Origin of the sequence: Nonomuraea jabiensis (assembly GCF_014204795.1) — a bacterium.
GTDB lineage: Bacteria > Actinomycetota > Actinomycetes > Streptosporangiales > Streptosporangiaceae > Nonomuraea > Nonomuraea jabiensis.
The window spans coordinates 9,511,083-9,566,009 of record NZ_JACHMB010000001.1; the positions used below are offsets into that span (position 1 = coordinate 9,511,083).

General features: G+C 68.9%; 57 protein-coding genes and 6 pseudogenes (1 of these 63 cut by a window edge). 24 read left to right on the forward strand and 39 right to left on the reverse strand.

The features are described from left to right. Together HD596_RS43415 and HD596_RS43420 are read right to left on the reverse strand one after the other, a co-directional pair. Positions 1 to 471 carry the 5' portion of an NAD(P)H-binding protein gene (locus HD596_RS43415; RefSeq protein ID WP_246555294.1) on the reverse strand. 384 nt of this gene lie to the left of the window's left edge, so 471 of the gene's 855 nt are visible here — the first part of the coding sequence; its start codon is at positions 469 to 471; the stop codon falls past the left edge of the window. After that, positions 468 to 1,490 carry an NADP-dependent oxidoreductase gene (locus HD596_RS43420; protein ID WP_185075214.1) on the reverse strand — a complete coding sequence of 341 codons (1,023 nt, stop codon included), beginning with the start codon at positions 1,488 to 1,490 and terminating at the stop codon, positions 468 to 470. The genes HD596_RS43415 and HD596_RS43420 overlap by 4 nt, the downstream gene beginning before the upstream one ends. A gap of 92 nt (positions 1,491 to 1,582) precedes the next feature. Between HD596_RS43420 and HD596_RS43425 the strand changes: the two genes are divergently transcribed. Continuing rightward, positions 1,583 to 2,026 carry a MarR family winged helix-turn-helix transcriptional regulator gene (locus HD596_RS43425; protein WP_185075215.1) on the forward strand — a complete coding sequence of 148 codons (444 nt, stop codon included), beginning with the start codon at positions 1,583 to 1,585 and terminating at the stop codon, positions 2,024 to 2,026. 251 nt (positions 2,027 to 2,277) lie between these two features. On the opposite strand, the gene HD596_RS43430 is transcribed toward HD596_RS43425, so the two are convergent. The 6 genes and pseudogenes from HD596_RS43430 to HD596_RS43450 form a co-directional block, all read right to left on the reverse strand. Next, a complete protein-coding gene (locus HD596_RS43430) occupies positions 2,278 to 2,436 on the reverse strand; it encodes a hypothetical protein (protein ID WP_185075216.1) in 159 nt (52 codons plus the stop codon). A 69-nt stretch (positions 2,437 to 2,505) separates the two neighbouring features. Beyond that, on the reverse strand, positions 2,506 to 2,832 hold the full coding sequence (locus tag HD596_RS43435; protein ID WP_221521093.1) for a rhodanese-like domain-containing protein: 327 nt from the start codon (positions 2,830 to 2,832) through the stop codon (positions 2,506 to 2,508). A gap of 33 nt (positions 2,833 to 2,865) precedes the next feature. Continuing rightward, entirely contained in the window at positions 2,866 to 5,046 is a 2,181-nt protein-coding gene (locus HD596_RS43440) for a DUF4158 domain-containing protein (protein WP_185075218.1), read from the reverse strand. Between the two features lie 212 nt (positions 5,047 to 5,258). Further along, positions 5,259 to 5,415: pseudogene (locus HD596_RS65900) on the reverse strand (IS701 family transposase); the annotation flags it as partial. A 7-nt stretch (positions 5,416 to 5,422) separates the two neighbouring features. After that, positions 5,423 to 7,198 (reverse strand): sensor histidine kinase, encoded by a 1,776-nt coding sequence (locus tag HD596_RS43445; protein WP_185075219.1) that lies wholly within the window; start codon positions 7,196 to 7,198, stop codon positions 5,423 to 5,425. Then, positions 7,188 to 7,877: a response regulator transcription factor gene (locus tag HD596_RS43450; RefSeq protein WP_185075220.1), complete on the reverse strand. Its 690-nt coding sequence runs from the start codon at positions 7,875 to 7,877 to the stop codon at positions 7,188 to 7,190. The genes HD596_RS43445 and HD596_RS43450 overlap by 11 nt, the downstream gene beginning before the upstream one ends. A gap of 93 nt (positions 7,878 to 7,970) precedes the next feature. Between HD596_RS43450 and HD596_RS43455 the strand changes: the two genes are divergently transcribed. The 4 genes from HD596_RS43455 (at position 7,971) to HD596_RS43470 (ending at position 10,763) form a co-directional block, all read left to right on the forward strand. Further along, on the forward strand, positions 7,971 to 8,723 hold the full coding sequence (locus HD596_RS43455) for a L,D-transpeptidase (RefSeq protein WP_185075221.1): 753 nt from the start codon (positions 7,971 to 7,973) through the stop codon (positions 8,721 to 8,723). Positions 8,724 to 8,745: 22 nt separating this feature from the next. Beyond that, positions 8,746 to 8,958, forward strand: a complete 213-nt coding sequence (locus HD596_RS43460; RefSeq protein WP_185075222.1) for a hypothetical protein — start codon at positions 8,746 to 8,748, stop codon at positions 8,956 to 8,958. Positions 8,959 to 9,065: 107 nt separating this feature from the next. Next, positions 9,066 to 10,388, forward strand: a complete 1,323-nt coding sequence (locus tag HD596_RS43465) for a retropepsin-like aspartic protease (protein WP_185075223.1) — start codon at positions 9,066 to 9,068, stop codon at positions 10,386 to 10,388. Between the two features lie 132 nt (positions 10,389 to 10,520). Further along, entirely contained in the window at positions 10,521 to 10,763 is a 243-nt protein-coding gene (locus HD596_RS43470) for a hypothetical protein (protein WP_185075224.1), read from the forward strand. Positions 10,764 to 11,011: 248 nt separating this feature from the next. On the opposite strand, the gene HD596_RS43475 is transcribed toward HD596_RS43470, so the two are convergent. The 6 genes from HD596_RS43475 to HD596_RS43500 all read right to left on the reverse strand — a co-directional run bounded on the left by HD596_RS43475 (position 11,012) and on the right by HD596_RS43500 (position 17,869). After that, the gene (locus HD596_RS43475) at positions 11,012 to 12,268 is read right to left on the reverse strand and encodes an ROK family transcriptional regulator (RefSeq protein ID WP_185075225.1); all 1,257 of its coding nucleotides are present in this window, start codon (positions 12,266 to 12,268) and stop codon (positions 11,012 to 11,014) included. Next, complete coding sequence (locus HD596_RS43480) at positions 12,265 to 13,290, reverse strand: DUF6807 domain-containing protein (RefSeq protein ID WP_185075226.1); 1,026 nt, start codon at positions 13,288 to 13,290, stop codon at positions 12,265 to 12,267. The genes HD596_RS43475 and HD596_RS43480 overlap by 4 nt, the downstream gene beginning before the upstream one ends. Before the next feature lie 74 nt (positions 13,291 to 13,364). Then, positions 13,365 to 14,786 (reverse strand): Gfo/Idh/MocA family protein, encoded by a 1,422-nt coding sequence (locus tag HD596_RS43485; protein WP_185075227.1) that lies wholly within the window; start codon positions 14,784 to 14,786, stop codon positions 13,365 to 13,367. Continuing rightward, positions 14,783 to 15,646, reverse strand: a complete 864-nt coding sequence (locus tag HD596_RS43490) for a carbohydrate ABC transporter permease (RefSeq protein ID WP_185075228.1) — start codon at positions 15,644 to 15,646, stop codon at positions 14,783 to 14,785. Before HD596_RS43490 ends, HD596_RS43485 begins: the two co-directional genes overlap by 4 nt. Further along, a complete protein-coding gene (locus HD596_RS43495) occupies positions 15,636 to 16,556 on the reverse strand; it encodes a carbohydrate ABC transporter permease (RefSeq protein WP_376776029.1) in 921 nt (306 codons plus the stop codon). Before HD596_RS43495 ends, HD596_RS43490 begins: the two co-directional genes overlap by 11 nt. Before the next feature lie 11 nt (positions 16,557 to 16,567). Next, positions 16,568 to 17,869: an ABC transporter substrate-binding protein gene (locus HD596_RS43500; RefSeq protein ID WP_185075229.1), complete on the reverse strand. Its 1,302-nt coding sequence runs from the start codon at positions 17,867 to 17,869 to the stop codon at positions 16,568 to 16,570. Positions 17,870 to 18,075: 206 nt separating this feature from the next. Between HD596_RS43500 and HD596_RS43505 the strand changes: the two genes are divergently transcribed. The 7 genes from HD596_RS43505 (at position 18,076) to HD596_RS43535 (ending at position 25,600) form a co-directional block, all read left to right on the forward strand. Beyond that, the gene (locus tag HD596_RS43505; RefSeq protein ID WP_221519825.1) at positions 18,076 to 19,290 is read left to right on the forward strand and encodes a pectate lyase family protein; all 1,215 of its coding nucleotides are present in this window, start codon (positions 18,076 to 18,078) and stop codon (positions 19,288 to 19,290) included. A 29-nt stretch (positions 19,291 to 19,319) separates the two neighbouring features. Then, positions 19,320 to 20,303, forward strand: coding sequence for a pectinesterase family protein (locus HD596_RS43510; protein WP_185075231.1), 984 nt, complete (start codon positions 19,320 to 19,322; stop codon positions 20,301 to 20,303). Positions 20,304 to 20,328: 25 nt separating this feature from the next. Beyond that, positions 20,329 to 20,931: a family 43 glycosylhydrolase gene (locus HD596_RS43515; protein ID WP_185075232.1), complete on the forward strand. Its 603-nt coding sequence runs from the start codon at positions 20,329 to 20,331 to the stop codon at positions 20,929 to 20,931. 400 nt (positions 20,932 to 21,331) lie between these two features. Continuing rightward, a complete protein-coding gene (locus HD596_RS64210) occupies positions 21,332 to 21,856 on the forward strand; it encodes a PadR family transcriptional regulator (protein WP_185075233.1) in 525 nt (174 codons plus the stop codon). Then, positions 21,853 to 22,593 (forward strand): ABC transporter ATP-binding protein, encoded by a 741-nt coding sequence (locus tag HD596_RS43525; protein WP_185075234.1) that lies wholly within the window; start codon positions 21,853 to 21,855, stop codon positions 22,591 to 22,593. Before HD596_RS64210 ends, HD596_RS43525 begins: the two co-directional genes overlap by 4 nt. A 5-nt stretch (positions 22,594 to 22,598) precedes the next feature. After that, positions 22,599 to 24,389, forward strand: a complete 1,791-nt coding sequence (locus HD596_RS43530; protein WP_185075235.1) for an ABC transporter permease — start codon at positions 22,599 to 22,601, stop codon at positions 24,387 to 24,389. A gap of 134 nt (positions 24,390 to 24,523) precedes the next feature. Further along, positions 24,524 to 25,600, forward strand: a complete 1,077-nt coding sequence (locus tag HD596_RS43535; protein ID WP_185075236.1) for a hypothetical protein — start codon at positions 24,524 to 24,526, stop codon at positions 25,598 to 25,600. 246 nt (positions 25,601 to 25,846) lie between these two features. On the opposite strand, the pseudogene HD596_RS65230 reads toward HD596_RS43535, so the two are convergent. Together HD596_RS65230 and HD596_RS65235 are read right to left on the reverse strand one after the other, a co-directional pair. After that, a pseudogene (locus HD596_RS65230) lies at positions 25,847 to 25,933 on the reverse strand (NADPH-dependent FMN reductase); the annotation flags it as partial. Positions 25,934 to 26,048: 115 nt separating this feature from the next. Beyond that, positions 26,049 to 26,306: pseudogene (locus HD596_RS65235) on the reverse strand (hypothetical protein); the annotation flags it as partial. Between HD596_RS65235 and soxR the strand changes: the two are divergent. Continuing rightward, complete coding sequence (gene soxR / locus HD596_RS43545; RefSeq protein ID WP_376776030.1) at positions 26,305 to 26,760, forward strand: redox-sensitive transcriptional activator SoxR; 456 nt, start codon at positions 26,305 to 26,307, stop codon at positions 26,758 to 26,760. The pseudogene HD596_RS65235 and the gene soxR overlap by 2 nt on opposite strands. Here the strand turns inward: soxR and HD596_RS65905 are convergent. From HD596_RS65905 to HD596_RS43560, 3 genes and pseudogenes are all read right to left on the reverse strand, one after another. Next, positions 26,699 to 27,040 (reverse strand): annotated as a pseudogene (locus HD596_RS65905) (darcynin family protein); the annotation flags it as partial. The gene soxR and the pseudogene HD596_RS65905 sit on opposite strands and share 62 nt — an antisense overlap. 21 nt (positions 27,041 to 27,061) lie before the next feature. Then, complete coding sequence (locus HD596_RS43555) at positions 27,062 to 27,445, reverse strand: MmcQ/YjbR family DNA-binding protein (protein ID WP_185075237.1); 384 nt, start codon at positions 27,443 to 27,445, stop codon at positions 27,062 to 27,064. Then, positions 27,442 to 27,837 carry an MmcQ/YjbR family DNA-binding protein gene (locus HD596_RS43560; RefSeq protein ID WP_185075238.1) on the reverse strand — a complete coding sequence of 132 codons (396 nt, stop codon included), beginning with the start codon at positions 27,835 to 27,837 and terminating at the stop codon, positions 27,442 to 27,444. Before HD596_RS43560 ends, HD596_RS43555 begins: the two co-directional genes overlap by 4 nt. 226 nt (positions 27,838 to 28,063) lie before the next feature. Here HD596_RS43560 and HD596_RS43565 point away from each other — a divergent pair, with 226 nt between their 5' ends. Continuing rightward, positions 28,064 to 28,894, forward strand: coding sequence for a helix-turn-helix domain-containing protein (locus HD596_RS43565; RefSeq protein WP_221519826.1), 831 nt, complete (start codon positions 28,064 to 28,066; stop codon positions 28,892 to 28,894). Positions 28,895 to 28,924: 30 nt separating this feature from the next. Here the strand turns inward: HD596_RS43565 and HD596_RS43570 are convergent, their stop codons facing one another. Genes HD596_RS43570 through HD596_RS65910 form a run of 3 tightly spaced genes read right to left on the reverse strand, consistent with a single transcriptional unit; the run spans position 28,925 to position 32,007 of the window. Then, the gene (locus tag HD596_RS43570) at positions 28,925 to 29,947 is read right to left on the reverse strand and encodes an alcohol dehydrogenase catalytic domain-containing protein (RefSeq protein WP_185075240.1); all 1,023 of its coding nucleotides are present in this window, start codon (positions 29,945 to 29,947) and stop codon (positions 28,925 to 28,927) included. 59 nt (positions 29,948 to 30,006) lie between these two features. Then, complete coding sequence (locus HD596_RS43575) at positions 30,007 to 31,443, reverse strand: carboxylesterase family protein (protein WP_185075241.1); 1,437 nt, start codon at positions 31,441 to 31,443, stop codon at positions 30,007 to 30,009. Positions 31,444 to 31,494: 51 nt separating this feature from the next. Beyond that, complete coding sequence (locus HD596_RS65910) at positions 31,495 to 32,007, reverse strand: Tn3 family transposase (RefSeq protein WP_376776032.1); 513 nt, start codon at positions 32,005 to 32,007, stop codon at positions 31,495 to 31,497. A gap of 154 nt (positions 32,008 to 32,161) precedes the next feature. Between HD596_RS65910 and HD596_RS43585 the strand changes: the two genes are divergently transcribed. Both HD596_RS43585 and HD596_RS43590 read left to right on the forward strand, forming a co-directional pair. After that, entirely contained in the window at positions 32,162 to 32,497 is a 336-nt protein-coding gene (locus HD596_RS43585) for a hypothetical protein (protein WP_185075243.1), read from the forward strand. Positions 32,498 to 33,056: 559 nt separating this feature from the next. Beyond that, positions 33,057 to 33,668, forward strand: coding sequence for a hypothetical protein (locus HD596_RS43590; RefSeq protein ID WP_185075244.1), 612 nt, complete (start codon positions 33,057 to 33,059; stop codon positions 33,666 to 33,668). A 123-nt stretch (positions 33,669 to 33,791) separates the two neighbouring features. Here HD596_RS43590 and HD596_RS43595 read toward each other — a convergent pair whose 3' ends face one another. After that, complete coding sequence (locus tag HD596_RS43595; protein ID WP_185075245.1) at positions 33,792 to 33,989, reverse strand: hypothetical protein; 198 nt, start codon at positions 33,987 to 33,989, stop codon at positions 33,792 to 33,794. A gap of 146 nt (positions 33,990 to 34,135) precedes the next feature. Here HD596_RS43595 and HD596_RS43600 point away from each other — a divergent pair, with 146 nt between their 5' ends. Next, positions 34,136 to 34,306 (forward strand): hypothetical protein, encoded by a 171-nt coding sequence (locus tag HD596_RS43600; protein WP_185075246.1) that lies wholly within the window; start codon positions 34,136 to 34,138, stop codon positions 34,304 to 34,306. Positions 34,307 to 34,414: 108 nt separating this feature from the next. On the opposite strand, the pseudogene HD596_RS43605 reads toward HD596_RS43600, so the two are convergent. The 4 genes and pseudogenes from HD596_RS43605 to HD596_RS43615 form a co-directional block, all read right to left on the reverse strand. After that, positions 34,415 to 35,239, reverse strand: a pseudogene (locus tag HD596_RS43605) (transposase); the annotation flags it as partial. Positions 35,240 to 35,345: 106 nt separating this feature from the next. Beyond that, positions 35,346 to 36,896 (reverse strand): reverse transcriptase/maturase family protein, encoded by a 1,551-nt coding sequence (locus tag HD596_RS43610; protein WP_221519828.1) that lies wholly within the window; start codon positions 36,894 to 36,896, stop codon positions 35,346 to 35,348. Then, positions 36,794 to 37,129, reverse strand: a complete 336-nt coding sequence (locus HD596_RS60845; RefSeq protein WP_221519829.1) for a hypothetical protein — start codon at positions 37,127 to 37,129, stop codon at positions 36,794 to 36,796. The genes HD596_RS43610 and HD596_RS60845 overlap by 103 nt, the downstream gene beginning before the upstream one ends. A 540-nt stretch (positions 37,130 to 37,669) precedes the next feature. Next, positions 37,670 to 38,374, reverse strand: a pseudogene (locus HD596_RS43615) (ISL3 family transposase); the annotation flags it as partial. 89 nt (positions 38,375 to 38,463) lie between these two features. On the opposite strand from HD596_RS43615, the gene HD596_RS43620 reads away from it, so the two are divergent. Further along, positions 38,464 to 38,955: an NUDIX hydrolase gene (locus HD596_RS43620; protein ID WP_185075247.1), complete on the forward strand. Its 492-nt coding sequence runs from the start codon at positions 38,464 to 38,466 to the stop codon at positions 38,953 to 38,955. Positions 38,956 to 39,134: 179 nt separating this feature from the next. After that, positions 39,135 to 39,674 carry a WD40 repeat domain-containing protein gene (locus HD596_RS65240; protein ID WP_313047652.1) on the forward strand — a complete coding sequence of 180 codons (540 nt, stop codon included), beginning with the start codon at positions 39,135 to 39,137 and terminating at the stop codon, positions 39,672 to 39,674. A 385-nt stretch (positions 39,675 to 40,059) separates the two neighbouring features. On the opposite strand, the gene HD596_RS43630 is transcribed toward HD596_RS65240, so the two are convergent. After that, on the reverse strand, positions 40,060 to 40,425 hold the full coding sequence (locus tag HD596_RS43630; RefSeq protein ID WP_185075249.1) for a hypothetical protein: 366 nt from the start codon (positions 40,423 to 40,425) through the stop codon (positions 40,060 to 40,062). Positions 40,426 to 40,808: 383 nt separating this feature from the next. Here HD596_RS43630 and HD596_RS43635 point away from each other — a divergent pair, with 383 nt between their 5' ends. Beyond that, the gene (locus HD596_RS43635; RefSeq protein ID WP_185075250.1) at positions 40,809 to 41,483 is read left to right on the forward strand and encodes a DUF7019 family protein; all 675 of its coding nucleotides are present in this window, start codon (positions 40,809 to 40,811) and stop codon (positions 41,481 to 41,483) included. Positions 41,484 to 41,985: 502 nt separating this feature from the next. Continuing rightward, positions 41,986 to 42,234, forward strand: a complete 249-nt coding sequence (locus tag HD596_RS43640) for a hypothetical protein (protein ID WP_185075251.1) — start codon at positions 41,986 to 41,988, stop codon at positions 42,232 to 42,234. Positions 42,235 to 42,675: 441 nt separating this feature from the next. On the opposite strand, the gene HD596_RS43645 is transcribed toward HD596_RS43640, so the two are convergent. Beyond that, positions 42,676 to 42,936, reverse strand: coding sequence for a hypothetical protein (locus HD596_RS43645; protein WP_185075252.1), 261 nt, complete (start codon positions 42,934 to 42,936; stop codon positions 42,676 to 42,678). 180 nt (positions 42,937 to 43,116) lie between these two features. On the opposite strand from HD596_RS43645, the gene HD596_RS43650 reads away from it, so the two are divergent. Together HD596_RS43650 and HD596_RS43655 are read left to right on the forward strand one after the other, a co-directional pair. Continuing rightward, the gene (locus HD596_RS43650) at positions 43,117 to 44,043 is read left to right on the forward strand and encodes a hypothetical protein (protein ID WP_185075253.1); all 927 of its coding nucleotides are present in this window, start codon (positions 43,117 to 43,119) and stop codon (positions 44,041 to 44,043) included. 36 nt (positions 44,044 to 44,079) lie between these two features. Beyond that, on the forward strand, positions 44,080 to 44,898 hold the full coding sequence (locus HD596_RS43655; RefSeq protein ID WP_185075254.1) for a hypothetical protein: 819 nt from the start codon (positions 44,080 to 44,082) through the stop codon (positions 44,896 to 44,898). 60 nt (positions 44,899 to 44,958) lie between these two features. Here the strand turns inward: HD596_RS43655 and HD596_RS43660 are convergent, their stop codons facing one another. After that, complete coding sequence (locus tag HD596_RS43660) at positions 44,959 to 46,101, reverse strand: RHS repeat protein (protein WP_185075255.1); 1,143 nt, start codon at positions 46,099 to 46,101, stop codon at positions 44,959 to 44,961. Continuing rightward, positions 46,098 to 46,505 (reverse strand): hypothetical protein, encoded by a 408-nt coding sequence (locus HD596_RS43665; RefSeq protein ID WP_185075256.1) that lies wholly within the window; start codon positions 46,503 to 46,505, stop codon positions 46,098 to 46,100. Before HD596_RS43665 ends, HD596_RS43660 begins: the two co-directional genes overlap by 4 nt. Positions 46,506 to 46,891: 386 nt before the next feature. Between HD596_RS43665 and HD596_RS65915 the strand changes: the two genes are divergently transcribed. Further along, on the forward strand, positions 46,892 to 47,515 hold the full coding sequence (locus tag HD596_RS65915) for an STAS domain-containing protein (protein ID WP_185075257.1): 624 nt from the start codon (positions 46,892 to 46,894) through the stop codon (positions 47,513 to 47,515). On the opposite strand, the gene HD596_RS43675 is transcribed toward HD596_RS65915, so the two are convergent. The 8 genes from HD596_RS43675 to HD596_RS43710 form a co-directional block, all read right to left on the reverse strand. After that, on the reverse strand, positions 47,488 to 48,063 hold the full coding sequence (locus HD596_RS43675) for a hypothetical protein (protein WP_185075258.1): 576 nt from the start codon (positions 48,061 to 48,063) through the stop codon (positions 47,488 to 47,490). The two genes, HD596_RS65915 and HD596_RS43675, sit on opposite strands and share 28 nt — an antisense overlap. 35 nt (positions 48,064 to 48,098) lie before the next feature. After that, positions 48,099 to 48,203 carry a type II toxin-antitoxin system prevent-host-death family antitoxin gene (locus HD596_RS43680; protein WP_185075259.1) on the reverse strand — a complete coding sequence of 35 codons (105 nt, stop codon included), beginning with the start codon at positions 48,201 to 48,203 and terminating at the stop codon, positions 48,099 to 48,101. A 103-nt stretch (positions 48,204 to 48,306) separates the two neighbouring features. Further along, on the reverse strand, positions 48,307 to 49,194 hold the full coding sequence (locus tag HD596_RS43685) for a DUF8189 domain-containing protein (RefSeq protein WP_185075260.1): 888 nt from the start codon (positions 49,192 to 49,194) through the stop codon (positions 48,307 to 48,309). A 460-nt stretch (positions 49,195 to 49,654) separates the two neighbouring features. After that, a complete protein-coding gene (locus tag HD596_RS43690; RefSeq protein WP_185075261.1) occupies positions 49,655 to 49,966 on the reverse strand; it encodes a hypothetical protein in 312 nt (103 codons plus the stop codon). A gap of 72 nt (positions 49,967 to 50,038) precedes the next feature. Continuing rightward, the gene (locus tag HD596_RS43695; RefSeq protein WP_185075262.1) at positions 50,039 to 52,762 is read right to left on the reverse strand and encodes a type 1 glutamine amidotransferase family protein; all 2,724 of its coding nucleotides are present in this window, start codon (positions 52,760 to 52,762) and stop codon (positions 50,039 to 50,041) included. A 255-nt stretch (positions 52,763 to 53,017) separates the two neighbouring features. After that, positions 53,018 to 53,797, reverse strand: coding sequence for a hypothetical protein (locus tag HD596_RS43700; RefSeq protein ID WP_185075263.1), 780 nt, complete (start codon positions 53,795 to 53,797; stop codon positions 53,018 to 53,020). Positions 53,798 to 53,993: 196 nt separating this feature from the next. Beyond that, on the reverse strand, positions 53,994 to 54,527 hold the full coding sequence (locus HD596_RS43705; protein ID WP_185075264.1) for an RICIN domain-containing protein: 534 nt from the start codon (positions 54,525 to 54,527) through the stop codon (positions 53,994 to 53,996). Positions 54,528 to 54,594: 67 nt separating this feature from the next. Beyond that, positions 54,595 to 54,816 carry a hypothetical protein gene (locus HD596_RS43710; protein ID WP_185075265.1) on the reverse strand — a complete coding sequence of 74 codons (222 nt, stop codon included), beginning with the start codon at positions 54,814 to 54,816 and terminating at the stop codon, positions 54,595 to 54,597. Positions 54,817 to 54,927: the final 111 nt, after the last annotated feature.

The window sequence follows — 54,927 nt, forward strand, 5'->3', positions numbered from 1 at the left end:
GCCCGAGGGCAGGCTCAGGACGTGGTCGTCCCGTATGGCGTCGCGGTAGAACCGAGGGTCGGTCAGGACCTGGTGGAACCAGGACGGACGGAGCAGTGTCCAGGAAGCGGCCCGGGTGACGACCGCGTCCTCGACCCGGCGCGCCCAGTGGTCCGGGGAGAGGGTTTCGGCTCCCTGCTCGGACAGGAGGACGACATGCGCGTCCGGGTTCACCTCGATCAGGCCGGCGACGAGCTCGGGGGCGGCGGGGAGGTCGGGGCGCATCAGGTAGATCGCGTCCGCGGCTGAGCCCGCCTCGCGCCAGGTCGCCTGGTCGTGCCAGTCGAACAGGACCGGTTCGATCCCGGTGGCCGGCGTCCTGACGGGCTGCGACGACCCGGCGCGGACGAGGAGCCCGGAGCGGCGTAGTCGGGCAGTCACCTCGCGTCCTGTTTTACCTCGGGCTCCGGTCACCAGCACCGTGCGGGTCATGCCTGCTCCCGGAGTCGGACGACGGCCTTACCGATCGTGGGGGCTCCGCTGTGCAGCAGGCCGAGCAGGGCTTCGGGCACCCGCTCGATGCCGTCCAGCACCGTCTGCCGGTGGACGATCTCACCCGAGCGCACCCAGGAACCCACTTCAGCGCGGAAGGCGGGCATCTGGTCCTGGTGGTCGGTGACCAGGAAGCCGCGCACAGTCGCCCGCTTGGTGACCAACTGGTACAGATTCCGCAGGCCGTGTGGTTCCCGGCCGTCGTACTGGCTGGCCATCCCGCACAGGGCAAGCCGGGCGCCGACCCGGAGATGGTCGATCGCGGCCTCCAGCTGGGCGCCGCCGACGTTGTCGAACACGACGTCGATGCCGTCCGGCGCGGCGTGTGCAAGGTGCTCACCGACAGCACCGTCGTGGTAGTCGAAGGCGGTGTCGAAACCTAGGTCGTCCACCAGATGACGCACCTTGGCGGACGATCCAGCGCTGCCGATCACGCGCTTGGCTCCCCGCAGCCTGGCGATCTGACCGGCGATGCTCCCGACCGCGCCGGCCGCTCCCGTGACGAACACCGTGTCGCCGGATCGCACCGACGCCATCTGGGTGATGCCCAGCCATGCGGTCAGACCCGTCACACCGAGCACACCGAGATAGGTTTCGGCGGGCAGATGGTCGGTATCGATCGGGACGACCCCGGCCGCATCGATCACGGTGGCCTCGCGCAGCCCCAGGAAGTGCTCGACCACCTGGCCCGGCTTGACGCCGTCCGCGCGGGACTCGACGACCACGCCGACCGCTCCCCCCTCCAGCGGCGCGTTCAGCGGGAACGGAGGGATGTAGGACGGGCGGTCGTCCATCCGGCCACGCATGTACGGGTCCACCGACAGGTGTGTGTTACGAACCAGGACCTGGCCGGGCCGCAACTCGGGGATCTGGGCTTCGACCAGCGCGAAGTCGTCGGCTGACGCCTGCGCCGGCGGCCGTCGTGTCAGGTGCCACTCCCGGGCCCGTCCCTTGCTCATCGGACCACTCCTTCCCTAGATGCTTGATGCACTCAAGCATCTATGCTGACACACATACTTGAGTGCATCAAGTTCATTGGTAGACTGGCCCCATGGCCGTACCCTCGGGGCCCGTCACCGCCTCGACCGATGCCGAGCGGGCGATGTTCGACTTCGTCGACGCCTACGACCGCGCATACGAAAGCGCCGCCCTGGAGCACGGGCTGAGCGTGGCTCAGGCCTGTGTGCTCGGGCGGCTCACCCGGCAGATCGGGATGCGAGAACTGGCCGACGAACTCGGCTGCGACGCGTCCAATATCACCCAGATCATCAGCAGGCTCGAGGCGCGCGATCTCGTCCGCCGCCGCCCTCACCCCGACGACGGCCGCTCCCGGCAGATCGTCCGGACCCCCAACGGGGCCATCCTCTACGCCGCCTTCGAGGAGTCCTTCGAGTTCGCCCGGTCCGCCATCGCCAATCTGAGCGCCCGCGAACAGGACCAGCTGGCCACCCTGCTCCGCAAGGCTCTCAACGGAATACGGGAACCGAACAGCTGACTCCTCGAGGCGCGGTAAGCGGTCCGGCCTGGTAAGAGGCGCTGATGGAGCAGTTCCACAAGGGCGATGCCTCGGGCATTGGTTCTACGAGTGTGAGTCGGCCCCACCTACGCGTCGGCCCGGTGTCTGTCTGGAGGGCAGCCGACCCTGACCATGATCGGCGCGTATCGCCACTGACTGCTCCGCTGTTCCCCGCCTGTCGCTTGGCGGGAGCATCTACGACCCTGGCGACCCCATGTCGAAGATGCTCTTCAACGCCGGCCGTATTCGCCGAGTTCGAAGCCGACCTGCTGAAGATGCGCACCCGCGAGGGTATGGCCATCGCCTGCTCCCGCGGCAAGCTCAAAGGCAAGCAGCCCAAGCTCACCACCCGCCAGCAAGCCGAACTGGCGGATGCACACCAGCGGCAACTACGCCATCGCCGGCCTCATAAAGGTCTTCTCGAGTTTCATGTGCTCCCCACGGCGACGCTCTGCTAGCTAGGCGACGGTGGGGATTGACGCTCGCGGGCGGTTCCATGATGCTTTCCGATCCCACGTGCTCGCGCGGATGCTCTCGAACACCAGCCCGGCCTGCGCCCAATCCTGTTTGCCGCCCGCATAGACGCGCACGTCGGCGTACACGAGCCGGACGAACGCCGCAGCGGCGATCTTCGAGCGGTTGCAATACGGGCCCGAACAGTAGACCACCACCGGGGCGGCCCGATCGGGCGCCACCCGCTCGGCCAGTTCGGCCGACACCTGATCTGGCACATTGCGCGCGCCGGGCAGGTGCTCGGCGGCGAAGTCCGGCGGATACGACTTCATCGCCACGTGGAACTCCTTGTCTCCGGATCTCCATCATCCGGTACTCAAGGTGTCCACACATCGGGGGCAGGGCCCGACGAACCGCATGCCATCAATGGCCGCGACCAGGCCGCCGCCCAGTGCCTGGGCGAAGCCGATCCCGGCCTGCTTGGCGATCAGGTGCGGGTTGGCCGCGCCGTAGTTGTCGGCGCGCAGGTAGGTATGGTCGACGTAGCCGAGCCGGTGCCGCTCCAGCGCGGGCACGCCCTTGACGGCGATCGGCCCGTAGGTGATGTTCAGCGCCTGGGCGGTCAGGCACGCCGCCGCCGAGATGTCCAGGTTGTCCAGGTGCGGGCCGGTGCCGGCGATCGAGGTGAAGGCTTCCATGAACTTCGGGCACCAGCCCAGCACCTCCACGACCGCCTCGGAGATGTCCACCCGCGGCATCGTCGCCTCCACCCGCTTGCGCAGGTCAATCAGCGACGGCGGCTCATCGATCGCCTTCACGCTCGCCACATGGATCTTGCCGTCGTCGTCGATGGTGACGGAGGTATTAGCGGCCAGCCCGGCCCGCACCACCCGGTAGGCGCGATCCAGCCGCTCGGCATGCTCGGCCAGCAGTCCGGCGGGGTCTTCGGGCAGGCCCAGGTCGGTCAGCACGCTGTCCTTGACCGCCGCCCAGACCGCACCCTTCAGCAACTGCGCGTCCGGGTCGCGCCACCGGCTGGAGGCAGGCGAGTGGATCTCGCGGCGTTTGAGGTGGCGGTGGAACTGCTCCAGCACGCAGAACACGTACGCGTTGCGGTCGACCAGGTTGTCGGTGCGGGCCGGATGGCCGAACACCAGCCGCTTCCACGGACCTGTCACCACCAGCGGGGCGATCAGCCGCAGCGGCAGCACCGTGACCGGATGGTGGCGCGAGCGGTAGGCCAGCGCGTCCGGCAGGGCTTGTATGGCGGTCAGCACCTGCCGGCCTTCGGCGTTGGCCTCAAACGCGATCACCGCGGTCAGCAGCTTCACGAACCCCGACACGGTGGCGTACTTGCTCGCCATCTCCGCCCGCCAGCCGCCGTCGTCCTCGGCGTCCGGCGGCGGCACCAGCCCGGTCACGGTGGCCACCGCCGAGCGCAGCTGAGCGCGCGGCACGACCGCGTCGATCATCTCCCACACCTCGAACAACCGCACATCCTCACTCCACCCCTCGGCCTCCAGCAGCACCTCCACCGCCTGCGCCAGCCAGGCCGAGGCCTTGGCCAGCCGGGGATGCTTGATGACCTTCTGCTTGTCGGCTTCCCGCTGCGCCTTGCCGAGCAGCTCGGTCACCATGAGCAGGTCCAGCAGCTCCAGCGTGTCGTCGATGGTCTTGGTCTCCAGCCGCTGCGCGGTGGCCAGCAGCGTGGCCAGGCGCCGCGAGGCGGGATGCTTCTTCAGCTGGGAGGAATGGGCGGTCAGGCCGTAGCGGGCCAGCTCGTCCACGCGCCGCTGCGGCACTGCGGCGTCCAGCTCCAGCCGTCCCAGTTCGGTGCCGCCGATCTCGGCCACCAGATCCAGCGACTTGACGATCTGCGGCCCGGACGACTTCGACGGGCCGGTCCGCCAGCGCTCCAGATCCGAGACCTTCTTCCCCGGCGGCACCTCCAGCAGTAAGTCCAGCACCGCCCGCTGCTGCGCGCTGAGCAGCGCAGCCAGGGTGTCATGCAGCTCCCGCGTGGCGCGTTCCCGCTCTCGCGCCACCAGCCGGGTCAGCGTGCTGATCCCAGGCAACAGCACGTCGTTCTGCCGCAGCCAGCGCACCGCGTACTGGAACAACGCGGTCGGGCCGTCGCCGATGTTCCACGCGCGCGCCCGCACCTTGCCCGCCAGTTCGGCCTCGGCCGAGGCGAAGTCCTCCAGCCCGAACGCCTTGGCGATCTCCCAGGTGTGCTCCAGCCGCGTCTTGTCCCGCTCGGTGTGACGCTTCACGCAGGACGGATCCTCGATTCCCAGCTGCGCGGCGACGACATCCAGGACCTCATTCGGCACCTCCAGCGGATCAGCCAGAAAGCACCCCAGATAGCGAACGGTCACGAGCTGGAGGGCGAAGCCGCATCGGATGTGCCGGCCACGATGCCCCTTGATGAGGGCCATGTCCTCGTTGTCAAGGAAGAAAATCTTCTCCATCTCGGCCCGGGAGGGCGGGCCGTCGTAACGGCCGTACTTCGCCGCTTCTGAGTCACTCAGGAAGTCGACAGGCATGCACGCAATGTATGACCCGTGATACACAGCGTCATCAGAGCGATACAATCGTTACCAAGTGCTACTTAGCGTCACACGACGTAGATCAAAGTCGCGCTGTGAGATCGACCGGAATCCGGCGCGAGCCGCCTCTGCAAGCGGGAGACGACAGGGCCCGCTGACCAGCGGAACCCCGTTAACGCCGGATTCCGTTCCAAATCTCTCTGCCCCCCGAAACCCGTGTCATTGACCACCCACGCCACCGGCTCCACGACCTCGATGGCCCGGCGGGCCGGCCTGGCCCGCACCGCCCAGGTGTCCCACCCCGAGCCGCTCCGCCATCGGCTGCATCGACTTACGCCGCCCGTCCAGCAACAACCCACGCAGGTACGTCAGACTAGTCCCGGATCTTGGTTCTGCGGGGCAGACGCAGGACGAACGTCGCGCCCCGAGCAGGCTCGCTGCGCACCGCCGCGGACCCGCCGTGCGCCTCGGCGAGCTGCCGCACGATGGCCAGACCCAGTCCACTGCCGCCGGTCTGGCGGCTGCGCGATTTCTCGGCCCGCCAGAACCGGTCGAAGACGTACGGAAGGTGCTCGGGCGCGATGCCCGGCCCGGTGTCGGCCACCTCGATGAGCACGTCGTCGCCGTCGGCGTACGCGCGCAGGCTCACCCGCCCGCCGGGCGGCGTGTGGCGGAGCGCGTTGGTGAGCAGGTTGCCGACCGCCTGCCGCAGCCGTACCGGATCGGCGTCCAGGTACGGGCGGCCGGTCACCTCGACGGTCAGCACCAGCCCGGCGGCCGCGGCGCGGTAGACGGTCGCGATCTGCTCGAGCAGGTCGGCCACGTCGACCGGCTCGGGGTGCAGCCGCAGCTTGCCCGCGTCGGCGAGCGCGAGCTGCTGCAGGTCGTCGATGATGTGTTGCAGCACCATGGCCTCCTCGACCAGCGAGGCGGTGAGCGCCGGGTCCAGCTCGGCCACGCCGTCCTGGGTGGCCTCCAGCCAGCCGCGGATGTTGCTCAGCGGCGTGCGCAGCTCGTGCGACACGTCGCTGACCATCGCCTTGCGCTGCTGCTCCATGCGGTCCAGGTGCTCGGACATCTCGTTGAACGCGGCGCCCAGCTCGCCGACTTCGCCCTTGGCGCGTACCATGACTCGCGCCGAGCCGTCGCCCGCCCGCATCCGCCGGGCTGCGGCGGTCACCGCCCGCATCGGCCGCACCAGCCGGGTGGCGACGAGCACGCTGACCCCGACCGCCAGGACGAGGATCACCGCGGTGGCCCCCGCGAGGTCGTAGGGGTCGATGGCCGGCGTACGGTCCTCGGGCGAGCCGATGTAGAGCAGCGCGGCCGGTGCGACGTACGGCTTCAACTGGGCGCGGCGCGCGGTGGCCAGGCACTCGGCGGCCGATGCCGGAGCGGTCGGCTTGCCGGTCTCGTCCAGCCACACCTCGACCCGGCTTCCGTGGCACTTGCGGACCAGGGCGGCGAGCTGGTTGAGCGCGCGCTTCTCGGTGGTGGTCGGTCCGGGCGTGTTCGGCGAGCACGACGGCGAACCGGGCTGTGACGCCGCGTACGGCACGCTGACGGGCGGGCCCGGGCGTTCGGTGTCCGGTGCCGGGGTGGCAGGACCGCCCTCGCGGCGGAGGTAGGGACGGCCGCCGGGCCCGACGGCGACCGTGGCGCGCCAGCCCTCGTGGCGCAGGCACGCCGCCTGCGCGTCGACCTCCTCGCGCAGCCGTGCCCGTTCGGGCCCCGGCAGAAGGAACGGCCCGACCGCGCGCGCGTCGATCCGGTCGGTGGCCGTCCCGGGCACCAGCGAGACGTCGACGGCGAGGGGGTCGACGACGGCCGAGGCGCGTGCGGACAGCGGCGGCCGGCCGGTCGCCGAGTCCGCGATCAGGGCGCCGCCCTCGGTCGCCAGCGCGACCCGCTGGCCGCGCTGACGGGCCAGCCCGCGCACGGTCTCCTCGACGCCGTCCCACCGCGGGTGGCTCGCCGCGTAGCCGAGCAGCGCGTCGTTGACGCGGGCGTCGCGGGCGAGCGTCTGGCCCTGCTGATGCCGGATCTCGCCGGACGTGCTGCGCGCCGCCAGCCACGCGGTCGCCACGATCGAGCACACCGCGATCAGGACCGAGCTGGCGATCAGCCGTACGAGGAGACTATGGCGCATGGTCGCTGACCAGCTTGTACCCGACGCCGTAGACCGTGCGCAGCCGGACCGGCCGCTGCGGCTGCGGCTCGATCTTCTTGCGCAGGTTCTTCACGTGCACGTCGACCGTGCGCTCGGTGATGAAGCGGTCGAAGCCGTGCAGGTGCTCCAGAAGCTGTGCCCGGGTGAAGACTCGCTCCGGCCACGCGGCCAGCGCCTCCAGGAGGCGGAACTCCGCGGGCGTGCACTCGACCTCGCGCCCGTCCGCGAGCACCGTATGCCGCTCGAGATCCACCGTGAGGCCGCCGACCCGGTACACCCCCTCGCCGCGCCCCCGCCCGGCCCGCCGCAGCAGCGTGCGCACCCGGGCCATCAGCTCGCGCGGGCTGTAGGGCTTGGTGAGGTAGTCGTCGGCGCCGAGATCGAGGCCGAGCAGCAGGTCGTCCTCCGTCGAGCGGGCGGTCACCATCAGCACCAGCACGTCGGACTCGGCGCGCAGCACGCGGCACACGTCGAGGCCGTCGACGCCCGGCATCATCACGTCGAGCAGGACGAGGTCGGGGCGGCGAACGCGAGCCTCGTCGATCGCGGCCCGCCCGTCGTGGACGACGGCCACGGAGTGCCCCTCGCGCTGGAGATAGCGGCGCAGCAGCTCCGCCTGTTTGGGGTCGTCCTCCGCAACCAGGACATTCGCGCACATAGCCTCCGAGCGTAGGCGACCCGTGACCGGCACCACGGGATCATCACATCGGCCTCACAGGTTCTTCACTTTTCTCGGCCAGCATCTTGCGACATGCGCCACGTCAAGATCTACACCGGCGCCCTGCTCGCCGCCGGCCTGATCGCCGGGACCGCCGCTTGCGGCTCGTCGAGCGGTGGCACCTCAGGATCCGGCCCGTCCAAGACCGCCCAACCGGCGGCCGCCGGCGAACAACAGCAGCGGCAGGGCGGTGCGGAGATAGCGACCGTACGCGGCCGCCAGATCGCCGTGCACAGGCGCAAGGGCGACGGCGCGGCCTGGAAGACGCTGTCCAGCCCCAACGAGATGGGTGCCACCCGGGTGTTCCTGGTCGACGCCAGGGACGGCGACTGGCTCAAGGTGCTGCTGCCGGTCCGGCCCAACGGCAGCACCGGCTGGGTCAAGGCGTCCGACGTCAAGCTGACGTCGACGACCCGCCGAGTGGAGATAGCCCCGAAGGTGTTCACGTTCACCGTCTTCGACGGCGACAAGGTGCTGCGCACCGGCAAGGTCGCCACCGGCGAGGGCGGCACACCTACGCCGGCCGGCCGCTTCTACTTCACCGAGCTGGTCCAGCCGCCGAACCCCAACGGCGCCTACGGCGCCTACGCCTTCGGGCTGAGCGGCTTCTCTCCGACGCTGCAGACGTTCGCCGGCGGCCCCGGGCAGCTCGCCGTGCACGGCACGAACCAGGCGTCGGCGCTGGGCAGCAAGGTCAGCCACGGCTGCGTGCGGGTCAGCAACGACGACATCACCTGGATGGCCAAGAACCTGGCGATCGGCACGCCTGTCGTCGTCAAGGAATGAAGCAGCAACGAAAGGACCATCGATGCGACTGACGTCCCTCACGGTAGCCGTCACGCTGGGCACCGGCCTGGCCTGCACCGCTCTGACCTTCACGGGTCTGGCCGCCGCCGAGGCCACCACGCCCAAGCCGACCTCCTCGCCGGGGCACCTGAGCCCGAGCCACCCTGGCGACAACTCGCCGACCGCCGAGCCGCCCGGCAAGGCCATCCCCAAGATGCCGAACTACACCGGCTGACCCAGACCACGGGCCCGCATGCCTCCCGTCGTGCGGGCCCGTACCGCAGCGGTCCGTGCCGGAGCACGAGCCCCGGCCTCGATAGATGATCACGAAAAGGAGAAGGCGTGACTGATGACCAAGGATGGGACCGGCGTTCGCTGTTGCGGAGCGCGGCCATGATGGCCGGTGCCGCCGCGACCACGCCCTTGTTAGGCAAGGCGGCGGCAGCGCGGGCCGGTGGCACCGACGCGGACGCGTTGTACAAGGCGGGCAAGTTCGAGCAGGCCGGCCGGGCGTATGAGGAGATCCTGAAGAAAGACCCTGCGAACCTGCACGCGGCCCGCCGGCGCGGCTATATCGGGCTGCTGGGCAACAAGTTCCCCGACGCTGAAAAGTACCTCAACATGGCCCTCAAACTGGCGCCCGAGGACAAGGAAACCAACTACTACCTGGGCGACTGCTACATCCGGCAGGACAAATACTCCCTCGCCGCACCACGCTGGCAGGCGGCCGGCGAGGACGCCTACGCCAAATGGTTCGCGGCAGTCCGCGGCGAGGCGTATCAGATCCACGGCGACATCGGCCGGGTGAAATTTGCGCAGATGGACCCGGAGCCGCTGGTGGAGGCCTCGGTCAACGGCGGCCCGGTGAAGCGCTTCGTGTTCTACACCGGCGCCCCGTATCTGAGCATGCGCGCGTCGGTGGCCAAGGAGGCCGGGCTGAGCCCCGTCGCCAGCCAGAAGCTCGACTTCGAGGGCGGCACCATATGGGCGTACTACGGGATACTGGACTCCTTCAAGCTCGGCGGCATCGAACTGCGCAACGTCCCCGTGAGCTGGTCGGCGACGGAGTCGGGCGACGATGTCGACACCGACAACGACGGCCTGATCGGCACGTGGGTCTTCTACCACTTGCTGACCACCTTCGACTACGCGGGCCGGCAGCTTGTCCTGCGTCGCCGCACCCCCGAGGCGGCCGGCAAGGTACGCGCCGACGCCGCCCGGGCGGGCGCCAAGCCGCTGCCGATGTGGCTGGCCCGTGAGCAATATCTGGGCACGACGGGCAGCTTCGCCGGCGCCACCGGCTCCCGTACAGGGCCGGTGGGCGTGAACTTCGGTGGCGTCGGCGAGATCGCCGCGGGCATGGCCGGGGAAACGGCCGAGCAGCTGGGGGTCCGCGTCGACTACGACCGCCAGATCGGGACATTCGCCCAAAGTCACCCAGCCGTCGCCTACCCCTGCTACCCGAAGGAGATCCGCATCGGCGACGCCGTCGCCAAGGAGGTCTATTGCTACACGAACCCAAACGCACAGATCAACGTGCCCTGGCCCTATGGAGATGGGGTCGACGGGATGGGCTGGTTCTCCCACTGCTTCTGGAAGCCCTATAACATCACCGTCGACTTCACCGACATGAAGCTCTACATCGCCCGCGGCAAGGCCGCCTGATCACCGAACCCGCACGGGCGTCACCTGGAGGTGACGGCTCCGGCGGTCGAGGGGGAAGGCGAGCCACACGCTCTTCCCCCCTCACCTGGTGCCGCGCCTAGGAGTGTCCCGGCCGTCTCGGGGGCGGGGTGGATGGCCTGCCGCACGACGCCGGACGCCTCAGTGGCGCCCGTCACCATCTCCGTCACCGCGCTCCCCGTCACCGCGGTCGCCGTCACGCCGCTCATCATCGGCGTCGTCGGCACGCCCATCCTCGGCCCTGTCATCAGCCCTGTCATCAGCCCTGTCGCCGGTGTGCGCGCCGGGCGGCTGCGTTTCGGCGCTTCGGCCAGGGCGCGAACGGCGGGGCCGGCTTCGTTCTGCGCCTGCCGCTGAGTGCTCCGGCCGAGCAGACCGGTCCGCAGCCGCAGCCGCAGGCGGCGCGGCAGGCCGCCCCGCCGAACCCGGGCGCATGACCGCACGCCGCAACCCGGGCCTACCTCCTCAGTACGCACAGCTCGCGCCAGGCGCGGCCGCTGCCCTGGGCAGCCTCATCGCGGACCGCTGACAGGCGAAGAAGTCGTAGGTCGTTACCGCTGATTTCTGCCCTCAAGACATGATCTGTAGCAGGCGTGGGCGACGGTTCAGCTCTGGCGGGCCAGCCAGGTGGTGGGGCGGCGGCGGATCTGGTCGATGGAGGTGAGTGCCGCGCCGATGACAGCCGCGTCAGGGCCGAGCAGGGTGGGGCGGACGGTGACCGGTGACCAGGAGGCGGTCACCACTCGTCGGTCGATCTCGGCGCGTACCGAGTCGATCAGCCACGACGACAGCAGCGCGAAACTGCCGCCGAGCAGGACGGTGCCGACGTCGAGCACGTTGACCGCGCCGGACAGCGCGATGCCGAGCGCGCTCCCGGCCCGGTCGAGCGCGGCCAGGGCGGCGGGGTCGGCGGCCTCGGCGCGGGTGGTGATGACGGAGTCGGGGTTGATCCCCTCGAAAATGCCACCGGCTCCTCCGGGGGCGTCTGTCCGGTTGGTTGCTCCTGGCAGCGCGCCGAGGATGGCGCCGGTGCTGGCGTAGGTTTCCAGGCAGCCGCGCGACCCGCAGGCACACGCGGCGCCCTCCGACTCGACGGTCACGTGCCCCAGCTCGCCGCTCCAGCCACGCGCTCCCCGCATCAGGGTGCCGTCCAGTACGATCCCGGCGCCGATGCCGAGTCCTCCCGACACGTACAGGAAACTCCCGAGGGGGTCGCCCCCGGCATACAGTTCGCCCAGCGCGGCCAGGTTGGCCTCGTTGTCCACCGCGCACGGCACGCCCAGGTCGGCCAGGAACGTTCCGGCGTCGACGTCGCGCCAGCCCAGCGCGGGCGCGATGCGTACCATCCCGCCGTCGACCGGTCCGGGTACGGCCAGCGTCGCGGTGACCACGGTCAGCTCCTTGGCCATGACCGCCTCGATCGCCTCGCGCCCCATACGGGTCAGTTCGCCCAGCACCGCGCCGGCATCACGCCCGGTGTACGGCATGGGCGCGAACGTCAGGTGCCGTACCGTGCCGGTGAGGTCCACGACGCAGGCGGCCAGCCCGTCGGCGCGGATGTCCAGGCCCAGCCCGGCGGGTCCCCGGTCGGACAGGGTCAGGCCCACCCGGGGACGGCCCGCGCGGCCGTTGTGGGTGACACCCTTCTCGGTGATCAGCCTCCCGGCGAGGAGTTCCTCGGCGATGCGGGTGATCGTGGGCCGGGTCAGCCCGGTCGCGGTGGCCAGTTCGGTGCGCGAGATCGGGCTGTCCGCGCCGAGGATGCGCTGGAAGACCACCTCAAGGTTGAGATCGCGCAGATCCTCCTGCCGGACAGCGCTGTCGGGCGGCCGCGGCCCGTTCTGCCGGAAGGCGGCCGTCATGCCACCGGCAGCGAGTGGAAGCCCGGTGCGCCGCCGACCACCGGCCGATCCGCCGCAGGGAGCCCGCGCTCCGCCATGCCGTCGGCCGCTGCGGGGAGCCCATGATCCGCCACTGCCGGGAGCCCGCCCTCGGCCACGCCGTCGGCCGCTGCGGGGAGCCCGTGGTCCGCCACGTCGTCGGACGCCGCGCCGCGTCCGATTTCCGCTACGAGTTTGGCCGCCGAATCGGCGTTCAGCGCGCCGTCGGCGATCAGGGCCACCACGTGGCGAGCGATCTCCTCGCCCGGCTGCAGCACCAGGGGCGCGTTCCAGGCCACGCTCGAACCCACCCCGAGGTAGTCGCGGGCCCGCACGAACCAGCGGTCGCGGGCGGTGTCGGCGTCACCGGGCGCGAACACCATCGTCCAGTCGGCCACCGCCACCGCCACCCACTCGGCGCGGTGCCCGTGCACCGGCTCGACACCCGTCCCCGCCGGGCTCAGCACCGTTGCTCCCGACACCGCCGGGCCGCGCCAGAAGAAGCCGCCGTACCCCGCGCCCACCCGCCCGTTGGCCGCCGGGCTGCGTACCTCCAGCGGCCGGTCAGTGACATTGGCCAGCCTGCTGCGTACCGACAGCGACCACACGCTGCCCGATACCTGCTCGCAGCCGATCACGCGCCGCTCGCGCAGCAGCATCCGCTCGTCCGGGCCGAGCCAGCGCAGGCTGTGCGCCAGCTCGCCGCCGCCGCGCCGCTCCCAGCGCTCGTGCCGCTGGGAGCCGTGGTTGTCCAGCCAGGCCGGGCCATGGCCGGAGACGAAGGTGCGCCCGCCCCAGAAGTTGACCCCGTGGATGTCGGGGTAGGCCACGCCGATGCCGAACTGGTGCGGGTGCGAGACCGGGACCGCGTCGGTGACGGTACGGCCGGCCAGCGTGCGCACCGGATGAAGGAACGGACGCGGCGAGCTGGAGGCGGGCGCCTCCGGCTGCCAGACGTAGACGGCCACCTCACGCCCGCCGAGCCGCAACGCTTCCGCCGACATCTCGCCGCCTTCTGGTGCTGGGGAGTTCTGAGGGTGGCCCTCGGGCGATGCCGCCATGAGTACGGCAGGCGTCATCACGCGGACATGCCCGGGATCGGCTCGAGCTCGTCCAGCCGTACGGCGCGGCCGGTGCGCAACGACTCGTTGCCCGCCACCCCGACCAGCACGCTGGCCGCTCCATCGGCGAACCCGGCCTGGCGGCGCAGCGGGTCACCAGAGGGGCCGCGGAAGACGTCGCGCAGCAACATCGCGTCCCCGCCGCCGTGGCCGCCGGCCCGGTCGGGGATGGGAATCTCGACGGCGGGTTCCCAGTGCCGCTGCAGCAACAGCCGCGAACCGCGGGGACGGTGCCCGCTGTCGGCGGGGCCGCTCCCGGAGCCCTCGCGTTCGGCACTCGGGTCGAGCCCCTCCGAGCCGGGCTCGCCCTCGCGGTGGCCGGCCGGGCCGGGCTCGCGGTGGGCGGCCGGGCCGCGGGCCGTGCCGGAATCCGGGTTGGCCGTGGCCGCGCCGATGGTCGCCGAGGCGTCCATCCCGGAGACATGGGGCCGTTCCACCACGTCGAGCTCGATCCGCCCCGCCGTACCGTTGATCGCGACCCGGTAGCCCTCCCACGGACAGTGCGCATGCAGGCTGTACGACATGGACGCCCCGCCCTGGAAGCCGACGACGACGTTGAGGTTGTCCTCGATGGTGATGCCGTCGGAGAAGACGTCGCGGTCGCGGATGTAGCCGTCGAGGTGCTCGCCGGCGCGGTACAGCTCGCGGAGCTTCTCGTCGGAGGCCAGGTCCAGGGTGAACGGGTCGCCCGCGACCGGCCCCCGCTCCGGCCGCGGTCCCAGGCCGCGCCGCGCGGCGTTGGCCGGGCCGTAGAAGTGCAGCCCGCCGCGGGCGAAGACCACCTCGGGCCGGTCATCCAGCCACCAGTTGACCAGGTCGAAGTGGTGGGTGGCCTTGTGCACCAGCAGCCCGCCGGAGACGGCCTTGTCGCGGTGCCAGCGGCGGAAGTAGTCGGCGCCGTGCACGGTGTCCAGGCACCACTCGAAGGTGACCGAGGTGACGTCGCCGATCTCGCCGTCGGCGATCAGCTGCCGGATGAGACTGTTGCGCGGTGAATACCGGTAGTTGAACGTGACCGTCAGCTCCGCCGTACCCTCGACCAGAGCCGAGCCGATCTGCCGCAGCCCCTCCAGGTCGGTGGTCATGGGCTTCTCCACGACCACGTCCACGCCCGCGCGCAGCGCGCGGCTGACGTAGCCGGCGTGCGTGGAGTCGGGGGAGGTGACCACCACCACGTCCGACCCCTTCAGCACCCGGTCGTAGTCGTCAGGGGCGTAGTGCGGCAGCGGGGCGCCCGCGACCCGGTCGTAGTAGGCCATGCGCACCTCGTTGGTGTCGCAGAAGGCCACCGGACGGCCGAGGTCGGCGTAGGGGCCGAGCAGCGCGTCCAGGTACATCCGGGCGCGTGAGCCGGTCCCGACGAAGGCGTAGCGTCTCATTTCAGTCCTGTGGTGGCGATGCCCTTGACCAGGTACTTCTGGCCGGCGATGAAGAAGCCGATGACCGGGGCGAGGGAGACGAACGACATGGCGAACATCTGGCCCCACTGGGACTGGCCCTCGGAGTCGATGAACTGCCGCAGCGCCAGCGGGACGGTGTACAGCTCCTGCTCGGTCAGGTAGAGCAGCGGGCTGAAGAACTCGTTCCACGTCGAGATGAACGTGAAGATCGCCGTGGTCGCGAAGGCGGGCTTGCACAGCGGCAGGATGACGCTCCAGAAGATCCGGAACGTGCCCGCGCCGTCGATGCGGGCCGCCTCGTCCAGCTCCTTGGGCAGCGAGCGGATGAACTGCACCATCAGGAAGATGTAGAAGGCGCTGGTGGCCAGGAAGTTGGGGACGATCAGGGGGAAGTAGGTGTTGAGCCAGCCCATCTTGGCGAAGACGATGTACTGCGGCACCAGCAGCACGTGGCCGGGGAGCATCATCGTGCCGAGCGTCAGCGCGAAGAAGAGCTTGCGGCCACGGAAGTTGAGCCGGGCGAAGGCGTACGCGGCCAGCGAGCACGACAGCAGGTTGCCCAGGATGCTCAGCACGACGATGACGACCGAGTTGACCAGGTAGAGGTCGAAGGGGAACTGCAGGGCCGTCCAGCCCTCGGCGTAGTTGGAGAGGTCCCACTCGGCGGGCCAGAGCGACAGGTCCTTGAAGACGATCTCGGTCGGTTTGAGCGAGCTGGACAGCAGCCACAGCAACGGGTAGAGCATGACGATGCTCGCCAGGCAGAGCAGCAGGTGCTTGGTGAAGCGTTTACGGCGGCTGTTGCCGATGCGCTCGATGTAGCTCTCGTCAGTTGTCATAGTGCACCCACCGCTTGGCCATGAGGAAGTTGAGGCCGGTGAACGCCGCGATGATGATCAGCAGCATCCAGGCCATCGCCGAGGCGTAGCCCATGTGGAACTGCTCGAACCCCTGCTTGTACAGGTAGAGGTTGTAGAACATCGTGGAGTTGGCCGGCCCGCCCTTGCCGCCGCTGAAGATGAACCCCTGCGTGAAGGTCTGGAAGGAGGAGATCAGCGACTGGATCAGGTTGAAGAAGATGATCGGGCTGAGCAGCGGCAGCGTGATCTTGCGGAACTGCTGCCACTTGGTCGCCCCGTCGATGGCGGCGGCCTCGTAGTACATCGCCGGGATCTGCTTCAGGCCGGCCAGGAAGATCACCATGGGGGAGCCGAACGTCCAGATGTGCAGGATGATCAGCGTCGTGAGGGCGTAGTCGGGGTCGGAGGTCCATCCGATCTTCTCGATGCCGAAGAAGCCGAGGAAGGCGTTGACGATGCCGTTCAGGCCGAAGATGTAGCGCCACAGCAGCACCAGCGCCACGCTGCCGCCCAGCAGCGAGGGCAGGTAGAAGATCGCCCGGTAGACCGGCAGGCCCCGTACGCCCCGGTTGAGGAGCATGGCGACGCCCAGCGCGGCGGCCAGCGAGAGGGGCACCGAGACGAAGGTGTAGACGAACGTGACCTTGACCGACTGCCACCAGGTCTCGTCGGAGAACATCTCGGCGAAGTTCTCCAGGCCGATCCAGTTCGGGACGTTCAGCAGGTTGTAGTCGGTGAAGGCCAGGTAGAGCGAGGCGAAGAACGGGATGATCGTGAAGGCCATCCCGATGAACCAGGGCAGGATGAACAGGTAGCCTGACCGGTCCTGAGGGGGTTTCGCCGCCTTGGGTGGCGAGACCGGCGCCCCGGCCACGGCCGGATCCTTCACAGGCGCGAGCGTCACTGCGACAGGGCCTTCGTCGCCGCCTCGATCACCTTCTTGGCGGCCTCGGCCGGGGTCAGCCGCCCGTGCTCGACCTCGGGGGCGACCGCGGTGAGCTCGTCCTGGATGCCGCTGGCGCCCTTGGGGTACGGCGGGACGGCGACCAGCGTCTGCTTCTGCAGGCCGATCAGGTAGTCGGTGGCCACCTGGTCGTCCTTCTCCATCGTCGGCTTGATCGCGTCGGCGACGACGGTGCTGGCGGGGACGCCGCGGGTGGTGCCCATGGCCTTGTTGGCCTCCACGTCGTTGATGAGGAAGTTGAGCAGCTGCAGCGCCTCCTTCGGGTGCTTGGAGGAGGCCGCGATCGACCACAGCGCCGGGGTGCCGATGTTCGTGCCGCGCCGCTTGGCGGTGGCCTCGCCGGGGATGCCCAGCAGCACCAGGTTGCCGCCGGAGACCTTGTTGTAGCCGAGGAGGCCGTTGCTCGGGATGATCTGCGAGGCGACGGAGCCCTTGGCGATGTAGGACTGGTCGGGCGAGGAGCCGGTCGTCTCGACGAATCCGGCGGGCGGGAAGCCGCCCTCCTTGCGCATGTCCTCGAACATCTGGAACCACGCGGTGAGCGTGGCCTCGCTGACGCCGAACTTGCCGTCGGCGGTGAAGAGGTCCTCGCCCTGCTGGGAGACGTAGACGACCAGGTTGGCCAGGGTCGCCGGGTCCACCAGGGTGCCGTAGACCTTCTTGCCGCTCTTGTCGGTGACCTCCTTGGCGAACTTGGCCAGGTCCTGCCAGGTCCAGGTGGCGCCGTCGGGGATGGTCACGCCGTACTGGTCGGTGATCGTCTTGTTGACGATGAAGCCGATCGCGTTGAGCCCCGAGGGGATGCCGTAGACGGCGTCGCCGACCTTGGTGAGGTTGACCGCGGCCTGGCTGAGGTTGGCGGTGTCCACGATCCCCGGGTGGTCGTTGAGGTTGAGCAGCGACTTGCGGTCGGCGTACTCCCGCAGGCTGTCCATCCGCATCATCATCAGGTCCGGCGGGTTGCCGGCGGCGAAGCGCGTGGCGAGCTTGTCCTTGTACGGGCCGCTGTCCTGGTACTCGGTCTTGATGGTGATGCCCGGGTTGGCCTTCATGAACAGGTCGAGCGCGGCCTGGGTCTTCTGGGCGCGGAAGGCGTCGCCCCACCAGACCATGTTCAGCTGGATCTTGCCGGAGGCCGCCTCGCTGCCGCCGCCACCGAAACCACGTCCGCAGGCGGCCACGGCAAGACCGAGCCCGGTCAGACCGGCGGTCCGCAGCATGTCTCTTCTGGAAATCATCAGTCGTCCAGCCCTTCGCACGGGGGGTTGCCAGGAGGCTACGGCGAGGTTTCGGGTTACGTCAATTGGTGAAACAAATATTAAGGAAAGCCATTGACGGTAATTCCGGGGCCTTCCTACAGTGAGGGCACCTCGCCCCCGGACCGCCGCGGCGGGGGCCTCCCTCAGGAAAGCGAACCCCCGTGACCCTTGCGCGTCATGCCGCCGTGGCGGCTGCCACCCTGACCCTGCTCGCCACCACCGCGACTGCCACCGCGACCCCGGCCTCAGCCGCGGGCCACGTGGGCGGCGGCTACCACATCGTCAACGCCGGGACCGGCCGGTGCCTGGACATCAAGCTCCGGGAACGGCCCTGCCGCGGCCAGGACGCCGACCTCCGCCTGCAGGCCGCGGCGGGCGGCCAGGTCCGCCTGGTCAACGGCGCCAACCGCAGCTCCGCCGAGGTCGCCCTGGCCTACGCGGGCGACGGCAAGTACCGGATCGCCGGCCGGCTCTGGACGTTCCGCCCGGTGGGCGGGCCGCGCCGCTGGTCCGACCAGGCCGACGGCTTCGCCGCCGGCACCACCGGGGGCCAGGGCGGCCAGGTCGTCACCGTGACCACCCAGGAGGAGCTGAACGCCTACGTCACGGCCGCCGAGCCGTACGTCATCAAGGTCGCCGGGACGATCGAGATCAGCCCGAAGGGCACCGAGCTCAAGGTGGCCTCCAACAAGACCATCGTCGGGGTCGGCACGGCAGGCGAGATCGTCGGCGGCGGCTTCTTCCTCGGCGCGACGACGAGCAACGTGATCATCCGGAACCTGACGATCCGCGACACCCTCATGCCCGAGGACGACCCGGACGACAAGGACTTCGACTACGACGCCATCCAGATCGACTCCGCGACGAAGGTCTGGATCGACCACAACCGGCTCGCCCGGATGAACGACGGCCTGCTCGACAGCCGCAAGGACGCCACCGACATCACGGTGTCGTGGAACCAGTTCCTGGAGAACAACAAGACCCTCGGCATCGGCTGGACGGCCAACCTGATCACGCGGATGACCCTCCACCACAACTGGTTCGCCCGCACCAACCAGCGCAACCCCAGCGGCGGCAACCTGCTCAACATGCACATGTACAGCAACTACCTGCAGGACATCAGGTCGTACGGCAACTGGGCGCGTGGCGAGACCAGGGCCGTGATCGAGCACAGCCTCTTCCACAACGTGGCCGACCCCTACTTCGTCGACCCCGCCGGCGAGCTGGTCCAGCGGGGCAACGTCGTCACCGGCACGAGCTCCTGGCGCGACGGCCTCATCAAGGAGCAGGGGACCGCCTTCGACCCGACGGCCTTCTACTCCTACACCATCGACCCCGCCACCGCCCTTCCCGAGGTGCTGGCCGCCTTCTCCGGCCCGCAGGACTCGATCGGCAGGTAAGGCCGGGCAGCGGACTTCATGGAGGACAGATGAGAAAGACCAGCCGCTGGATCATCCTTGCCGCCGCCGCGTTGGTGCTGCCGGCCGGCGTCGTGGCCGCCACGATGTCACCGGCCACCGCCACGCAACGGTCGACGGTGGCCGCCGACGGCAGCGGGATGTACACCACCGTCCAGGCCGCCATCGACGCCGTGCCGAGCGGCAACACCACCCCGGTCGCCATCACCGTCGCCCCCGGCACCTATCGAGAGATCGTCACGGTGCCGTCGGACAAGCCGTACATCACGCTGCGCGGGCTCGGCCGCTCGCCCGGCGACACCGTCATCGTGAACAACCGCTCCGCCGGAGAGCACGGCACCACGGGCAGCTCGACGATGTTCGTCTACGGCCACGACTTCACCGCCCGCAACCTGACCATCGCCAACGACTTCGACGAGAGCACCGCCACCAGCGGCGGGCAGGCGGTGGCGCTGTACACGCGGGCGGAGCGCGCCGTCTACCGCGACATCCGCGTGCTCGGCGACCAGGACACCCTCTACGCCCGCGCCGGCCGTGCCTACTTCAGGAACTGCTACGTGGAAGGCACCGTCGACTTCATCTTCGGCGCGGCCAGCGCCGTCTTCGACCGCTGCGACATCTACCAGAAGCGGCTCACCGGCGGTCCGATCACGGCGGCGAGCACTCCGGCGGAGAGCACGTACGGCTTCCTGTTCTACCGGTCGACCATCACCGGCGCCGCTGACAACGTCACCCGACTCGGCCGGCCGTGGTACCCGGACGCGCAGGTGCTGTACCGGGAATCGTGGCTGTCGGCGACCATCGCCACCGCGCAACCGTGGATCGACATGTCCGCGAACTCCTGGACCGCCGCCCGGTTCCTCGAATATCGCAACAGCGGACCCGGGGCTGCCGTCAACGGCAACCGTCCGCAGCTGGCCGATGCCGACGCGCAGGACTACACGCCCCAGAAGTATCTCGCCGGCTCGGACGGCTGGAACCCCTTCGACCTCTGATCCGTACGACGAAGGACCTCCGGCCATGCCCGAGTACCGTAACCCCAGCATCTGCCGGGTCGGCGAGGACTACTACCTGGCCTGCTCCAGCTTCGAGTACTTCCCCGGCGTGCCGATCTTCCACAGCCGGGACCTGGCGCACTGGCAGCAGATCGGCAACGTCCTGGACAGACCGGAGCAACTGGACCTGCCACCGTCGGTACGCGCCTCGGGAGGAATCTGGGCGCCGACCCTCCGCCACCACGACGGCCTGATCTGGATGATCACCAAGAACGTCACCGGGCGGGGCAACTTCCTGGTCACCGCCGAACGCGCCGAAGGCCCGTGGAGCGACCCGATCCGGATCGACCTGCCCGGGATCGATCCGGACCTGGCCTGGGACGCTGACGGCACCTGCTATTGCGCGTTCTCCGGGCTGCAACAGGCGCGCATCGACCCCAAGCGCGGCGTCATCGTGGAAGGACCGTGGCCGGTCTGGTCCGGCACGGGCCTGGCCTGGCCGGAGGGGCCCCACCTGTACCGCCGTGGCGACTGGTGGTACCTGCTGATGTCCGAAGGAGGAACGCACACCGGGCACGGCAGCGTGAGCTTTGACTGGTACGACTACCGACCGATCGAAGGCACCTGACCGCCGTCATCCCAGCCTTCTGACATGGCCAGGCACCTCGGCATCCGGGGTCACGGGGACCGGGGCGGCGAAGGCCGGCCGGGCGGGCACGTGCCCGGTCCATACTCCGGGTAGCGGATCGTCATGCGGAGGCTCGTCGCGTATCTTGATCGAGGCGTGCTCGATGTCGACCCGCCGTCTCCCTGAGGTCCTTCGCACCGGGCGGGCGTACGTCGTGCCAGCGGCCTGGCGTCTGATGCTCGACGAACTCGACGGAACGGCGTGATTCGATTATCGCGCTTGTCGTGACGCCGTCACCACCGCCGCGCTGCTACGCGCGGAAGCCGGACGCGAACCCCACGACCGTTTTGACACCTCCCATGGGTAACCGCTATCTATTAGCCAACCGTTAGGGGGTGGAATGCAAGACGCAGTGCTGGCGATGCTCGCCAAGGAGCCGTCGCACGGATACGACCTGCACGCTCGGCTGCGGCGGAGTCTTGGTCCGCTGGGGGAGTCGATGAACCGAGGTCAGATCTATGTGACGTTGGCCCGGCTGGAGAAGGCGGGGCTCGTGGTCTGTGAACGGGCCGACGGGCTTCCCGAGCGGCCGGAGCGCAAGGTGTACGCGCTGACTCCGGCCGGACAGCAGCGGGTGGCCGCTTGGCTGGCCGAGGTGGGTTGGCCGAAGCCGGATCTGGCGGAGTTTCATCTCAAGCTGGCCGCTGCGGCGGCGGCTCGGCTGGCCGATCCGGTGGAGTTGGTGGGGGCGCAGCGTCGTGAGTTGCTGCGGCGTCTGCGGGAGGCGCAGCGGGCGGCGCTGGCCGAGCCGGCGGGTTCGGGTGCCGGGTTGCTGCTGGAAGGGGTCGTGCTGCGGTTGCAGGCGGATCTGCGCTGGCTGGCGGCCTGTGAGCGGGCCTGGTCCAACGAAGTTGAGGGTGGATGAGCGTGTCAGATGCCGCGGTCCGGGCCTGCGGCCTGGTGAAACTTCATGGTCAGGGGCAGGGCCGCATCCGCGCGGTGGACCAGGTGGACCTGGAGGTGCCTCAGGGGCAGATGCTGGCGGTGATGGGGCCCAGCGGCTGCGGGAAGTCCACCCTGCTGCACCTGCTGGGCGGCTTGGAGCGGCCCACCGGCGGAGAGGTGTGGCTGGCCGGTCGGCGCATCGACACGCTGAGCGAGCGGGCGTTGGCGCGCTTGCGGCGCCGGTCGGTGGGGTTCGTCTTCCAGGGTTTCCATCTGGTGGAGGAGTTGTCGGCGGCCGAGAACGTGGAGTTGCCCGTGCTGCTGGCCGGGCGCTCGCGACGTGAGGCCAGGCGGCGTACAGGCGTGCTGCTGGAACGGGTCGGGCTCACCGGCCGGGCGCGGCATCTGCCGTCGCAGCTGTCGGGTGGTCAGCGTCAGCGGGTGGCCATCGCCCGGGCGCTGGCCAACGACCCGCTGGTCGTCCTGGCTGACGAGCCGACCGGCAACCTCGACACCGCGGCCACCCTCGAGGTGCTGAGGATTTTCGAGGAGTTGCGTTCGGCGGGGCAGACCCTCGTGATCGTCACGCATGACGAGCGGGTGGCGGCCACGGCGGACCGGCTGATCTCGATGCGGGACGGGATGTTCGTCGACGACACCCGGCTGGCCGGCACCGGCACCCGCGGGCTCGGCGGGCTGATCGGGTTGGAGGGCTGAACGTCATGGGCTCCATCGTGCTCGTCGTCCGCCTGGTACTGGCCGACCTGCGCCGGCACCAGGTCCAGGCCGCGATGCTCCTGCTCGCGGTGATCGTGGCCACCGCCACGATGGCCCTGGGCCTGTCCCTGCGCGGCGTGAGCGACGCGCTGTACGAGCAGACCCGCGCGGCCACCGCCGGACCGGACCTGGTGGCGCTCACCGGCGAGACGGGCCCCACCGCGACCTCGACCCTGGCCTCGCTGACGGACGCTCCCGAAGTGGTCGCCCACCATGGCCCCTATCGCGTCGTCTACGCCAACCTCACCAGTGGCGATTCCCTGTCGTCCCCGGTGGTGGTGCAGGGCTTCGCCGAGAAGCCCGGCGCGCTCAACCGGCCCCTGGTGACCTCGGGCCAGTGGGTACGCCCCGGCGGCACGGTCCTCGAACGCGGCTTCGCCACCGCACTCGGCGTCGCCGTCGGCGACCACGTCACCATCGCCGGCCGCTCGTACCCCGTCGTCGGCATCGCCGTCACCGCGGCCACCTCCATCTACCCCTGGGCCGCGCAGATCGGCCCCGGCGGCGGCCCCAGCGACTACAGCGGCCTGGCCTGGATGACCCGGTCAGACGCCCGGACACTGGCGTCGTCCCAGCAGCTCCCGGTGACCTTGGCCATGGACCTCAAGCTGCGCGACCCCGCCGCCACCGAGGCCTTCATCGACGCCCGCCGCGTGCCCACCCTCAGGGTCAACCTGCACTCCTGGCAGTTCACCGCGCAACAGGACATGGTCATCCTCAGGAACAGCCAGCCGATCCTGGTCATCGGTAGCTGGTTGCTCAGCTTCCTGGCTGTCACCGGAGTGGCGGCGCTGGCCGCGGGACGCGCCGTCGAGCAGACCCGCCGGGCCGGCCTGCTGAAGGCCGTCGGCGCCACCCCAGGGCTGATCGCCGCCGTCCTGCTCACCGAATATCTGGCGCTGGCGCTGGTCGGCGACGCGCTGGGGCTGGTGATCGCCCGCCTGACCGTGCCCGCCATCGCCAGCCCCACCGCCAGCCGGATCGGCGACGCGTTCGGGCTCGGCGGCGCCCCTGTTGTCACGGCGACCGTACTCGCCGTCGTGGTGGCGGTGCTGTCCACGCTGCGTCCCACGTTGCGGGCCATGCGTACGGCGACCGTCACGGCGCTGTCGGCCACCGCGCACCAGCCCCGTCATCGGCCCTGGCTCACCGCGCTGTCCGCGCTGCTGCCCACGCCGCTGCTGCTCGGGCTGCGCCTGATGGCCCGCCGGCCAGGCCGCGCCGTGCTGCAGGCCTGCTCCACCGCCACCACAGTGATCTCGATCGTCGCCCTGCTGAGCCTCTACGCCCAATCGGACAGGGGCTACGGCCTGAACGGCTCCTCCGCCCTGCCCAACCTGCGCGGCGAGCTGGACCGCCGGCTGATGCTCGCCGTCACGATCCTGCTGATCGTCCTCGCCATCGTGAACACCATCACGTTCACCTGGACCAGCGCCATGGAGGCGCGAGCGAACATGGCCATCGCCCGCACACTCGGCGCCACCCCGGGACAGGTCTCCGCAGGCCTGTCGACTGCCCAGCTCCTGGCCAACCTGCCCGGCGCCATCATCGGCGCTCCCCTGGGGATCGGCCTGTTCTCGCTCTTCAGCGCCAGGAACTGGACGCCACCCCCCTCCTCCTGGCTGCTCGGCGCCGTACTCGCGACCGTCCTGACGACGGCGGCACTCACCGTCCTGCCCGCACGCCTGGCGGCGCGCCGGCCGGTGGCGCAGGCCCTCAGCGCCGAGACAGCCTGATCGGCCCCGCTCAGCAGGTGCCGGAATCGAGTTGAACGACCGAAAGGAATCATGAAGTGGCATCCGTCGGCATCCGGCGATTCATTGCGGGCACGGGGCAGCCCCGCGGATGGGTGACCCCCAGGACAGACCTGGTGACGGCGTTACTCGGGATCTGGTTCGGGGTCGGGCTGATGATCGACGCCTGGGCGCACGGCAACCTGGCGGAGCTGGAGACATTCTTCACTCCCTGGCATGCGGTGTTCTATTCCGGCTTCGCCGTGGTCTCCGGCTGGATCAGCTGGCAGGTGTGGCGCAACGTACGCGCCGGGCGGCAGGGGCCGGCGGCCGTCCCCACCGGGTATCTCGCCGGGCTGCTGGCGATTCCCGCGTTCGCCGCCTTCGGAATCGCCGATATGACGTGGCACACCGTACTCGGCATCGAGACGACCATCAACATCTTCTTCAGCCCGTCCCACCTCGGCCTCGTCGTGACGATGATGCTCATCATCACGACACCGCTGCGCTCGGCGTGGAACGCCCCCGACGTCGGCGCCCGGCCCTCGCTCGGCCGCCTGCTGCCCGCGCTGCTCGGGCTCGCGTTCGCCACCACGCTGGTGTCGCTGTTCCTGTCGTACGGCGACGCCCTGCAGTACCGGCCCCAAGCGATAGTCCAGGCATTCTCCATGGCGCAGGGCTCGGGCGCCGCGCCGCGGGGCGGCGGCCCCGTGGCGGTGGGGCCGAGCGCCGAACGGGTAGCCGTCGCGATGGCCGTCACCAACGTCGTCATGCTGGCCCCGGTGCTGTTCCTGGTGCGCCGCTGGCTGCTGCCGTTCGGTTCGGTGACCGTCATGTACGCGGTCATGACGCTCATGCCGGGTGCCCAGACGTCCTTCCGCAGCCTGCCGATCCTGCTGTCATTCGTGGTCGCCGGGTTCGTCAGCGACCTGCTGATCCGCCGGCTGCGGCCGTCGGGTGAGCGGCGCGCCGCCTACTGGGCCTTCGCGGGGCTGTCGGCCTTCGTCACCTGGTCGCTGTACATCGGGGCCGCCTCGGCCACCGGGGGCGGCCTGCCTGCCGTACCCGAACTGTGGACCGGCGCGCCGATCGTCGCCGGCCTGATCGGGCTGGCGCTCGGGGTGCTGTTCCTGCCCAACGCGGCCACCGCCCACCCCGTTCCGCCCAGTGCGGCCACCGCCGGCCGGACGCGATCCGATTCCGGGCGGGCGTAGCCGATCCGCGCGTACCCGGCCGGAGCGTCCCTGGGCGCCGTTGTCGCCGACAACGGCTGGCACACCCACGGTCGGTTCGGTTGTGGCGGGCACGGGCGTTGCCGCCCGGCGCGCTGGACGGGGCCGCGAGGGGCGCATGGGCTCATCCGGCATACGGCCCCGCACCGCCTTGGCCTCTCGTAGCGCCAGCGCCTGCTCAACGGCACGCAGCCCGCCAGAGATCCCGCCATAGGACACCAGGCCGACCGGCTTGGCGTGCCACTCCTTGTGGTGCCAGTCGACGGCGTTCTTCAACGCGGCGGGAAAACTGTGGTTGTACCCCGGGGTGATCACTACGAAGGCGTCGGCCGCGGCCAGCCGGGGGGGTCAACTCGGCCAGAGTGCTGGCTGCTTCGGGTGCAGGTGTGCCACCGAAAGCCGGCATCGCCAGGGGGAGCGGAAACCGGGCAAGGTCTACGAGGTCGATGACGAGGTCGCCGCGCCTGGCGGCATGGTCGGCGAACCAGTCCGCAACAGTGGCACCGAACCGGTCCTCCCGGACGCTTGCGACGATCACCGCGATCCGCAACTGCTCGGCCCGGCCGTCATGGGCAGTTTCCAGCATGAAGCCCTCTCCTGTTCGTCCACGTGAGAGCCTTCGGCCCTCGGGCACGAACAGGATCGAACTTAAATAGAGGTTTAAGTCAAGCAGTAGGCTCGCCGACATGCCCAACGATGTGATGATCCCTGAGGAGCTGACAATTGGAGAACTGTCGGCACGCAGCGGCGTGTCCGGTTCGGCGTTGCGCTTCTACGAGCGACAAGGACTCATCCACAGCCGCCGCACCACCGGCAACCAGCGTCGCTACCACCGCGCCACGCTACGGCGCGTCGCCTTCATCCGAGCCACGCAGAACGTCGGAATGCCGCTGTCCTGCATCAAGGACGTCCTCGACAGGCTCCCACGCGACGCCGAACCGATCCGCGAGTTCTGGATCGCGGTGTCGGGGTACTGGACGAACGAAGTCAACGAGCGCATTGCGCAGATGGAGCGGATGCGCGACAGGTTCACTGAGTGCATCGGCTGTGGCTGCCTCTCCTTCGACCAGTGCCAGCTCGTCAATCCTGGCGACGCACTGGCCGAGAAAGGCCCTGGCGCCCACCGCCTGCTGGAACCCTGACAGGCCACTCGACGACGCCGCGCTCGTTCCACCCGGCGCTCGAAGCCGGGCATCGGCCCCCTGCTGAACTGGACCAACCCGTCCGGTGCTTCCGCAGGACGGCGGCACCGGCCGGGCAGGGAGGAGCGTCAGGTGGCGAGGGTGGCGACCGGCTCCAGGCGTCATGGTCGTCCGCCTCCCAGACACAGACGTCGGTGACCCGCGCCGAGTAGAACTCCGTGTCGTAGAAGCGGGAACGGACGCTGCGGGTGCGGGCCTCGATCGCCGGGACCACTTGGGTGGTGAAAGCCTGAGCGAGGGCTCAGCCGCTCGCGGCGCTCATCGAGCACCGGGGCTCGCGTCGCGGCAGCCGCTCGACGACCAGGTCGTAGGAATTCTCGACCGCGTCGGTGACCAGTCGCTGGGTGATGCCGGGCCCCGGTCCCAGCGAGATCCAGTGCCGTTTGTCGAGGTAGCGGCCCGGTGTGATCGAGGGGTAGCCGCGCTGTTGCGCGCGGGCGTGTTCGGGTTCGCACTTGACGGTGATGATCTGCTGGTCCGGGTCGTCGGTGATGATCAGGAACACCTTGCCCGCGACCTTGTACACGTCGAGTGCGGGGGTGAAGGGGCGTCCGTGGCTGACGTCGGGGAGGGCGAGGGCCGCCTGGCGGGCGGTGTCCTGGAGCCGGTCGCCGGCCGTGCTCACCGGGCCGCCCGCGTGCCGCTGCCGTAGGTGTGCGGGTCGACGGGCTGCTCGGCCTTGGGCAGGTGAGCGACGACGAGCCGGTAGGAGTCGGTGACGAGCTCCCTGACGAGCTCCTCGTCGACGCCTTCCCCGCCCTCCAGCGTGATCCAGTGCTTCTTGTTCATGTGGTAGCCGGGGGTGATATGGCTGTTGTGTTCCCGCAGGGCGAGGGCCTCGCCGGGGTCCGCCTTAAGGATCACGACGGGACGCCCGGGAACCTCGGTCATCAGCATGAACACCTTGCCGCGCACTTTGAAGACCTCCCAGTCAGGGCCGAAGGGATGCTCGAGCTGGGCTCCGGGAAGTTCCTCGGCGCAGTCGGCGGCGGTCTTGTGCAGGGTCGATCCGTTCATGGGCGGTGGACTTCCTCAGGTGGTGATGGTCTGCGGCATCGATGGACGCGCAGGGCGCGTCGCGGCGGCACACCCCATCCTTCCCTCGAAACCGACAAAAAGGACGGTAGGCTGCGGACACGTGATGGTCGAGGAGCGACACCCCAGGCCGAGCGGCCAGGCCGGACCGGCCGCGGTCCCGCTGTACGGTTTCCAACCCCCGGTCGGCACTCCGTACGGGCTTGAGGTGAGTACCGTTGAGGACTTCTTCGCCCAGCACGACGACTGGCCGTGGAATCCGCCCCGTCCGGGCCGCGCCACCTTCCACTACCTCATCCTGGTCACCGAGGGTGAGCTGCGGCACGACGTCGACCACGTCACGCGGACCGTCGCCCCCGGCCAGTGGCTGTGGGTACGTCCCGGACACGCGCAGTGCTGGCATCCGCCCGGCACCGCCCGCGGCCCGTTCATCCTGTTCGAACCGGACGTACTGCGATCCGACATCGCCCGCCTGCTGGCCCCGCTCACCGCGCACGATGCTCCTGCCGTGCTGAGCCCGCACCCCGATGACGCCGCCTGGCTGCAGCAGACGGCCCTCCAGCTCCTGGACGAACACCGCGCACTCGGGCGCCGCCCCCTCGATGTCCACCACGCCCTGCGGCGCAGCCTGCTCGAATCGCTGCTGCTGCGCCTCGCCAACGCCCCCGGCATCACCCCCACCGGCGCGGCGACGGCCGGCACGGGTCGTGGTGACACGTACAGACGGTTCGTGGACGCCCTGGAGCTGCACTTCCGCGAGCTGCACCGGGCCGCGGACTACGCCGAGCTGCTCGGCTGCTCGGTCCGCACCCTCAGCCGCGCCGCCCGGAACGCCACCGGCAAGGGGGTGCGGGAGCTCATCGACGAGCGGCGGCTGCTCGAAGCCCAGCGCCTGCTGGGAGGTGCCCGGTGGGAGGCCCGGAGTGTGGCCGCCCACCTCGGCTTCACCGATCGCGCGAACTTCGGCCGCTTCTTCCGCGACCGCACGGGCATCACGCCGGCCGCGTTCGCGGCCCGCGACGCCACGACCGGTCCGTGAGCGGGGTGCGGCGCCCCGAGCGCTCGCCTCTCAGTCGTCCAGGACGACGACGTGCTTGCCCGGGGTGGTGCCGGACTCGACGTCGGCCTGGGCCGCACGAACTTGCTCCAGGCCGTGGTAGACCTTCGCGACCGGGACCTTGAGCCGTCCGTCGGCGATGGCCTGCAGCTGGTGCCGGAACACCTCGGCGGGCAGGTCGGCGGCCTCGCCCGCGTAGGCGGTCAGCCGCACCCCGCTCGGGATCATGAACGGGGTGAAGTCGGGGATCGTCCACTGGCCCGCCAGGGCCCCGGTGAAGCAGACGGTGCCGTGGCGGCGGACGGTACGCAGGGTGTCGGCGAGGACCGAGCAGCCCACCAGCTCCAGCGCGGAGTCGACGCCGTCCGGCATCAGCTCGCGCACCTGGCCGGCGATGGTGCCGTCGTCGACCAGGGGGTGGTCGACGCCCACAGCCCGCAGTTCCGCGGCTCTCTTCGGGCTGCGGGTGGTGGACAGCACCGTGGCGCCGAGGTCTTTCGCGATCGTGGCCGCGCTCAGCCCGACCGTGGAGGTGCCGCCGCGGATCAGCAGCGTCTGCCCCGCCCTGAGACCGAGGCCGGTGGTGAGAGAGCCGTACGCGGTCTGGAACATCTCCGGCAGCGCACCGACCACCTCCCACGGCAGGCTGGTCTCGAACGGGATGACCTGAGTTACGGGGACAGTGACGTACTGGGCGTACGAGCCGTCGAAGGAGCGGCCCATACTGCCCATCATGGTCGCCACTTGCTGTCCGGTGCGCAGCCCGCTGTCCTCCGGGGCCTGGTCGATCATCCCCACGCACTCGATGCCGGGGACGCGCGGATAGGTGACCTCCGGGTCCGACTCGCCCTTTCGGGTGGTGACCTCGGACTCGTTGACGCCGAACGCCTTCACCTTGATCCGCACCCAGCCGGGCCGGAGTGGGGGCACCGGCACTTCCTTGATCTCGAGTGCGTCGAGGTCGCCGGGCCGGGTGACGACGACGGCCCGCATCGTCGCAGGTGCGGCGTCACCGGCTGCTGTCGGTTGGCTCATGGCAAGCTCCTTGATCGGCCAGCGGTGGCCTTGCGCGGTTCCGTATCTCCTGAGGACCGTCAGGGGCGGTCGATGTCCTCGAACAGGTCGAGGGCCGCCTGGTAGTGGGCGGTGGCCTCGAAGGGCAGGTTGCCGACGCTTCCCGAGGTGGGCCGGGTGATGACGGGCGGCCACAGGCGGGTCCGCTCACCGGTGGCGAAATCGAGCACGATGTCGCGGATACGCGTGTCACGCTCGGCCTGTTCGGCGCTGCGGCCCGGCTGCTCCTGGCCGACCAGGGCGTACATCTCGGTGCCGTGCACGGCGGGTGCGCCCTCAGCGGGCCCGATCAGCAGGAGATGGGCGTTGCCACCGGCAGCGGCGTGGGCCAGGGCGCCGCGCGCGGCGGGCAGGGCGAAGGTGTAGTCCGTCAGGTACGCGGCGCGGACCTCGGCCGGAGTGCGGCCGTCCCGGTCGTAGGCGTCGACGATCTTCTGGGCGCGGGAACGGGGAAGGCGCCACCCTGCGACTTCGTCGGTGACGGCCTCGACGGTGTGCGGGTCGAACCGGTCGAGGTCGTTCGCCACCCACCAGCCCATCTCGTCACTGCCCGCGCTCAGCAGGATGTCCACGTCCCGGTGCGTACCGGAGGCCAGGACGTCCATGGGGTGGGCACGCAGCACCGCTCCGGGCTGTCCGGAGTCCAGGACGACACCCATGCTCGTGCCCAGCATCCCGCCGCGGACGCCCATGTCTCTCGGGGTGACCTTGTACGCGGCGGCCACCAGCGCGGCCGTGTCGAGGTGGAGCAGCTTGTCCGGGTTGTCCGCGACACCGAGTTCGGTGACGAACCGGTGCGCGAGTTCCTCGGCCCACCAGGCCGGCTGGATACGCGAGGGGCCTCCGGAGAATCCGGCCAAGCGCCGGTACAGGCCGTTGGCGGCAGGGGCGCCGAGCAGGCCGAAGGCGGAAAAGGCGCCGGCGCTGTGGCCGTAGACGGTGACATTGTCGGGATCGCCGCCGAAGTGGGCGATGTTCTGCTTGATCCAGGTCAGCGCGGCGATGACGTCCTGCAGGCAGAGGTTGCTGGCCTCGGCGAGCCGCCCGCCGTACTGCGAGAGCGAGACCGCGCCCAGGGCGCCGAGCCGGTAGTTGATCGACACGCCCACCACGCGTCCCGTCGCGGCCAGGCCGGCGGCGTTCGAGGTGATCTGCGTGTTCGCGCCGTACTCGAATCCGCCGCCGTGGATGTACACGGCCACCGGCAGCGCCTTGTCGGCTGGCTGCTCGGGAGCCCACACGTTCAGGTTCAGGCAGTCCTCGCCCATCCCGCTGTCCGCCTCGAGCCAGTCGCCCCCGTCGGGCTGGGCCGGGGCGACGCCCTTGCGGTCGTAGGGCCGGTGCGGATCGAAGTCCGCAACCACGGGGCGGCGGTATCGGTTGGCGGTGGCGTACGGGATCCCCCACCAGGACCGCACCCCTGGTGTGGTCGGGGCGGTAGGTGCGGTGGCGGTCATGGCTCTCCTTCGGGACAGGGAGGGTGTTGCGTCAGGGCTGCCGCGTCGCCGTCACGGGCGGTGAGATCCGCGGCACTCATCCAGGATGAGGGCGCTTCCGGCATATCGGCTCGTTGGGGGCGGACAACTCATAGTCGCCAGGAGACACCCGGAGCTCCCCGGATGGCTCTCCTCGACGAGAACGCGGTGTCGCTGTCCGTACCGTGGGAGACCTCGACGTCTCCCGGTCGTCGCCGGCCCTGCCGTAGAACAGGTCCTTGCCGGCGGAATCCCAGCTCCTCGATCGCCTGGTAGGTGAGGTGCTTGGGGCCGCCGCGGGTGAAGCGGCGCAGCATCTGGTGCGTCGGCGGTGCGCAGCCGCAGCGCGGTCGCGTACTTGATCATCTGGTCGTAGTGGCGGGCGATCAGGTCCCAGTCGATCGTCTTGTTCGACAGCACCGTCGCCAGGCGTGGCCAGGCCTCATCCCCGCCAGTTTCGGGGCCGGTCCCGGGCCGGTACAGCCGCGCCGACCCGACGCTCTTCAGCCGCGGCAGCAGCTTGAAGCCCAGCAGTTCGCTCACCACTCAGGTCAGCTCGACCGAACGCAAGGTAGCGCTGAGTAACATTGATTATGGTCGGTGCTCGCAGAAACGAACCGGCGCGGGCCTGCGACTCTTATGTGATCATTGGCGAGTGCGACCTGTGGGTGAGACTTCCTGGCCATCTGCTCTGAAGCGCGTGTCACTCGTGGCGGCCATCGCCGCCTCGCCTTTCCTCCTGCTGTACGCCGCCGCGATGGCCCATCCGTTGCCACCGGGCACGACGTTCGACGGGTCCGAACCTCAGGGGCCCGTGATCGGAGACTCCGGCGACTGCTGGGCCGGCTTCGCCTTCAGCCTCCGCACCGAACGCCCACCCGAGGAGATCAAGCGGTACTACGAGGCGGCTCCCTTCATGCGCACCGACGCGGACTTCTCCGAGCTGAGCGTCAGCGTCTCGCAGGAGTCCGCCGACCACGTATCGGTCGCCGTCGGCACGATTTCCTCTGGCATCGGGGACCTCCGCTGCTGGTGAACGCCACTTACGGCCCCAGATTCCAGATGTAACTCTCAGTCACTCTTCCTCGGAAGACATCAACCCGAGCGGTGGGTTCGCAGCACCTCCTTGGTCGGCGCTGCGCATCGAGCATGCTGCGGGCTCGCGATGGATGTGATCGGCTCGCTCAGTTCGACGACGTGCATGATGACCTTCCTGAAGAGTTGCCGTCACCACAACTGTCTGCCGGAAGTCCGGGGCGGGGTTGTCCTGGGCGAGTTGTTCAGGGCGTGCAGGCCGCCGAGGCGGACCGGGGCCTGCGGCAAAGCTGAAGATCGTGGTGTTGCGCCCGGACCATCCCGCCTTGTTCGGGCCGAAGAGCCGACTCAACACGGTTCTTCGTGCACCGCCCTGACCTGCTCGAACAGCCCGTAGCGCTCATTGCTGTCCCGTAGTTCCTCCCCCCGAAGCAGCGGGTGATCGCTCGGACGCCCTGAAGATCGCAGTGACTTCCAAGCCAGCTACCAGTGCCATGCACAACGGTGGGCGTCATCCCGACGGCGTGGGGTCGTCATACAGCAGGAAGGGAAGGGGCACGATGAGCGGCAGGAAGACCATGCTGGCGGTCGGAGCGGTGGCGGGGCTGATTGTGGGAGGCTCGGGGGTGGCGGTCGCCGGGGTGGTGGCCTCCGAGGGTGTGATCACAGCGTGCGTCACGTCAAGCGGCACGCTGCGCGTTCCCAGCACCGCGCGGCCCACGGCCAACCCGACGCCCTCCCCGACGACGCAGACGGAACTGGCGCCCACTGGCGAGCCGGGTCCGGAGGGGTGCGTGGCCGGGGAGCGGGTCATCACATGGAACCAGCAGGGTCCCGCGGGCCCCACCGGTCCTGCGGGCCCTGCCGGACCCACGGGTCCTGAGGGGCCGAACCCGTTCGACGGCCAATTCGAGGGCGGTCTGAGCAAGCTGCTGCATCCGCACACCGAAGGGTCCTACATCGGCACGTGCCTGCGCGGGCAAATCGCGGTGAGCGGCGGCTACGAGATCTTTGACTTGTACAACGAGGCGGCCGTGCCGGACGTCATCGTGTCCAAGGCGGCCCTGGTGTTCGACGCCGACGGCAAACCCCGCAGCTACGAGGTCAGGGCCAAGAACCCCACGGACAGGCTGCTCAACGTTTACTCCCGCGTGCACTGCGTCCCGGAGTGAGGCGTTTCTGCGAGATCAGGGTGGGGGAACGCAGGGACAGCCATTAGGGGTTGCCGTAGCATCCGCCGAACATCCAACACATTTGGCTGACCTGCGGAAACGTTTGATTTGAGAAACGGTGGGTCACCCCGGGGCCGACGCCGATGGCGCTGTGGCGTTCGCCTCGTCGCGGTCGCGAAGCATGCGCAGGGAAGTGGCCGGGGAGGGATGCCGGCCCTTCTTCCTGCCCTTGGTGATGACGAGGCGGGCGGCGATGTCGCGCCGGCTGAGGCCCTGCGCGCGCAGGTGCTGGGCCATGGACAGCATGGCCTCGTCGGTCACAGCGGGGCCGCCGATGGCCTTGCCGCGGGCGCGGGCCGACTCGTGGCCTTTTAGGGCCGGCCGGGGAAGTACTCGCGTTCCATTCCCGCCAGTGCCGCTACAGCGGCTACGAGGACCACCGTCGTAGCGGAGCCCCGTACACCACCGTGCACGACCCGCTCAACGCCAAGTTCGCCCGGATGCGGCCCCTGCGCGCCGTCCGTGCGATCGTCGCCGCCTGCGAGGCCGACCTGGACCAGCGGGTCGGGGCCTGGCGCGCCATCAGCCTCAAGCGGTTCCAGCAGGACAATCCGCCTCCTGCCAGTCTGGCCAGGTAGAACGGCTGGTCGTTGATGCCCGCCATCCCGGAAGCCACCGTTATTGGGACGCGCCTACCGGGACTGTAAGAACAACGGCTCTGTCTCTCTTTCGGTGGTGACGGAGAGTTAGGCCAAGAGAATGCGGTGGCGGAGCAGTGTGAAGCCGGCTCGGCCGTGCATCTGGCGCATGATGCGTTTGGTCTTGGTGTTCACGCCTTCGGTGCCGCCGTTGTGGAAGGGCAGGGTGACGGCCGCTTGGACGGCGTCGCGGTCCTGGTGGAGGCCGCGGATGAAGGCGTGCAGGTGAGGCAGGTCGGTGGCGCGGGCGGTGGCGATCCACGCGTCGAGGTGGTCAGCGTTGTCGTCGCGTGGCCGGATCAGGTCGGCGAAGCTGCGGACGAGTTCGGCCAGGTCGATCATCTCGGGGCAGGTGGTGGTGAGGTCGTCGAGCAGGCGGCGGTGCTCGTCTTTGAGGTTGTCGGGCTGGGTGAGCAGGAGCCGGGCGAGGCGGCAGGGTGAGATGGGCAGGCGGTCGGCTTCGACGCGGCCTTGGGTGATGTAGCGGTAGAGGAGGTTGAAGCTGCCCGGGTAGCCGAGGGCTTTGATCTCGTTGAACAGGTGCAAGACGGGGACGGCGGGATCCTCGGCGCGGCGGCGCCGCAGGTGGTCGCGGTAGGAGTCGACGAGGGTGGGCCAGTACTGCGGGGCACGTTGCAGGCGTTCGGGTTCGGACACGCGGGCGTAGCGTTTGACGGTGTTCAGGCCCAGGTTCAGCCGGCGGGCGCATTCCAGCAGGCCGACGCCCTTGCCGAGCAGGTCGTGGATCTGCTGCCAGCGCTCACGGGTGGTCTGCGCGCGTTTGCCGTCCTTGATCGGTGGTCCGGCCTTGGCCCAGCAGGCGCTATGTCCGGCGACTTCCTTGGTGACGGCCTCGCTGAAGTTGTGCCACAGGGTACTGGTGGGCCGCTGACGAGGTGCCTGCTGAGCAGGTCCTTCTTCAGCGACCCCCAGCCCGAACGACGCATGCGACTTATCACCGCACGTCGCTCTCCAGTGACTACTCCGTGAGTGCTGAGACAGGGTCCTTGCCGTGGATGTCCGCGTGACAGTTTCCGCAGACCACGAGGGTCTTACGGTGTCGTGCGGCCATGAGATCTGCCCACGGCGGCCGCTCTCCCGCTCGTCCGAGGTCAGCGAGTCTGGCGACGTGGTGGACCTCCACCTGGTCGACATGCCCGCATGATTCGCATCGTCCGGCCAGGAGCCGGGTGACCAGTTCCTTGCGTTTGATGTTGACCGGGGGCAGCCGACGGTCGGTGACGACCGTCTTCTTGTTCTGTCTCAGCGGGATCCCGCCGAACCGTCCGACCAGTGGTTTCCTGCCGACGCGTTCGATGCGAGCCTCGAAGCACTTGCGCAGCCCGTGCGGTGTGGCGATGGTGGCCGCGTACTTGCGGGCCATCTTCGACACCGTCGAGCGGTGCTTGTTGGCCAGCGTCATCAGCATCGAGGTCTCCATGACCCATTGCAGCCGGGCGAGTCGGAAGACGTCGCCGGCCAGCAGGTAGTACTGGACGATGCCGCGGTATTCGGATCCGAAGGTGCTGATGATGACATGGTCGTCTTGGTTCAGCAGTTCGGGCCGACGCGCGGGTTTGCCGCGCTGCATGTACCGGGCCTGCTTGGCGACCACCACCGTGCGGGGGACATGCAGACCGACCGTCCCGTTGAGGGAGCGTCGTCTGCCGGAGACCTTACGGTTGTCGTGATGCACGGTGATGTTGTAGCCGAGGAACCTCGCCGCCCCGGTGCGGGCGTGTGTGATGAGCGTCTTGTCCGGCGACAGTTCCAGTTTGAGATCGTCACGCAGGAACTGCGCCAGACGCTCTTTGATGTCCTCTGCTTCTGCTTTCGGTCCGGCGAACCCGAGGAGGGTGTCGTCGGCATAGCGCACATACCGCAGCCGTCGATAACCGGGATCCTGCGGATCCAGGCTGGGAATGCGGTGGAGTTGCTTGCGCAGCTCGCGCACTGCCGTGCGGTCGCCGCGCTTGCTCGCACGCTGCATCGCGCCCCATATTCGATAGAAGGCGCGATTGCCTTTTCTGACCTTTCCTTGGGTGTATTGCGGGATCAGAGTCTGTTCGATGAACTCATCCAACTTGTGCAGATAGATATTGGATAGGATGGGAGAAACGACTCCGCCTTGCGGGCTTCCGCTGTGCGTGGCGTTCCAGATCCAGTCCTCCATGTATCCGGCCTTCAGCATGTTCCGCATCAGCCGCAGAAACCGATAATCGTGGATTTTCGCGCCCAGTATTTTGAGCATGACCTCGTGGTCGAGCCGGTCAAAACACTGAGCGATATCTCCCTCGATGAACCACGTCGTCCCCGTCCACGTGTGCGCCACGTCACGTAAAGCGGTGTGGCAACCTCGGCGAGGACGGAAACCGTGGGAGGCGTCGGAGAACGTCGGCTCGTAATACGCCTCAAGAAGCAGGCGGATCACCTCGCCGACGAGCTTGTCCGACCACGGCGGCAGGCCGAGCGGGCGCAGTTTCCCGCTACCCGCCCCTTCGGGATGTAGACCCTTCTGGCTGGGCTCCATCGGTAGCGTTCGTGGCGCAGCGCCTCGATGATGCGCTCGATCTTGCCCAGTGACATGCCGTCCACGGTCTCTGCGCTGACCCCGGGTGTCATTGCTCCCTTGTTGGAGTACAGACGCCCATAGGCCAGCAGATACAACTGCGGGTTGAACAGTTGCCGATACAGTTCGTTGCACGGCAGGCCGCGCCTGCCGCGTTCACGGAGGACACCCAGCACCGTTTCGGCGCTCTGCATTTCGCATACCTCCTGAGTTCTGTGGTGCCCGATCACCTGGCCCCCTTCGCCCGAATGCAGACGGCTTTCCCATCCTCCTTGGCCGGTCGTTACTCCGGCGACTACTACGGGGCCTCCGTCGCCATAGGAAGATCTCTTCCCTTAGGCGATCCCATGTTCGTCCTTGTCGTACGTCATAGCGTGATGTAGGTGCCCCATTCATTCCCTTGAATGCCCTCACTGGGCATCGCTCCGCACTCCGGAGGTTGCGTCGGCCATGGCATAAAGCCGTCGCAGAGTGTGGCGTCGGTTACGGGCAGCTTTCCGACGGATTCGACCTTCAATCTTCTGGGAATTAGGGTTCAGGCAATCCAGCTTTCACCGTGTCACGCGGGTCTCTCGACGCGCCGTCCCTACTGCCTGGACCCGGCCGCCGATTTCCTGGCATGCTCTGGTCCCCTTTACCGTTTCCGGATCGGGTAAGCCATCAGACCCAAGAACCTCCCTCCGAATTCCTCCCGGCTGAACCGGGGATACGACAAGGCGCCGCATGGCGCACTGCCAGCGGTCGGCGACCTGGATGGCGTCCGGGAGTGCGCGGCGGATCGCTTCGGCGTAGGCGCCGGAGCCGTCCCGGCACACGATCTGCACCCCGGGATGGGTGCGCAGCCATGCTTCCAGGACGTCGGCGGTGCGGCCGGGCAGGACGTCGATGCGCTCGCGGGTCTCGGCGTCGATCAGTACGGTGGCGTAGCGGTGACGTCGGCGCAGCGCAAAGTCGTCCACGCCCAGCACGCGGGGGACCCGTGGCAGGGGCAGGGGCAGACGTAACAACAGGCGCAGGGCGGTATGCCGCGATAAGCGCACGGCCAGCGCGGATAACGCTCTCTTGCCAGCGCGTCCGGCCAGCTCGCGGACCACAGCGCCGATCTGGGAGGTCAGGCGAAGGGTGCGGCGTTGATAGCGTTCCAGCACTCCGGGCAGTTGTTCGCGGAAGGTCTGACGGCAGCCGCGAGTCGGGCAGACCAGACGGCGGATCCGCACCACCACCAGCACCCGGCGGGCGTCGATCGGGACATCGGCCACACAGCGCTGGTGATAGCCGTGCACGCGCGCCGTCTCGACCCCGCAGCCTGGACAGGCGACCGAGCCGTCCGGGGTTCGCGCACGTACCCGAATCTGCTCGCCCTCGTCCGCCACGTCTTCTACGACCAGCGGCGATAACCCCGAAAACACCGTACGCACAAGATCGTCCACACCGAGCACAACTTAGCGTGACGTTACGGTACCTTCCGTCACCACCGAATCCGCGACAGAGCCGTTATCTAGACAGACCCGCCCGTGACGGGGAGCGGATGCTGACGCATTCGAACGGCCAGGATTGGCTTGTGTCCTGGCACCCTGTCGACGACCCACAGGAAGGCAAGCCTCATGGAGCCGCCGGCATCTGCGTGCCGGCTGCCAATGAGATGGTCCTGATCAGCCATGATGGCGAGCACTGGGGTTTCCCGGCCGGACGTCCTGAAGGAACAGAGACTATCGAGGAGACCCTTCGCCGGGAAATGCTCGAAGAAGCGTGCGTCACCGTCATCGGTAGCCGCCTGCTTGGATCTTCCCGCAGCGAATGCGTGCGCGGGCGCGAGCTTGGCCTGGTCCTGATCCGCTCTTACTGGCGCGCGGAGGTCCGGCTTCAGGAATGGCAGCCGGAGTTCGAGATACGGCATCGGCGGGTGGTTCCCGAGTCCGAGGCGAAGAAATACGTCCACGATCCCGACCTGGCCGCGACCCGGGTTTCCTTCCGTGCTCTGGACGAGGCAGTGGCAGGTGACGGCCCCCGACCTCCGTGAGCGCCCGACCCGCCCGCCCGGGGCCCTCGCTGGATATGCTGCGGGAAGCGATCTCCGTCGCCTCGGGAAGCGATCTTCGACATACCCTCAGCGCCCCAGGCCACACCTACTCGTGAACGTCCCGAGGCGGGTTCGTTGGATTCTGCTCCATTGCTGCCGGGACTCCCGATCGCAGCGCCATCGTCTGGAACCTATCCACCGGAAGGCCCCGCCATACGCTCGGCCACTCGAAGTCGGTGAACGCCGTGACTACCTTGATGCTGCCCAACGGCACTCCGGTGGCGGTCACCGCCAGTGACGATCGCAGCGCCCTCGTCTGGGATCTATCCACTGGCAAACGTCGGCGTGCCCTCGAAGGCCACCTCAATTCGGTGAACGCCGTGGCTACCCTGGTGCTGCCCGACGGCAGCCCCGTGGCAGTCACCGCCAGCGACGATTGCACCGCCATTGTCTGGAACCTGGACACCGGACAGCGCATTCACATCCTCGAAGGCCACTCAAGCTCTGTGCGCGCTGTGGCTACCCTGATGCTGCCCGACGGCACCCCCGCAGCCATCACCGCCAGCGACGACCGCACCGCCATCGTCTGGAACCTGGACACCGAACAGCCGGTGTGGCGGCTGACGCTGCCAGCCGAAGGACGATGCGTATCGGCGACGGATGTAGGCTTCATCATCGGCTGCGGTCGGGAGGTCGCCCATTTCGTGTGGACTTCGTAGACAGCCAAGAGAAGGCCCAGTCCAGATCCTCGTCGGCATCGGCCTGGGCCATCAGCGCGGTGAATACCCGCTCCCACGTACCGCCTATGGTCCACATTCGCAGCCGGGGATGTGTCTAGGACTACTGGACGGACCCCGCCTGGGCAGCGCCGGAAACTGGGCCTCATCGCCTGACGGCCGCCAAGGTTGAGGGCAGACCTTGCGAGCTCGAGGCATCCTTAGAGGACACCAGAGGACGACGATGAAGCCTCTCCCGATCGCGTCGCCGCCGCGGTGCTCGTCATCGCGATCGGCTGGATGCTCGGACCTGGCGCATCCTGGCGGCTGGAACATGTCGATGGCGTGACCGGCCTGCATGGTGAGAAGCTCGCCGCCGCCATCGACGTCAGCCGGTGTGTCGCCACGCCAAGGACAGGCGCTTGGCCACGTCGATCCCGGAATCGTGCACCGGCTTGACGGCGATGTGATCCACGAGCATGGCGAGCAGTTCCCTCCGCGCCGCCGGGTCAGCGTTGCCCCACCAGCTCTCCACGGTGTCGGTGCCGGGCGGCACGATGTCGGCGCTCCGCTTCTGCGCGATGGCCAGCAACAGCCCGGGCGCCAGCTCGGGCGTTCGCAGCCGCTCCAGCACCTGCTCGGCTACGGCGGGTGCGAGCACGCGCGCCGCGATGCGGACCCGTCCGCACCCTTCGGCCGTGCACGTGTAGCTGATGACGCCGGCGGCCTGGTCCTGCTGCAGCACCTGGCCCACGCCGGACGCATCGCCCCTGAACTCCAGGCCAGTCCCGCCACCAGCACCTGTCCAGCCTCGGCCGCTACGTCCAGCTGGGCGAAGAGACCTCCGCCCAGCACGACCCCGCGGCCCGCCGGCGCAAGCGCTGACGCCAGGCATCTACGCCACGCGGTGTGTTTCTGGCGTACTCCGGCCGGACCCGTTCTTGAGCCGGTTGACCAAGGTCGTGAGATCGCGGGCTACGGCGACACGCCGGGAACTGCCGTGCTCACCAAAGGTCGTGGACCGTCTCCTCCTACGTTGATGCTCACGTGGTAGAACTCGAGCTGGAGTCTAGAGAGGCAGCGCCGACCATCTATCCACCCCCGTCAGCGCACTCGCGAAGGGGAGGATGTCATCGCATGTACATCTCGAAGACGAAGATGGACGACTTGATCGAGGAGTTCCCGTTGAGCTTCTGGAGTCGCCTTTCAGGAACCATTGGTTTGACAATACCGCCGGTAAAGTTCGACATGACGCTCAGGGAGCGGCCCGAGAAGAAGTCTGCGGTCCGCGGACGTATCGAGAAAGCGCTTCTCAAGCAAGGCAAGCTGGGACCGGTGGACGATCCTCCGACAGGCCTCGAGGGGAAGACTCGCTACATCGTTGGTGATTTGGTCATGCGCTGGGCGGTGCACGAGGACGTTCGTCCACAGATCGTCTGGTTTGTCGGTTCGACCGAACGAACACTGGTCGCTCTGGGCGGTCGCGCCGAGCACCTAACCGGGATTTACCAGCATGACCTGCGCGACAAGGCACCTGAATCGGCCGAGCTCAAGCACGTCGAAAAGCAAGTTGTCGCCGATCTTGCGCGCAAAATCGAACCAGGACTTACGGTGGAGCAGAGAACCTACAGCACCGGTCATTGGGTGCACGACGTCGTCACAGTGCATGACTACTGGGCCAGCGAGCTAGCCGACCACGTCCGCTTCCTTGCCGTGGTTGAAGAGTATTGTCGCCCGGGAGAGCTCGGCCCATCTGACCCCACTAAGGCTGTTCTGCTGGGTTCGCCTGTATATCTTTTCAAGATCGGCTAACGCGAGAAGTGGGTCTCAGTCACGCTGACAGAGTGGTAGGCGTTCGGGAATGCCACCCCCTCTAAACGCACGCCATCACTTGGCCTGCCCGTCTGACGGATTATCGGGGGTTGTCAGACAAGCCGGTCACGTCAGGGACAGGCGCCACCGGCAAGCTTGGCGGGCGGTGCCGGGCGTGGGGCGGGATGACGGACCGCAAGGTCCCGCACAATCCATTCCAGATCAGCCAGTAGGGCAGCGCTTATCTTGGGTCTTTGAGCGTTATGACTGGTCAGCAGGCTGATGTTGAGTAAGGCAAGTTAGGCAACGGCGCCCAGCGTCGCGGGTTCAAGCCAAGATCGCCGGGTCGGAAGGGCGCGGTCTGCCCCCTTCCGCTCGCGAATATGTGCCCAGCCGCCAGGTAGGTCTTGGCCGCGCTTCTTTCCCTGGCGGACTGAGGGCTTTGATCTCACAATGTCCGTCATGGTCGGATGGACGGACTTCACCGCTGGCACTGGTCAGCATGGCCCGGCTCCATGTCGCCTCCGCGGTCGAAGCCGCCCGCGCCGGCTACAAAGGGGCGCCGGTCGACCTCAAGGGACATCTACCGCCGCACGCCATCAAGGCGGTGCTGGACGCGTACCGGGAGGAGGGCTCACAGTTGGTGCGGCTGTCCCGCTCGATCGAGGTAGTGGAGAGGGCGCTGCGCGGCGACGTCTTCACCGCCACAATGCGCGGGCAGGGCCGCGGTTCAGCTCCTGGATCTGCTTGATACTCGTGCATCGCCGACAGGTTGCGACTCCCAGCCAGGAGATGTGTGGTCCGACCGCCGTTTCTGCAGGAGCCGGATCCGGCGCCTTGCGAGGGGGCGCCACTGCAGGCTCGCACGAGCAGGAAGGACAACACCCAACCGGCCGGTGCACCCAAACCCTCCAGACCCGGCCCAGGACGTCCACCCGGGATCCCCAATCGCCGACCCGCACCCCCCTACGACGTGGGCAAGACCGTCAAACGCGGCCGCACCCTCGCAGCACTACAACAATCCGGAGGATAAAGAACAAGCTAAGGCCGCAGGTGTGAGGTTGGGGTCGGTCATCGTGCCACCTTTCGCTGCGACTGGTTGCCCGAACCCAGCGGCATCTTGTCATTGTTCTTCAGTGAGCGGGTCAATGTGTCGACCAGGCGAGGTGGGCGCATAAGGCCATGATCGGGCTCACCTCAGCCCCCGCTGATCGATGTCGTCGGGACGTGAACGCTGTACCTGCTGCTCTGCGCCGGACAGGCGCTGCTGAAGGTCCTGTTCCCTGCGCTCGGCCGCCTCGAGGTCGGTCTTGGCCACGGCCAGGGCGACGGCCGCGTCGCCGGCTTCGCGCTGGGCTGCCGACAGTTCGCCGCGTACACCCTTGAGTTCGCCGCACACCTCCCTGAGCTCCTCGGTCGCTTCCTCGGTCTCGATCCTGCACGGCTGCCTCAAGACCGGCACCCTTTACGACGAGGTCACGGCGTGGGGACATAACGCCGAATCGGTCGCTGCTTGACATTCAAGTTCCAGGGATGTCTTTCTCTCGTACTTGATCTGGCCCCGGAGTAGGGGCCGCTCACTGCAAGCGGTCCGCAAGCGCGCGTAAACGGCTTCTCGGGATAGTCACTGTTCGTGAGCGTGATCGTCCTCGACCCCAGCCTCCCCGAGGGGCACCGCCGGCTGATGGCCACCCAGCCGGAGCTCCTGCCGCCTGCTCCCGAGCGGCCCGCATGGGGCGGGCGGACGCCCGGTGACGTCCTGACCGTCCTGCCGCAGTCGGCGCTATGGGGTTTCCTTCCCCTTGTCGTCGGACTGGTCCACCGTGGCAGGATCGTGCTCCTCCCCGGGCTGCTGCTGCAGGCGGCCGTGCTCGGCATCTGGATCCGGTACGGCTTCACGACGTTCTTCCTCGCCGGACTGGCCGTGCAGGCAACGGCCTTCCTCGTGCTCCTGGCGCTGGCGGGCGAGTCGCCCGTGGCGGGGTACGGCCGCCGCCACCGCGGCAGGTACGTGACCGCCTCGATGCTGGAGCCGCTGGACGCCGCGCTGCTGGAGCGGACCGTGGCCGCCACCGCGACGGTCCTGCGGTCCAGGCTCGATCGGGACGGCCTGCTCGACGGCATCGCCAACCGGGTGATCCTGCCCCGCCAGGAGTGGGAGATCGCCGAGACGCTGACCGAGCTGACCCGGCTGCGGCGCGAGCAGGCGGGCGCGCGCTCGGGACGTGTCACCGAGCGCATCTCCGCCATGCTCGAATCCCAGGAGGAGGCGCTCAAGGTGGCGACCCGCGCGCTGGCCTGGCGCATCTCCTCCCTGGAGGAGTACGCGCGGCGTACCGAGGAGGCCGAGGAGGTGTACGCCGAGTGGCGGACGCTGCAGGACCTGGCGGATGACGGCGACGCCTACCGCGAGCTGCTCTCCAGGACCGTACGCGACGACCTGGCGGCCGGCGAGGTCGGCGAGCTGGCCGAGCGCGCCGAGCGCCTCGAGGCGTCCCTGCGCGAGAGCGTCGAGCAGGCCCGGCTCGCCGGCCTCACCCTGATCCCCCGGGAGGGCTGACCCATGCCGCACACCTCCGACCGCATGAAGCGGCTCATGGCACCGTTCCCGAAGTGGGTCCCGCTCCTCGGCTCGGCGGTCCTCCTCGCCGAACTCGTCATCGGCATCCCTGTGGCCGTCGGCGGCGGGTCCACCGAGGAGCCACGTTCGATGCCGAGCCCGTCCCCGAGCGTGACGGCCGTTCCACCGAGTCCTGTGCCCGCCGCGCCGACGTCCACCCCGACCCCCACCCTTGCGACGGCCACCCCGTCCCCGAGCGGGCTCGAGGTCACGAGGATCCAGGAAGGGAGAGTCGTCAAGCTGCGCCTCCGGCCGGGTCAGGGCTCGCCCGTGATCGGCAGGGTGACCGACCCCAAGACCGGCCTGTCGTTCGCCGAGCTGGGCTCCCCGTGGCGGCCGAGCCGCCCGATCGGCGACGGCCCCATCAAGGATGGCCGCTACAACCTCCGCCAGACGCTGCTGACCGAGACCTACGGCACGGACGACGGTCGCGAGTGGTGGGCCGACATCGACTCCCAGCAGCTGTGGTCCGACCTCGACGCCGGCGACAGCCTCTACGACGCCGCCCGGGCGATGCTGGACTACAAGCAGGACAGCGCGTTCCCCTCCGGGACGACGGGCCGTGACATCGCCTCGCAGCCGGTACGGCGCGGCTGGCTGCTCGCCCGGATGATCCAGATGCCGCCGAGCCCCGACGGCCGCAAGGCGAGGCAGGAGCTGTCGGTCGCCATCGCGGTCGACACGGGACGCCCGCGGCCCGCGGTCCTGTGGATCACCATTCCCGACACGCACCGGCGCCTGTGGCCGGACGTCGACACGCTGGTGAAGTCCCTCAAGGTCGTTCCCCGGCGGTGAGCACCGACCCGCGCCACCCCGTCCGGGTCTCCCGAACGGGGTGGCGCCTGTTCAGTCGGTTCAGTACGGCCGTTGGAGGAAGCGGCCCAGCGACGGGTCGTACAGGCGGCCTGACACCAGGACCGTCCCGTCCAGGGCGGTCGGGTGGAACGCGCCGCCCAGCCAGCCGTAGCGGCTCGGCCGGGTGGCCAGGCCGAACTCGTCGTACCCGATCACGGTGGCCAGGCCGCTGTCGAGGTCCAGCTCGCTGCCCACGTGCCCACCGACCGTGAGCAGCTGGAGGCGGACCGACCCGGTCGCGCCCGTGAGCGCGGCCAGCTCTCCGCCGACGGCGGCCACGTTGCGGACGACCGCGCCGTTCTCGGCCGTCCAGGAGGGCCGCTCGCCGTCGGAGCCGTAATGGTGGACGGCGACCGCGCCCGCCTCGGTGGTCTCCGACCTGATCCGGCCCGCCGGATCGCGCGTCCACGTCAGGCTCCGCTCGCCGGAGGTCTGCTCGGCCGGCAGGCCGTCGGCGAAGTAGCCGACGGTCCGCCCACCCGGCAGCGAGGTGGTGCGGCCCGCCGGGTCGTAGCCGTAGCCGTCTCCGGTCAGCCTGCCGTCGGAGGTGTAGGCGTACGTCGTGATGCTCGCGGCGGAGTCGTCGGCCACCGGACAGTCCTCGTCCGACGCCTGCACGGCGAGCCGGGTCCGGTTGCCCGCGCCGTCGTGGCCGTAGCGGCGTAGCGTGCACACCGGGAACACCATGTCCAGCGCCGACGCGAGCTGCCCCGCCTTGTCGTAGCCGAGCTGCCGCTCGCTCATGGTGTCGGTGCGCATGCTGAGCACCTCCTGCCCGTGGACGTTCCGGCCGACCTCGTCGATCATCACCGGGCCTTCCATGCCGTCCCTGGTGTAGATCCGCGCGTAGTTCTGCCCGCGCTCGTCGTACGGCGACTGCAGGTGCAGCCCGCCCGGCAGGTCGCCCTCGATCTGGCGGCCGTCGGCGTCGTAGCGGGCGGTGAAGGTGCCCGCCGCCGAGTCGGTGACCGAGGTGGGCAGGCCGCGCGGCTCGGCCGCGTGGTCGTAGGCGTAGACCCTGGTGGACGGGGCCGAGTCCGTGACCTTGACCGGGCGGTCGAGGTCGTCGTACTCGGTGCGGGTCTGGCCGCCGTCCGCGTCGGTGTGGGAGATGACCCGACCCAGCCGGTCGTAGGCCGTCACGATCTTCTCCGTGCCGCGCCACCGCTCGGTGGGCCGGCCGGTGGCCGGGCTGTAGCCGATGCCGATCTCGGCCTCGCCGCCGGCCCGGGTCGAGATGGGGCGGCCGGCCGGGTCGCGCTTGATCGTGGTGACCGTGTCCCCTCGGTCACGGTGTCGGGCAGGCCGGAGGCGGTGTAGGTATAGGTCTTCCCGCCGTCCTGGCACACCAGGCCGGCCCACTCGGGCCGTCCGCCGCAGGTGCCGCTGCCGGTGGCCGTGTGGAGAACCGGCCCTGCGGTGTCGGTGGTGACCGCCCGGCCGCCGGGGTCGCGAACGGTCCTGATCTGCCGGCCGGTCGCCCAGTCGTAGGACAGGGCGGTGGTCTTCACGTCCACGTCCGGCTTGGACTCGCGCCCGACGATCACGGCGCCGACCTTGACGGTGGTCGGCAGGTCGCGGGCTGTCGCTCCGGACGGCCTGCCCTCGTCGTAGGGGCGGCACCGGAATACGAGCGAAACGTGCCACGTGGCCCACGGTCGGGGCGGATTGGCCTGCCAGTAGGAGATTGAACCGGGTTTGCTGTCACATCTGTTGACGCTGTGCGGGATGATGATCGACGGCGACCCCGTCGTGATCTCTGGTGGGAGTCGGCCCAGCTGAGCCTGATGGCCCTGCCGGCGATGACGGCGGAGCAGCGTGCGAAGGCGTTGACGGAGGTGGCCGAGCGGCCAGGGCGGTGAGTTCGGTGGCGTCGCGGCCCAGCCGCTGTTCCCGTCCCGCCAGAAGGTCCACCCGCTGCCGGGGAGCCGCGATGACGCCGCTGACGTTCGCCTGCCAGCACGTGCCCGGTGTCACCGTGATCTCGATGGCCGGAGACCTGGACGCCGCCAACGTCGACCAGCTGGACGCCTTCGTCAGCCGGGCGCGTCGGCAGCCGGGCGATCACGTGGTGCTCGATCTCAGCGAGGTGCCGCATGTGGGCCGGTCCGGCCTGCGCGTGCTGCTCAATGTCCGGGCCCTGCTGCGCCGGCACGGAGGCGACCACCTGGCCTCCCTCCAGCAGGCACCTGCCCGGCTGCTGAACGACACCGGAGCCAGGCTCATCCTGACCGTGCATCACGTACAGCCGGGAGTCGTGCACGGTGCACGTGCACACCGCCAGGGTCAGGCGTCGTCGCGTCCCCCAGGTCGTCGTAGGGCTCGCCGCAGGCCAGGCGCTTGGTGTCCCAGCGTCGGCGCTGACAGCGACCCGGCCGGCGTACCGCAGCATGGCGCCGACCGGGGTCGCCTCGCGTGCGAGCGTGCCCCTTCCCCGGCGGCGGCATCGCACCGATCATGCATATCAGTAGCTAAACCAGTCGCGATCAGTGAATACCGGATCTTCGCGCCCCCGGCGCGAAACGGGGGTCAGGCGTCGTCGTCCCACAGGTCGTAGTCGTAGGGCTCGCCGCGGGCCAGCCGCTGCTCGCGCAACTGCTGGCGTTCGGCATCGGTGATGCAGGTGATGTACTCCCACCGGCTGACCCGCTGGACCTTGCCGCGGGCCAGGTCGTGCTGCAGCACGATCCGGGAGGAGCGGCCCATCTCCTGCTCTTTGACCACCAAGGGGTCTGTCGCCTCCCACGGCACGCCAGCCCAGGAGGCGTTGTCGGCGATGTCGACGGCCGCACGGTGCGCGGGGGAGCCGTGCTGGCGAGGTCCGTCGGCCAGGGGTTCCCAGCAAGAGGCGCACCGCACCCACGCGACCTTGTCAAGCTGGCCGACGTCGGTGTCGACGACGACGTCCTGCACGCCGCTGCCGGGGTCGGCGGTGTTGACCAGGGCGTTGACCACCGGCCCGGTGTAGGTGACCTGCAGGAAGGAGGACCTGCAGTGCGGGCAGACCGGCACCCGCTTGGTCGCCGGCAACCGCTCGCCCAGGACCTTCTCCTGCGCGCGCCGTTCACGTTCGGCTTCCTGCTCGGCGAGGTGGCGCTGCCACACCGCGGCCGCCTCGACCGGGCAGCAGCACGGCCTCGTTACGGCCCGGGCCGACGCCGGGTCAACACGACCGGGTCGCCGCCGCCGGCCGCTTCGATGAGTTCGGCCAGGCGGGCGCGGGCATCCCGGATCCCGATCTTCATGATCCGCATCGTGTACACAACCCGGCATGGGCCGGACGGGAACCCCGCACCGCCTGGGACTCCCGCTGGACTGCCCCGGCGCAGCCCAGGGAAGTTCATTGTGCTAAACGCGAGCTGGTACCTTCACGCCCTTGCCGAAGACGTAGAGCCGGTTGCCCAGCGAGGCGCCGGCGAGGGAGGTGTTCGTGATGCCGCCCCCTTGAACCTGCGTCCACCCACCGAACGGCTGACCGTCGGCCGCGGAGTTGACGTAGATCTTGTTGTCGGCGATGCCTTTGGCGAAGACGTAGAGCCGATTACCCAGCGACGCGGCGGCGAGTGCGGCGTTCGTTGTGCCGCCTCCCTGAACCTCTGCCCACCTGCCGAACGGCTGACCGTCGGCCGCGGAGTTGACGTAGATCTTGTTGTCGGCGATGCCTTTGGCGAAGACGTAGAGCCGATTACCCAGCGACGCGGCGGCCAGTGCGGCATTCGTCGTACCGCCTCCCTGAACCTCTGCCCACCTGCCGAACGGCTGACCGTCGGCCGCGGAGTTGACGTAGATCTTGTTGTCGGCGATGCCTTTGGCGAAGACGTAGAGCCGATTACCCAGCGACGCGGCGGCCAGTGCGGCATTCGTCGTACCGCCTCCCTGAACCTCTGCCCACCTGCCGAACGGCTGACCGTCGGCCGCGGAGTTGACGTAGATCTTGTTGTCGGCGATGCCTTTGGCGAAGACGTAGAGCCGATTACCCAGCGACGCGGCGGCGAGTGCGGCGTTCGTTGTGCCGCCTCCCTGAACCTCTGCCCACCTGCCGAACGGCTGACCGTCGGCCGCGGAGTTGACGTAGATCTTGTTGTCGGCGATGCCTTTGGCGAAGACGTAGAGCCGATTACCCAGCGACGCGGCGGCCAGTGCGGCATTCGTCGTACCGCCGCCTTGAACTTCCGTCCAACCCTCGAACGGCCGGTTGTTGGCGGCGGAGTTGACGTAGATGCTGTTGTCCCCCATGTGTTCCTCCCCGGTTTCGTGCGCGATGTCGTCGCGGGCAGTAGGTGTGGGGGCTGCGGTTGTATCGTCCTGGCCTCCTCTTCCCGGTCGACGAGCAACCTCGCACAAGCAGGACACTTCATCCCGAACCTGGCATGTCTCCATGCCAACTCCTCAAACTCCCAGGCCGCTGCATACACCCTCGATCGCACGCCTTGAATCACCCCAGGCACACAACCGCCTTCTCGCCGAACTCTTGCGGGACGGCTCCCTCGTGGCGGGCCTCTCTGCGCTTGTGCGCTCGACCACACGGGACCGATCACCCTGCCCGGCGCTCCAAAAGGCGTCCCGCGTCCGGGCCGCCGCCGCCCCACGCGCCGACACCGGCAAGCTCCTCGCGCCGTACGATCTCGACCGTTACGAGCTGCGCCTGCCGCGGGTGCCGGGAGACGCGGGCGGAGGAGGCGCAGCACGCCGCCGATCATGTGGGGAGGTTGCCCGGCCGTGCCCGCCGCCACGTCATGGCAGGCTGGGTGTCCGGCACGGGCTCGAATGCGCCCAGTTCCTCCACCTCGTCCTTCTCCTCGGGCGTGGCAAGGCTGAGACAGGGGTACCCCTCGCCCTTTCCTACGCCTTCGGAGATGACGGCGGCGCCGTTCCTGGCGGGCTGCGGGAAGGTGTCCTTGAGGTCGGAGATCGTCGCCGCGAAATTGACTTTCCACCGGATGTGGTACAGGTAGACGATCTCTGCGGTTTCATCCGGGAGGACGTCATCGTTCCCGAGGACCTTCAAGGTGGCGTTCCTGACGGCGATCAGGCAGGCCCGGAACACCTTGGTTCCGCCGCTGGCATAGGCGGTCCAGCCTTACAGTCCGCTTTGGGCTTCCGGTTCACCGCTGTGGACCGACCAATAGGAGATGTTCGGCTGGTCGTCCATCGCGACCCTGGTCACGGTCCCGGGAATCAGAGAACCGGTCGGATGCGTGTCGTACCAGGGGTAGGCCTCATCGCCGTCCCGCATACGGGGCATCGTGGTGGTGAGCGTGGCCTGGTTGTCCCACATGTCGTCCCGATAGGTCATCCGGGTGGCGCAGGATTCGACCGTCTGGATCCAGCCGAGCGTCCACGGCTCGGGCCTGCCCACCGCCGGACGGTGGCGATGAACGTGACGGTTTGGCAGGCCACCCGTTCTGATGGCCTTCTTGGGTCGTCGGGCTGCATCACGGTGCGGCACAGTCCTGGACTGATCTCGGCGTTGATCGTCTGCAGTTGGAGGTAGGCGTCGCCGACCTTGATCATCGCGTAGGGAGAGGGGGCCGGATCCTCCGCGACGGAGGCGTTCGCGGTGACCATCGCGCTGTTCGCGGTGGGCGTGGACGGGGTGACCTGCCCGGTGTGATCGAGGGGCGCTTTCGGGAGGTTCGTCGGCTCGGTCATGGCTGGACCGGTGTGGGGCCGTTGGAGTTGATCGCGGCCTTGTCGATCTGGTTGACGATCTGTGGCAGCGGGAAGAGCGCACTGAACTGGGCGACGCCCTCGGAGTCGCCCTTGCGTAGCAGTTCGAGGGCCAGCCGCTGCCGCTCGATCTCCACTTCTTCGAGGTCGTTTTCCAGTTGTTTGGCGCGAATCGCTTCCTTCTGCAGTCCGGCGGAGTAGTCGTCCAGGCCGGTGCCGCGGCCGAGGAAGGTGTCGACGACGACGCCGTCGGTGCGCAGCACGTGTACGTCGGCGTTGATGATGACGCCGGGCACCTGCATCGGGGCGGGGTCGTCGGGGCGCTGGTAGGTGGAGGTGGCGTGCGGGTTGACCCGCAGGTGGCTGCGGTCGTCGTCGGTGAGGGTCTGCACGAAGTCGGGTCGGGGGGTGCCCTCGTGGTCGGCCAGTTTGGCCAGTTCCTCGGTGATGGCGGTGCGGACGGTGTCCCGGTGTTCGGCCACGAGGTACGTGTGCAGCAGCCAGTCGAGCTCTGGCAGGGGCACCTCGTGGCGGGTTCGGCGTAGCCGTTGAAGAACGCCACCCGCACGTCCACCAGGTGCAGCAGGGTGATGTACTCCTGGTTCATCTGCCGGAAGACGAAGTTGAGCGTGCGTGAGACGTTGATGTTGCGCAGTTGCCGCTCGGTGGCCTGCTCCTCGCCGCTTTCCTCGGTGGACTGCGTCTCGGTGTTGATCTGCATGTCGCGGCGGGAGGAGGCGCGGGCGGCGTTCTTGCCGACGGCGTTGCTGACGTTCTTGGCGAACTCCTCGCGCGAGCTGTTGGAGCTGCCGCGCACGCCGCCGGAGACCGACACGCTGGCGCTTCCCCATCCCCACGACGCCTTGCCCTGGGCCGAGGCCTCGGCGTGGTATTCCAGCCCGCGGCTGCTGGCGTCCTGGGTGGACTGCTCAGCCAGCAGGCTGCGCTCGAACTCGCTTTCGGTGACCTGATTGGTGGAGTCCAGGATGGAGGCGGTCTCGTTGCGGGTGGTGCTCCTGCGCTTGTAGGAGCTGATCTTGATGGTGGTCTCCTCGCCGGGAAGCAACGAGAATGTCTTGATCGTGCGGCCGACGCCGTAGCGGGTCGGGAACGAGGTCAGCCGGTAGTACTCCACCAGCAGCAGCGACGCCGAGCGGGCCACCGGCTCGGGGATGAACCGGTAGGCGACCTGACCACCCGTGTCTTTGTAGAGGGCCAGCCGGTAGCCGGCCCGCCGGTAGGCCAGGAAGGCACTCGAGTCCAGCTTCTTGAGCGCTTCCTGGACTGCGGCCAGCCCGAACCCGTCCTGGCCGGCCTGGATGCCGGGGAAGACCTGCCGGCTGAAGTAGCCGTGGTCGGTAGCCATCTTGTAGGCGTTCAGGATGTCAGCATCCGACATCACGTGCAGCGCGGCCCGGCCCGGGTCCCCCTCGCCGAGCAGCGGCACCTCGTCGCGGTAGGTGATGGCCGGGGCCGAGCCAGTTCCCGCCGGGCCAGCCCCGGCCGCCAACTGCCGATAGCGGAACAGCAGCGACTGCAGCAGCTGCACCTGGACGCCCATCGCGGTGATGGCCTCGTACTGGCCGAGCCCGTATTCGCCCAACTTCGCGCTGACATCCCGCACTGTGTTACCGCCGCCGACCACCAGCCCGTCCGCCTCGGCCAGCGCGGACTCAGGGTTTCGCGTCAGGTGGTCGGCGACGGCCGTGATGTCCTGGACGTGGGCGCGGTGGAAGTTGGCCGTGTCCGACAGCCACTGGCGAGCCGCCTCGGGTGCGCTCCCCACCCGTGCGTCCAGATCGGCCACGACCGCGCTTTGGCGCTCAGCCAGATCTCGTACGGCCTGGGTGATCTGCTCGATCAGTGGCGGTTCGGTTGTCGCCGCGGGCAGCTCGGGCGATGCGGGTGAGGCGGGAGCGGGCAGCTCGGGCGGCGGCTGGAAGTAGTCGGCGGGGAAGTCGAGTTCGATGATCTGGGTGCCCTGGTAGCTGGTGGGCTCGGATACTTCGTGGCTGAGCACGACGGCGGGATCGTCGTCCTTCTGGGGCGTGCGCCCTCCCATGACAAGAGGTGACGTTTGCGACAGAAAGTGCACGCATAGCCAAGCACGGAGATCTGGACCGTTATAGGTCACGCTGAGGACAGAGTTGCCTACCTAGAGCAACGAACGTACCGGGGGCCGAAAGGGTCTTGTTGGTAGTTGTCTAACCTCGTCACGAGTCCTTTGATGTCGCTGTTGTCTTGAGCAGGCAGGGGATGTCACAGGCTAAGGGGCCGCTGCTGCAACAGCGGTCCCCTCCCCTCTTCCTAAGGCCGCACAGGCCTGGAGTGGTAGCGCTGCGAGGATGGCCTGTCGCTGCCAGGGCCTTCCGGGATACGTACCGAAATGTCAGAGGTGGCTGCAGTTGTGGAAGGAGATGGGGACCTTCGGTGACCAGGGGCCGTTGTTCTGGCGTGCCTGGACGTCGGCGTTGTACGGCTTGGCGAAGGTGCCGCCCTGGCACAGGAGGTTGCCGGTGTCGAGGTCGTAGCTACCCTCCGGTCCCTTGCCGCCGGTCCGCGCGATGGCGCGGCCGGACCACAGCCGCGCGCCGGTCTTCTTTTCGATGATCTGGATGGCGACCTGGGCGCCCGGGGTCAGGTAGTAGCCGCGCACGCCGACGGTGGCGTAGTCGCTCTCGTTGGTGGAGCAGCCGACACCGTCTGGGCAGTTGGACTTTGGGGCGTCGTGGTGCCACCTGGTCATGATCACCCAGGCGAGCCGGTAGGGGGCGCTGGCGTTGTCGGCCCAGTTGGCGCTGCGGGAGCCGGGCACCACGCACCGGTAGTCGCCGGGGTAGGCCTCCCGCCAGACGAACCCCTGGCTGCAGTCGTGCCAGACGCCGGTGGCGTTCTCCCTGGCCGTGCGGTCACGGTCGGCGGGGCTGACGCACACGTGGTCGATGGCGCGGGCGCCCCGCCAGACGTAGCCGCTGCGGCAGGTGTCGGGCACGGAACCGGCGCCCGACACCTGCAGGCCGGCGGAGCCAGTCTGGGCGGAGGCCGCTGGCGTGCCACCCAAAGCGGCCGCCACGCATACGGCGACCGTCACGACGCAGGTCCGGGCAAGTGTCTTTCCGGACAGCCGCGACATGGTCACGCCGGGGATGAAGGAGATGGGGGTCTTCATGGCATGTTCCTTTCACAGGGTCGTCAGCGGCGGGCTTAGCCTCGCCATCAGCTGCTTCAGAATCGCGTCCTGGTGCCAGCCGGATGGGTCCGCCACCAGTGTTCGTGCGCGCCGTTGTCCGTGAGCTTTGCCTGCGGCGAGGCAGGCGGACGGCCCCGCGCCGAAGGCGACGCGCAGACACCGACTTCGAAGACGTCTAGGCGATCTTGGTGATGTACCAGCTCTGGTTCGCCCCGCCCCAGCAGCGGGCCTGTACCACCCGGGCGCCGTTGGCGGTGTCGACGTTGGCCACGTCCAGGCACAGGCGGCTGTGCTTGGCGAACACCCGGTAGGTGCCGTCGTTGTTCTTCTTGACCCACCACCGCTGGTTGGGCTTGAAGGTGCACCTCTGCTGGATGACGGCCGCTCCCTGGATATCGCTGGCGAAGGCCACGTCCAGGCACTTGCCGCTGTGCCGGGCGACGAACACGTAGGACTTGTCGTCGAACTGGCGGGCCTCCCACTGCTGGCTGAGTACCCGGTCCAGGCATGTCCACTGATGCGTCGGGGTGACGTTGAGGGTGCTGCCGTGCAGCACGTCCAGGCACTTGCCGCTGTGCTTAGCGGTGAACTTGTAGTAGACGGGATCGGCGTGCGCGACGCCGGTCCCGGCGATGACGAGGCCGGCGGTCGCGGCGACGGCGAGGGCGAGGACGCGACGGACGGCCGCGAAGGCAATGGCAGAAGACATGGGGACTCATCCTTTCCTGCGATCCAGAGCAGATGTGACGAGTGGGCTTCTCATGAGTGGGACCCACTCATTTCCGGGATCCCGAGCTCTTGTCGGCCCAGGCCAGGGCTATGCCGCCGAGGAGGGCGGTGGTCTGGTGCGGGGTGAGCAGCACCGCGACCAGGGCGGCGAGGAGGAGCAGGACGCACGGGCCGAGGGAGATGCCGCGGCGGCGCCGGCCGACGATGGCCATCGCGGCGAAGCCGATAGCGCACAGCAGCTTCTTGGGGACCAGGGCGAGGAAGCCCAAACAGGCCGGGGCCCTCCCACTGGGCGTCGGTGACCGAAACCGCGAGGTCCGCGCCCACGGTCGACATGGCCCACGCATTTGCGGCGAGGAAGGCGCAGGCCGCGGCTCATG

Bases quoted from the DNA above. Each gene is read 5' to 3' on its own strand.
- HD596_RS43655 (WP_185075254.1), top strand. From the start codon at position 44,080: ATGGCACCGTTCCCGAAGTGGGTCCCGCTCCTCGGCTCGGCGGTCCTC.
- HD596_RS43460 (WP_185075222.1), top strand. From the start codon at position 8,746: ATGCGACTGACGTCCCTCACGGTAGCCGTCACGCTGGGCACCGGCCTG.
- HD596_RS43445 (WP_185075219.1), bottom strand. From the start codon at position 7,198: ATGCGCCATAGTCTCCTCGTACGGCTGATCGCCAGCTCGGTCCTGATC.
- HD596_RS43490 (WP_185075228.1), bottom strand. From the start codon at position 15,646: ATGACAACTGACGAGAGCTACATCGAGCGCATCGGCAACAGCCGCCGT.
- HD596_RS43680 (WP_185075259.1), bottom strand. From the start codon at position 48,203: ATGAAGATCGGGATCCGGGATGCCCGCGCCCGCCTGGCCGAACTCATC.
- HD596_RS43575 (WP_185075241.1), bottom strand. From the start codon at position 31,443: ATGACCGCCACCGCACCTACCGCCCCGACCACACCAGGGGTGCGGTCC.
- HD596_RS43455 (WP_185075221.1), top strand. From the start codon at position 7,971: ATGCGCCACGTCAAGATCTACACCGGCGCCCTGCTCGCCGCCGGCCTG.
- HD596_RS43420 (WP_185075214.1), bottom strand. From the start codon at position 1,490: ATGAGCAAGGGACGGGCCCGGGAGTGGCACCTGACACGACGGCCGCCG.
- HD596_RS43560 (WP_185075238.1), bottom strand. From the start codon at position 27,837: ATGAACGGATCGACCCTGCACAAGACCGCCGCCGACTGCGCCGAGGAA.
- HD596_RS43510 (WP_185075231.1), top strand. From the start codon at position 19,320: ATGAGAAAGACCAGCCGCTGGATCATCCTTGCCGCCGCCGCGTTGGTG.
- HD596_RS43470 (WP_185075224.1), top strand. From the start codon at position 10,521: ATGGCCTGCCGCACGACGCCGGACGCCTCAGTGGCGCCCGTCACCATC.
- HD596_RS43425 (WP_185075215.1), top strand. From the start codon at position 1,583: ATGGCCGTACCCTCGGGGCCCGTCACCGCCTCGACCGATGCCGAGCGG.
- soxR (WP_376776030.1), top strand. From the start codon at position 26,305: ATGCCCAACGATGTGATGATCCCTGAGGAGCTGACAATTGGAGAACTG.
- HD596_RS64210 (WP_185075233.1), top strand. From the start codon at position 21,332: ATGCAAGACGCAGTGCTGGCGATGCTCGCCAAGGAGCCGTCGCACGGA.
- HD596_RS43525 (WP_185075234.1), top strand. From the start codon at position 21,853: ATGAGCGTGTCAGATGCCGCGGTCCGGGCCTGCGGCCTGGTGAAACTT.
- HD596_RS43620 (WP_185075247.1), top strand. From the start codon at position 38,464: ATGCTGACGCATTCGAACGGCCAGGATTGGCTTGTGTCCTGGCACCCT.
- HD596_RS43705 (WP_185075264.1), bottom strand. From the start codon at position 54,527: ATGTCTTCTGCCATTGCCTTCGCGGCCGTCCGTCGCGTCCTCGCCCTC.
- HD596_RS43685 (WP_185075260.1), bottom strand. From the start codon at position 49,194: ATGGGGGACAACAGCATCTACGTCAACTCCGCCGCCAACAACCGGCCG.
- HD596_RS43475 (WP_185075225.1), bottom strand. From the start codon at position 12,268: ATGACGGCCGCCTTCCGGCAGAACGGGCCGCGGCCGCCCGACAGCGCT.
- HD596_RS60845 (WP_221519829.1), bottom strand. From the start codon at position 37,129: ATGCAGAGCGCCGAAACGGTGCTGGGTGTCCTCCGTGAACGCGGCAGG.
- HD596_RS43450 (WP_185075220.1), bottom strand. From the start codon at position 7,877: ATGTGCGCGAATGTCCTGGTTGCGGAGGACGACCCCAAACAGGCGGAG.
- HD596_RS43570 (WP_185075240.1), bottom strand. From the start codon at position 29,947: ATGAGCCAACCGACAGCAGCCGGTGACGCCGCACCTGCGACGATGCGG.
- HD596_RS43610 (WP_221519828.1), bottom strand. From the start codon at position 36,896: ATGGAGCCCAGCCAGAAGGGTCTACATCCCGAAGGGGCGGGTAGCGGG.
- HD596_RS43440 (WP_185075218.1), bottom strand. From the start codon at position 5,046: ATGCCTGTCGACTTCCTGAGTGACTCAGAAGCGGCGAAGTACGGCCGT.
- HD596_RS43635 (WP_185075250.1), top strand. From the start codon at position 40,809: ATGTACATCTCGAAGACGAAGATGGACGACTTGATCGAGGAGTTCCCG.
- HD596_RS43485 (WP_185075227.1), bottom strand. From the start codon at position 14,786: ATGAGACGCTACGCCTTCGTCGGGACCGGCTCACGCGCCCGGATGTAC.
- HD596_RS65915 (WP_185075257.1), top strand. From the start codon at position 46,892: ATGACGCCGCTGACGTTCGCCTGCCAGCACGTGCCCGGTGTCACCGTG.
- HD596_RS43500 (WP_185075229.1), bottom strand. From the start codon at position 17,869: ATGATTTCCAGAAGAGACATGCTGCGGACCGCCGGTCTGACCGGGCTC.
- HD596_RS43480 (WP_185075226.1), bottom strand. From the start codon at position 13,290: ATGTCGGCGGAAGCGTTGCGGCTCGGCGGGCGTGAGGTGGCCGTCTAC.
- HD596_RS43590 (WP_185075244.1), top strand. From the start codon at position 33,057: ATGAGCGGCAGGAAGACCATGCTGGCGGTCGGAGCGGTGGCGGGGCTG.
- HD596_RS43435 (WP_221521093.1), bottom strand. From the start codon at position 2,832: ATGAAGTCGTATCCGCCGGACTTCGCCGCCGAGCACCTGCCCGGCGCG.
- HD596_RS43530 (WP_185075235.1), top strand. From the start codon at position 22,599: ATGGGCTCCATCGTGCTCGTCGTCCGCCTGGTACTGGCCGACCTGCGC.
- HD596_RS43640 (WP_185075251.1), top strand. From the start codon at position 41,986: ATGGCCCGGCTCCATGTCGCCTCCGCGGTCGAAGCCGCCCGCGCCGGC.
- HD596_RS43515 (WP_185075232.1), top strand. From the start codon at position 20,329: ATGCCCGAGTACCGTAACCCCAGCATCTGCCGGGTCGGCGAGGACTAC.
- HD596_RS43700 (WP_185075263.1), bottom strand. From the start codon at position 53,797: ATGAAGACCCCCATCTCCTTCATCCCCGGCGTGACCATGTCGCGGCTG.